The sequence below is a fragment of the Pseudomonas sp. S44 genome (assembly GCF_016624805.1).
In the GTDB taxonomy this organism is placed as follows: domain Bacteria; phylum Pseudomonadota; class Gammaproteobacteria; order Pseudomonadales; family Pseudomonadaceae; genus Aquipseudomonas; species Aquipseudomonas machongensis.
Map to the genome: position 1 here is coordinate 56,005 of NZ_JACVTY010000010.1, position 56,972 is coordinate 112,976.

Here is a 56,972-nt window from a genome sequence, read left to right on the forward strand (position 1 = left end):
GACGACCACGCCAAGGCCCTGGAGGCGCAGCAAGCCAAGGTCGACGACCCTGAGCTGACACCTTCTGCACAGGTCCTGGCGCGCATGACCGAGCACGACGAAAGCTTCGTCGCATTCTCGCTGCGCCAGAGCAAGCTGCACGCCGAAACCTTCCGCGAGCAAGCACTGCCTGGCGAGCGCCAGCAAGCCTTCGAAACCCTCGCCCGTGATTCGCTGGCCGAACAGTCGCGTCTGGAGCAGCAGGAAGTCGGCGACTTCGACCTGTTCGTCGGTGCCTACCAGGCCAGCATCCTGGCGATCAGCAACTGATGAGCCGCACGCCCTCGCCGCGCAAGCCCCGCGCCAGTAGCCAGGCCAGGATCGAAGCGATCCTGGCGGCCGCTCGCGAGCTGCTGGCAGGCGAAGGCGTGGCGGGGCTGTCGATCTACAGCGTGGCCGAACGGGCGCAGATCCCTCCGTCCTCGGTCTATCACTTCTTCGCCAGCGTTCCGGCGTTGCTCGAAGCTCTGACTGCAGATGTGCACCGCGCTTTTCGCGAGGCGCTGAGCGCGCCGATCGACGCCCACGCCTTCAGCACCTGGCAGGGCTTGTCACGCCTGGTCGAGCAGCGCACGCTGGAGATCTACCGCCAGGACACCGCCGCCCGGCAGTTGATCCTTGCCCAGCATGGGCTGAGTGAAGTGGCGCAAGCCGACCGCCAGCACGACCTGGAACTCGGCAAGCTGATGCACAGCTTGTTCGACCGGCATTTCCAGTTGCCCAGCATGCCCACCGACGTGGATGTGTTTGCCTTGGCGATGGAGCTGAGCGACCGGGTCTATGCCCGGTCGATGCAGTTGCACGAACAGATCACTCCGCGCATGGCGGAGGAAGGGATGCGGGTGTTCGAGGCTTATCTGGGGCTTTACCTGCCACCTTTCCTGGCCAGACGTCCAAGCTGAAACCGCTTTCGCGGGCAAGCCCGCTCCTACGGGGAACCGTGGGAGCGGGCTTGCCCGCGAAGGCCTCCACAAGGGCCTGGGAGTCGAACGCCATCACAGCTTGGCGATAGACACCTCGGTCGATTTCACGAAGGCAATCACTTCACTGCCAACCTGCAGTTCCAGCTCGCGCACGGAACGGGTGGTGATCACCGAAGTGACGATGCCGGAGGCGGTCTGCACGTCGATTTCCGACAATACCGGGCCTTCGAGGATTTCTTTGACGGTGCCTTTGAACTGGTTACGGACGTTGATCGCTTTGATGGTCATGGCTTGATTCCTTTGGTTGGCTTCGCAGATTCAGTGGGCCCAACGCAGTTGCGTGGGCAAAGGGGCTACAGGCTCCGGCTCGGGCGGGGTGCCAGGGACGGACAGGACACGGTTGAGCACTTCGCTTTCCAGCGCAGCCAGGCGGTGCGAACCACGCGCCCGCGGCCTTGCCAGGTCGACGGTGAGGTCCAGACCGACCTCGCCGTCCTCGATCAGGATCACCCGGTCGGCCACGGCGACGGCTTCGTTGACGTCGTGGGTGACCAGCAGAACGGTGAAGCCGTGTTCGCGCCACAGGCGCTCGATCAGTTGCTGCATTTCGATCCGGGTCAGGGCATCCAGCGCACCCAGCGGCTCGTCGAGCAGCAGCAGGCGCGGCTGGTGGATCAGCGCTCGGGCCAGGGCCACGCGCTGCTTTTGTCCACCGGACAGCGCAGCAGGCCATTCGTTGGCTCGATCGGCCAGGCCCACCTCCTCCAGCGCTTGCACCGCGCGCGGCCGCCAGTCACCGGACAAGCCCAGGCCGACGTTGTCGATAACCTTCTTCCAGGGCAGCAGACGGGCGTCCTGGAACATCAGGCGGGTTTCCTCGCGCGCATCGGCCAGCGGCGCGGCACCGGCCAGCAGCTCACCGGCACTGGGTTGGTCCAGACCGGCCAGCAAGCGCAGCAAGGTACTCTTGCCGCAGCCGGAGCGGCCGACGATGGCGACGAACTGACCGGCCGGGATGTGCAGGTCGATACCGCGCAGCACTTCACGCTTGCCGAAGGTCTTGCGCAGGCCGTTGGCGGCCAGCGGGATGCCACGCAGCAGGCGCGGCGGTTGTTCCTTGAGCACGGTCATGCGCCCTCCTTCTTCGCCACCTGGTAGGCGGGGTGCCAGCGCAGCCAGACACGCTCCAGGCCACGGGCGGCGAGGTCGGCGAGCTTGCCGAGCACGGCGTACATGACGATGGCCAGGACCACCACGTCGGTTTGCAGGAATTCACGGGCGTTCATCGCCAGGTAGCCGATACCGGCATTGGCCGAGATGGTCTCGGCAACGATCAGGGTCAGCCACATGAAGCCCAGGGCGAAGCGCACACCGACCAGGATCGACGGCAGCGCACCGGGCAGGATCACCTGGCAGAACAGCGAGAAACCGGACAGGCCATAGCTGCGCGCCATTTCCACCAGCGCCGGGTCGACATTACGGATACCGTGGTAGGTGTTCAGGTAGATCGGGAACAGCGTGCCCAGCGCGACCAGGAAGATCTTCGCCGACTCGTCGATGCCGAACCACAGGATCACCAGCGGGATCAGCGCCAGGTGCGGCACGTTGCGGATCATCTGTACCGAGCTGTCGAGCAGGCGTTCGCCCCAGTTCGAAAGGCCGGTGATGAACCCCAGCAACAGGCCGATGCTGCCGCCAATCAGAAAGCCCACACCGGCGCGCCAGCCGCTGATCGCCAGGTGCGTCCAGATCTCGCCGCTGCGCACCAGCTCGACACCGGCGCTGACCACCGCGCTCGGTGCCGGCAGGATGCGCGTGGACAACCATCCAGCGCTGACCGCCAGCTGCCACACCGCCAGCAGCAGCACGGGCAAGGCCCATGGCGCCAGGCGCTGTGTCAGGGTGGAAGAAGTTGCACGACTCATGGCCTGACCCTCAGCTCTGCGACACGGACTTGGGCAGGATGTCGTTGGCGACCATTTCACCGAACGGGCTCACGTAGCCCCCGGTCTTGGCCTGCTCCGGGCGCTGCACGTCCAGGTGCGGGAACAGCAGCTCGGCGACGCGATAGGACTCTTCCAGGTGCGGATAACCGGAGAAGATGAAGGTATCGATGCCCAGGTCGGCGTATTCCTTGACGCGTGCCGCGACCGTCGGGCCATCGCCCACCAGTGCGGTACCGGCGCCGCCTCGCACCAGGCCGACGCCCGCCCACAGGTTGGGGCTGACTTCGAGCTTGTCGCGGTTACCGTTGTGCAGGGCGGCCATACGTTGCTGGCCAACCGAATCGAAGCGCGCCAGCGAGGCCTGGGCGCGGGCAATGGTGTCGTCGTCCAGGTGCGAAATCAGGCGATCGGCGGCAGCCCAGGCTTCTTCGTTGGTTTCCCGCACGATCACGTGCAGGCGGATACCGAAGCGCACCTCGCGGCCTTGCGCAGCGGCTTTCTCGCGCACTGCGGCAATCTTCTCCGCTACGGCAGCGGGCGGCTCACCCCAGGTCAGGTACAGCTCGACCTGCTCGGCGGCCAGATCCTGTGCGGCCTCGGACGAACCGCCGAAATACAGCGGCGGACGCGGCTGCTGGATCGGCGGATAAAGCAGCTTGGCGCCCTTCACCTGGATGTGCTTGCCGTCATAGTCGACCACTTCGCCTTCCAGCACCTTGCGCCAGATGCGGGTGAACTCGACCGAGGCTTCGTAGCGCTCCTGGTGGTTCAGGTGCAGACCATCACCGGCCAGCTCGTCCGGATCGCCGCCGGTCACCAGATTGAACAGCGCACGGCCGTTGGACAGGCGATCCAGGGTCGCTGCCTGGCGAGCGGCCACGGTCGGCGAAATGATGCCCGGGCGCAGCGCAACCAGGAACTTCAGGTTCTGGGTCACCGGAATCAGTGATGCCGCAACCAGCCAGGAGTCCTCGCAGGAGCGACCGGTAGGGATCAGCACGCCACCGAAACCCAGGCGATCGGCCGCCTGGGCGACCTGGGTCAGGTAGCCGTGATCGACGGCGCGTGCGCCTTCGGTGGTACCCAGGTACTTGCCGTCACCGTGGGTGGGGAGGAACCAGAAAATGTTAAGGCTCATTGGAGTTGTCTCCTCAAGGGTGGCTCAAGCCGCAGCGATGCTGCGGCGCAGGCGAATCGTTCAAGGTGCGCTGGCGACCTTGGCCGGTGGGGTCCAGATCACGTCCTTGATGCTCAAGGGCTTGGGAATCAGCTTCAGAGCCTGGAAGGTGTCGGCGATCTTCTGTTGCGCGGCGATCACTTCGGGCGTCAGCGGCGCAGCGCCGTAGCCCTGGCGCTTGACCGAGGTCAGGGTGATGTCGGCCGGCAGGCCGAGCAGCGGCGCGACCTGGTCGGTCACTTGCTGCGGGTTGGCCTGGGACCATTCGCCCACGGCGCGCACCTCGTCGATCAGGGTGCTGATCACTGCCGGGTGCTGGGTCGCGTAGCTGCGGGTGGCCAGGTAGAACTGGTGGTTGTCGACCAGGTCCTTGCCATCACGCAGGGTACGGGCCTGCAACTGCTGTTCGGCGGCAGCCTGGTACGGGTCCCAGATCACCCAGGCATCGACGCTGCCACGCTCGAAGGCGGCGCGGGCATCGGCAGGCGGCAGGTACACGGGCTGGATGTCGCTGTATTTCAAGCCGGCGTCCTCAAGGGCGCGGACCAGCAGGTAGTGCACGTTGGAGCCTTTGTTCAGCGCGACTTTCTTGCCTTTGAGCTCTTTCACCGACTGGATCGACGAACCCTTGGGCACGAGGATCGCCTCGCTGTGCGGCGCAGGCGGCTCATAGGCCACGTAGAGCAGATCGGCACCGGCGGCCTGGGCGAAGACCGGCGGGGTTTCGCCGGTGACACCGAAATCGATCGAGCCGACGTTCAGCCCTTCGAGCAACTGCGGCCCGCCGGGGAATTCGGTCCATTGCACGTCGATGCCCTGTTCCTTCAGGCGCTTTTCCAGCGAGCCCTTGGCCTTGAGCAGCACCAGGGTGCCGTATTTCTGGTAACCGATGCGCAGGCTCTCGGCCTGGGCTTGGGTGATGGCGCCGAAGGACACAGCCGCCGCAAACAGGGCGACCAGACCACGACGCAAGAAGACTGTGCGCATGGCGCTCTCCTGTGCGAATGAGGTTCGGGTTGCACCTGCTTGCCTCGTTGTCGGGCGAGTAAGGTGGAAAAACGGTGACGCATTTGCGGGGGCGTTCAGATGCTCCAGCGAGCACTGATCAGGCGTTCGTTGAGCACACCTGGAGCGACCGGCTTGGGCCGACGCGCCAGGGCACTGTGGAAGGTTTCCAGCGAGTCCAGCAGGCGGGCCTCCAGGGCCTCGGCCAACTGTGCCGGGCGATTGCCTTCGGCGTAAGCGACCTGGCTGTCGTCGGCGAAGATCCCTTGAAGGGTCTCCTGCGCCTTGAGTGCCGACAGCACAGGCTTCAATGCGTAATCCACCGCCAGCATGTGGGCGATGCTGCCGCCGGTCGCGATCGGCAGGACCACCTTGTGTTCCAGCGCGCGCTCGGGCAGCAGGTCGAGCAACGTCTTCAGGGCCCCGGCGAACGATGCCTTGTACACCGGGGTCGACACCACCAGCCCATCAGCCTGGGCTACCAGTTGCTGGAAGTGCTGCACCTGCGGGCTGTCGAAACGTGCGTGGAGCAGGTCCTCTGCCGGAAACTCGCGCACCTGGAAGGTCACCACCTCCACACCACGATCCTGCAACCACTGGCGCGAACGCTCGAGCAGCACGCCGGAGCGTGAACGGGTACTGGGGCTACCACCTATCGAAACAACCAGCATTGCAGCGCTTCCTTCAATTCGGTTCCGGGGTGTGGCCCCTGTGAATGACTCCGACATTAGCAGCTCGCCACATATATCTAGAAATCATATTTTTTCATTTGTTTATTCGTTATGGAGATATAGCTTTTCACCCTGAAGCGCGCCTTCTCATTCGCTTCACGGGCAAGCCTGCCCGCACGAAGAGCAGGCATAAAAAAGGGCCGTCGAAACGGCCCGAAATCCCTGCTATGGCTAAGAGCAATGCAACGAGGATCAACGATTGGGTTGCGGGGTGAGGCGCAGATAGGGTTTGACTGCCCGATAACCTTTCGGGAAGCGCTGCTTGATCTCGTCCTCATCCTTCAGCGAAGGCACGATCACTACCTCGTCGCCGTCCTGCCAGTTACCCGGGGTGGCGACCTTGTAGTTGTCGGTCAGCTGCAACGAATCGATCACCCGCAGGATCTCGTTGAAGTTGCGCCCGGTGCTGGCTGGATAGGTGATGGTCAGGCGTACCTTCTTGTTCGGGTCGATCACGAACAGCGAGCGTACGGTAAGCGTGTCGTTGGCGTTGGGGTGGATCAGGTCGTACAGGTCGGACACCTTGCGATCGGCATCGGCGATGATCGGGAAGTTGACCACGGTGTTCTGGGTCTCGTTGATGTCATCGATCCACTTGTGGTGCGAGTCGACCGGGTCCACCGACAGTGCGATAGCCTTGACGCCGCGCTTGGCGAACTCATCCTTGAGCTTGGCGGTCAGGCCCAGTTCGGTGGTGCACACCGGGGTAAAGTCGGCCGGGTGGGAGAACAGCACGCCCCAGCTGTTGCCCAGCCACTCATGGAAACGGATCTTGCCGGCGCTGGAATCCTGTTCGAAGTCGGGGGCGATGTCGCCGAGTTTGAGGCTCATGGAAGCGGCTCCTGTGCTGTGTCTGGCCTTGTGGGATTCAATGTGCCTGCTTCCGATTAAAAACAAAAAGAATAAATACTGATTTATTTATAACCGGAAAGAATACGGATTCGCAGGCACAAAAAAGCCTCGCACCAGGCGAGGCTCTTTCGTTGCAGCTACGACTTACATGAAGTTGTAAGTGTAGTTGAAGATCAGACGAGTCTGATCGGCATCGTTGATGCTCTCGCCGCCGCCACGGTAGGTGCCGTGACGCAGGCTGACGCCCAGGCCCTTGAGGGTGCCTTCCTGCAGTACGTAGTCGATACGCGCGTCGCGTTCCCACTCGCTGTAGGTGCCGCTGGTGCGGGCGTTCTTGATGTCATCACCGCGCAGGTAGGCCACGGATGCCTTCAGGCCCGGTACGCCCAGACGTGCGAAGTCATAGGAGTACTGACCGAAAGTGGTGTTCTCGCCAGCACGGGCGAACTGGTTGATCATGCTGTCGGTGAACAGGTAGAAGCTCGAGCCACCGTTGCCTTCCAGCGGCGAGGTGCTGCCGTCCTTGCGCACGTTACCCTGGTTCAGCCAGACGAAACCGCCGTCGTCGCCAACCTGTTGGTGACCCAGCATGATTGCGTGGCCGCCGATGGTGTAGGTGAACATCGCGGACCAGGTCTTGTTGTCGACCTCGCCTGCGTTCTTGGCGTAGCCACCGTTGTTGTTGAAGGTGTAGCCGGCTTCGCCGTTCTTGCCGTCGCTGCTGCTCTTGAACCAGCGCAGGTCGGTCTTGAACGACTGATCGTTGGCGATCTGGTAGACGTGGGTCAGACCCAGGAAGTGCTGCTTGTAGAAGTCTTCCAGGTTCGAGTAGTAGTACTGCAGGGTCAGGTCTTTGGTGACCTTCCAGTCGCCGCCGGCGAACTGGAACTTGTTGCTGTCGCGGTAAGCGCCGCCAACGGACAGGCCGGTGCGGTTGCTCGAGGCACGACCCATGGCGTGGGTCAGCTGACCCGCGTTGAGGGTAACGTTGTCGATTTCCTTCGACTGGACGGTACCGCCCTCGAAGGTTTGCGGCAGCAGACGACCGTCGTTGGAGACCAGGATCGGCAGGTTTGGCGCCAGGGCGCTGCCGTAGTGGACTTCGGTCTTGGAGAAGCGAGCCTTGGCGTTACCACCGATGCGAGCCCACTGGCTCACGGCAGAGCCGTCGCTGTCGCTTGGGAAGAAGGTGTTGTTATCCGGGTGACGGCCACGGCCGCCATCGAGATGGATACCCCAGAGAGCTTGAACGTCGACACCGAAACCAACGGTGCCTTGGGTGAAGCCGGACAGGTAGTCGAGCTTGAAACCTTGGGCGGTTTCGCGCTGGTCACCGTTACGACCCTGAGCGTTCGTGCGAACTTCATGGTCGTCGTTGTTGAAGTACATGGTGCGCGAGCTGATGGATACCTTGCTGTCTTCGATGAAGCCAGCGGCGCCCGCTTGTTGGGCGAGAACCCCCAGTGCCACGGCCAGGGCCAGGCTAGACTTGTACATGCTTTGCTCCTCTACATTCTAATTTTTGTATTCTCAAGGCGGGGGGATCTGCTGCCCCCCTCGCCACGGGTAAGCGATTTAGCACCAAAGTGTGACTGGTAAGTCAATCGTTACCAGAGATTTCACGACTTTGGTCTAATGCACCTGCGCTACAGGATAATGACAATCCTATAAATCCAAAATGACCGTTTTATGAAATCGTCAGATTTTTCCGGAATAACTACGGAACCTTAAGCGTCATTTGGTGTATGCACGTCCTTCGCTCATAGCTTCCGGTTATCTGCACCCCTTTGCCAGAGGGCGCTCCGTGAAAAGTTGTGAAAGCGTAGTCTTTCACAAAAATTTCACAACCCTTCCTCTGACGGCGCCGATTTCTAAGCGTTTTGTCTCCTAAGCTAATTCTGAAAAGTTATTTATTTTGTAATTCTTAGATCATTTAGTCTTCGCGTCATTCATCACCCGATGCCTGACGAGAGGTTCGATCATGATCCCCCACGCCCCCCTGCGCCTGTTCGCCGCGCTGACCCTGGCCAGCGCCAGCTGGTTCGCCCAGGCCGCCGACCTGACCGTGGCCTACCAGACCACCGTGGACCCGGCCAAGGTGGCCCAGGCCGATGGCAGCTACGAAAAAGCCAGCCACGCCAGCATCGACTGGCGCAAATTCGACAACGGTGCCGACATCATCGCCGCCGTCGCCTCCGGCGACGTGCAGATCGGCTACCTGGGCTCCAGCCCGCTGGCTGCCGCGACCACCCGCAAGGTGCCGGTGGAAACCTTCCTCATCGCCACCCAGATCGGTGCCGGTGAAGCACTGGTCGCCCGCGACAGCATCAAGAGTCCACAGGACCTGATCGGCAAGAAAGTCGCCGTGCCCTTCGTCTCCACCGGGCATTACAGCCTGCTGGCGGCACTCAAGAGCTGGAACATCGACCCGGCCAAGGTGCAGATCCTCAACCTCGCGCCACCGGCGATCATCGCCGCCTGGAAACGCGGCGACATCGACGCCACCTACGTCTGGGACCCAGCGCTAGGCGTGGCCAAGGAAAACGGCAAGGTGCTGATCACTTCTGGCGAACTGGCAAAGAAAGGCGCCCCGACTTTCGATGCCTGGATCGTGCGCAAGGACTTCGCCGAGAAGCACCCGGAGATCGTCAAGTCGTTCGCCAAGGTCACCCTTGACGCCTACGCCGACTACCGCAAGGACCCGAAAGCCTGGTTGGCCAATCCAGACAACGTGAGCAAGCTCGCCAAGCTGTCCGGCGCCAAGACCGGCGATATCCCGGGCCTGCTGGAGGGCAACGTCTACCCGTTGGCCGCCGACCAGACCGCGGCACTGGGCGCGCCTACCACCCAGGCACTGACCGACACCGCGACCTTCCTCAAGGAGCAGGGCAAGGTCGAGGCAGTGCTGCCGGATTACTCGCCGTACGTAACGGCCAAGTTCCTGCCCAACTGAAGCACCTGCCCAACCGATCGAACCCAGGGGCGCCCTGCGCCCCGAACCGGAGCCCATCATGGCCTTGCTCGAGCTGGAGCGCATCAGCGCACAGTACCCCGGCGCCACCACCCCGGTGCTGGATGACATCAACCTGACGCTGGGGCCACGCCAACTGCTGGTCGCCCTCGGGCCCTCCGGCAGCGGCAAGACCTCGCTGCTCAATCTCGTCGCCGGCTTCGTCGCCCCCAGCGGCGGGCGCATCACCCTTGACGGTGCACCCGTGCAAGGCCCAGGCGCCGACCGCGGCGTGGTGTTCCAGGATGACGCCCTGCTGCCCTGGCAGGACGTGCTCGGCAATGTCGCTTTCGGCCTGGAGCTGGCCGGCGTACCTCGCGCACAGCGTGAAGCCAAGGCACGTGAGATGCTGGCCCTGGTCGATCTGGCCGGGTTCGGCGACCGGCGCATCTGGCAGCTTTCAGGCGGACAGAAGCAACGCGTGGGCCTGGCCCGCGCCCTGGCTGCCGACCCACGCGTACTGTTGATGGACGAACCCTTCGGCGCCCTCGATGCCTTCACCCGCGAGCAGATGCAAGAGTTGCTGCTGCAGGTCTGGCAGCGCACCGCAAAGCCGGTGTTCCTGATCACCCACGACATCGAGGAAGCCGTATTCCTGGCCAGCGAACTGGTGTTGCTGGCACCGAATCCGGGGCGCGTGGTCGAGCGCCTGCAACTGGACTTCGGCCAGCGCTACGCCGCGGGCGAACCGGCGCGGGCGATCAAGTCCGATCCACGTTTCATCGAAACCCGCGAGCATGTGCTGTCGCGAGTCTTTTCCCAACGTGCCGCCCGCCGCGAGGAGTCCGCATGAGCAGCCTGGACCTGCCGGTCGCCGGCAAAACCGACACCCGCACCGCATCGGCGATCAAGGCCCGCCGCCCGCTGCCGACCCGTTGGATCAGCGCCCTGACCCTGGGTAGCCTGCTGCTGATCTGGTGGCTGGTGACCGCTGTCGGCTGGGTCGAGCCACTGTTCCTGCCCGCCCCCGGCGACATCCTGGCCAAGGCTTGGGTGCTGCTGACCCAAGGCTATATGGACGCCAGCCTCTGGCAGCACCTGGGCGCGAGCCTGGGCCGTATTGGCGTGGCGTTGCTGGCGGCAACCCTGACCGCGATTCCGGTCGGCATCGCCATCGGCTACAACCGCGTGGCCCGCGGCATCCTCGATCCACTGATCGAGTTCTACCGGCCGATCCCGCCACTGGCGTACCTGCCGCTGATCGTGATCTGGTGCGGGATCGGCGAGTTGTCGAAGGTGCTGCTGATCTACCTGGCGATCTTCGCCCCGATCGCCATCGCCACCGCCACCGGCGTGCGCACCGTCGACCCGGCCAAGCTGCGCGCCGCGCAGTCGCTGGGAGCGAGCAAGGTACAACTGATTCGCCATGTGATCCTGCCCAGCGCCTTGCCCGACATCCTCACCGGCATTCGCATCGGCCTCGGGGTCGGCTGGTCGACCCTGGTCGCCGCCGAACTGATCGCCGCTACCAGCGGCCTGGGCTTCATGGTCCAGTCAGCCGCGCAGTTCCTGGTCACCGATGTGGTGGTGCTGGGCATCTTGCTGATCGCGCTGATCGCCTTTGCCCTGGAGATGGGCCTGCGCGTCCTGCAGCGCCGCCTCGTGCCTTGGCATGGACAAAGTCACTGACCTTTCCGGCCTCATCACGGGGCAAGCCCGCTCCTACAAGTTCACAGAGCTACCTGCAGGAGCGGGCTTGCCCCGCGATAAGGCCCGCAACGACACCGCCAACCGCCCCCATTCGAGACCGACATGAGCCTGACCATCACCCCCCTCAGCCCGGCCCTCGGCGCGCAGATCAGCGGCGTCGACCTGTCCCGCGACATCACCGATGCACAGCGCGACGCCATCGAGCAGGCGCTGCTCGAGCACCAGGTGCTGTTCTTCCGCGAACAATCGATCGACCCCGCCCAGCAGGCTCGCTTCGCTGCGCGCTTCGGCGACCTGCACATCCATCCGATCTATCCCAACGTGCCGGAAACCCCGCAGGTGCTGATTCTCGACACCGCAGTCACCGACGTGCGCGACAACGCGGTCTGGCACACCGACGTTACCTTCCTGCCGACCCCGGCACTGGGCGCGGTGCTCAGCGCCAAGCAACTGCCCGCCTACGGCGGTGACACCTTGTGGGCCAGCGGCATCGCTGCGTTCGAAGCCTTGTCGGCGCCCCTGCGCACCCTGCTCGACGGCCTCACGGCCACCCACGACTTCACCAAGTCGTTCCCGCTCGAGCGCTTCGGTACCACTGCGCAGGACCTGGAGCGCTGGGAAGCCACCCGCCGCAACAACCCACCGCTGTCGCACCCGGTGGTGCGCACCCATCCGGTGAGCGGGCGCAAGGCGTTGTTCGTCAACGAAGGGTTCACCACGCGGATCAACGAGCTTGCCGACCACGAGAGCGAGGCGCTGCTCAAGCTGCTGTTCGCCCATGCCACACGGCCGGAATTCAGCATTCGCTGGCGTTGGCAGGAGAATGACGTGGCGTTCTGGGACAACCGCGTGACCCAGCATTACGCGGTGGACGACTACCGGCCGCAGCGGCGGGTGATGCACCGGGCGACGATTCTCGGCGACGCACCGTTCTGAAACCATTCGCGGGCAAGCCCGCGAATGGAAGCGCCGCGCGTTACCTGACCAGGTGCAGGAACTGCATGTGCCGCTCGTACTGGTCGAGGATGTCGTTGATGATCTGCTCCTTGCTGTAGCCGACCAGATCATAGTTCTGGCTGCCTTCGGCCAGGTGCACCTCGGCGCGGTAGTAGCGGCGGTTCTTCAGCTCCTGCGTACCCAGCCCACCCAACGCGAACGACGGCGTGAAGTAGCCACGCATCTGCACCTGGTAGATGAACGGCTGCTCCTCGCCATGGCCGATCTTCAGGCTGACGTTGTCATGGCTCGGGTCGTCCTGGGTGATCAGCGCCAGGCCCTTCTGCTCGAACACCTCGGTCACGTCGGCAATCGCCGGGCGCACCACGTCATCCATGAAGCGATACACCTCGTCGCGTGATGGGAAGTGCACGGCCTGACTCAAGCGCTGGCGCCAGCCACCGCGTCCGCGGCGGGACTGGGCGAACGGTGCCAGCGAGTGCATCTGCGCGATCTGCCGCTGGCTTTCCAGATAGAACGCCTTGTGCAAGCCCCACATCATGCACAGCAAGATCAGCGAGAATGGCAGCGACGTCAGCACCACCGCCGACTTCAGCGAATCAATGCTGCCAGCGAACAGCAAGCCGCTGGTGACCAGCGCAGTCATCGCGCCCCAGAAGATCCGCAGCCAGTTCGGCCCGTCCTCGTCGGCGTCGCCGCCTTTGGCAGAAAGCGTCGACAGCACCACGGTGCCGGAGTCGGCGGAGGTGACGAAGAACACGAAGCTGATGAACACGGTGACGGCAATCACCGTCTTGCTCCATGGATAGGTCTCCAGCAGCAGGTACAGGCTCATCGACGGGTTGTCCAACGCCGACTGCCCCAGCGCGGTCATGCCGTGGTTGATCACCTGGTCCAGCGCACTGTTGCCGAAGATCGACATCCACGCGAGGGTGAAGCCCAGCGGGATCAGCAGCACGCCGAAGACGAATTCGCGAATGGTGCGGCCACGCGAGATGCGCGCGATGAACAGCCCGACGAAGGGCGCCCAGGCGATCCACCAGGCCCAGTAGAACACCGTCCAGCCGCCCAGCCAGTCGCGATTCTCGCCATAGGCATACACGTCGAAACTCTTGCGCGGCAGGGCGCCGAGGTAGTCACCAAGGTTCTGGATCAGGGTGTTGAACAGGTGCTGCGTGGGGCCGGCGAAGAGCACGAACAACAGCAGCGCGCAGGCCAGGAACAGGTTGATGTCGCTCATCACCCGCACGCCCTTCTCCACCCCGGCAACTGCAACGGCCACCGCTGCCCCCATCATCAGGGCGATCAGCAGCACCTGCACCCACTGGCTGTGGTCGATGCCGAACAGGTAGTCGAGGCCGGCGTTGAGGTGCAGCACGCCGAAGCCCATGTCCGCGCCCAGGCCGAACACCGTGGCGATGATGCCGAAGCCGTCCACTGCGTAGCCGATCGGTCCGTTGATGCGTTTGCCGATCAGCGGGTACAGCGCCGAGCGCAATGCCAATGGCAGGTTGTGGCGGTAGGCGAAGTACGCCAGGGCCATGCCGACGAAGGCGAACACGCCCCAACCATGCAGCCCCCAGTGCAGGAACAGGATCTGCATCGCCTGGCGCCCGGCCTCGGCCGTGCCCGCCTCGCCCTGGGGCGGCTGGAGCATGTGGGTCAGGGGCTCGGAGACGCAGAAGAAGAACAACGTGATGCTGATGCCGGCAGCGAACAGCATACCGGCCCAGGACAGGTAGCTGAACTCGGGCTCGTCATGGTCGGCGCCGAGCTTGATCTTGCCGTAGCCGGACACCGCAGTGACCACCACGAACACCAGGTACAGGGTCATGGCCAGCATGTAGTACCAGCCGACCGTGTTGGCCGCCCAGTTCTGTGCAGCCAGCAACCAGTCGCCCGCCGCTTGCGGGTTAGCGATGACCACCAGGCCGAAGATGAGGATGAAACTTGCCGCGAAGTAGAACACCGGGGGGTTCATGCGGATCTTGCCATTGGCAAGGGAAGGCGTCGGTGCACTCATGAAACGGGCACCTCTACAGCAGTGAAAAGGCTCGGATTGAACGGGTTCAGCAAAGGGAATCCTCCTGTTGAACACCGGCAGCGGACCAGCGTTTTAATTTGAACAAGCGTTCAAGTTAAACATGGATCGGATTTCAATGCGACCTGTGGTCGCTGGCGGGCGACCAATTGACCTTTGCTCTTTGCCAGCAGTTCCGGCCCTATCGCGGGACAAGCCCGCTCCACTCTGTGGGAGCGGACTTGTCCCGCGATAGGGCCCGCCGGGCCTACCTCACTGTTTGTCCTGGCAATCGAGTTGCAGGTTCGCCTGGGTGATGTTGCTCTCGGCCGGCACGCTGCGCGTCAGCCAGACATTGCCGCCAATGGTCGAACCCTTGCCGATGGTGATGCGCCCCAGAATGGTCGCACCGGCATAGATGACCACGTCATCCTCGACGATCGGGTGGCGCGCCAGGCCCTTGTGCAAGGTGCCCGACTCGTCCGACGGGAAGCGTTTGGCACCAAGGGTCACCGCTTGATAGATGCGCACGCGCTCGCCGATGATCGCTGTCTCGCCGATCACCACGCCTGTGCCGTGGTCGATGAAGAAACTCTGGCCGATCTGCGCGCCGGGGTGGATGTCGATGCCGGTGGCCGAATGCGCCAGCTCCGAGCTGATTCGCGCCAGCAGTGGCAGCCCGGACTGGTAGAGGTAGTGCGCCAGGCGGTGGTGGATGATCGCCAGGATGCCGGGATAGCACAGCAACACCTCGTCCACGCTACGCGCCGCGGGGTCGCCGTGGTAGGCCGCCAGCACGTCGGTGTCGAGCAGTACACGCAACCCTGGCAAGGCTTTGGCAAAGCCTTGGATCAGACCCAGTGCGTGGGCATCGACGTCCTTGGGCTCGACCTCGGTATTGCCGTGCCGCGCGGCGTAGCGCAGTTCCAGGCGCGCCTGGTCGAGCAGTGCGGTCAGCGCCGCATCCAGGGTGTGGCCGACATAGAAATCCTCGCCCTCCTCACGCAGGTCCACAGGCCCCAGGCGCATGGGAAACAACGCTCCACATAATTGCTCGAGGATCTCGCGCATCGCCTCGCGCGAGGGCAGTTCGCGCCCGCCCTGCTTGTTGCTGCAACGGCCATTGCGACTGCGCCACTGGTCACGTGCCTGGCGCAGTTCGCTGACGATGCCCGGCAATTGCCAATGGCCGGTCGATGGATGTTCGCTCACGGTGTTCTCCTGGCTTGCGACGGTGTCGGTAGGTAGAGCCGCCACTTGTAGGAATTACTCTACGGCAAATTCTTCCCTTGGAAAAAACAACGCTTTATTCCATCCTGCACTAAGTCGGGCATAAGCAGCGATGACGGGGACCCGGTTCACGGCTACCCTCAAAACTGCCCTTCAGGGACGAAATAACAGAAAGGAATAATAGATAATTTTTTATTATTTCCTGAGCTATACAGCCCACCCTATAGTCGCCACCCACTACTTAAAACAAAGCGCGGGGACAGCCATGACCAAATTCACCAAACCACTTCTCAATGCCAGCCTGGCCATCCTGCTGGGCACCGGCCTGTTCAGTCACGCCTTTGCGGGTGAGCAGCTCAAGACCATCCAGGAAAAAGGCGTGATCAACGTCGGCCTGGAAGGCACCTACCCACCCTTCAGCTTCGTCGACGAAAACGGCAAGCTGACCGGTTTCGAAGTGGAACTCTCCGAACTGCTGGCCAAGGAGCTGGGCGTCAAGGCCAAGGTCCAGCCAACCAAGTGGGACGGCATCCTCGCCGCGCTGGAATCCAAGCGCCTGGACGTGGTGATCAACCAGGTCACCATCTCCGAAGAGCGCAAGAAGAAGTATGACTTCTCCGAGCCCTACACCATCTCCGGCATCCAGGCGCTGATCCTGAAGAAGAAGGCCGAGCAGCTGAACATCAAGACCGCGCAGGACCTGGCGGGCAAGAAGGTCGGGGTGGGCCTGGGCACCAACTACGAGCAGTGGGTCAAGCAGGACGTACCCAAAGCCGACGTACGTACCTATGAAGACGATCCGAGCAAGTTCGCTGACCTGCGCAACGGCCGTATCGACGCCATCCTGATCGACCGCCTGGCCGCCCTGGAATACGCACAGAAGGCCAAGGACACTCAACTTGCCGGCGAAGCCTTCTCGCGCCTGGAAAGCGGCGTTGCCCTGCGCAAGGGCGAACCTGAGCTGCTCGCAGCAGTGAACAAGGCGCTGGACAAGCTCAAGGCTGACGGCACCCTGGCCAAGCTGTCCGAGAAATACTTCGGTGCCGACGTCACCAAATGATCTCTGAAAGCCTGCAACTCGTTATCGACTCTACGCCCTTCCTGCTCAAGGGCGCGGGTTACACGGTACTGCTCAGTGTCGGCGGCATGTTCTTCGGCCTGGTGCTGGGCTTTGCCCTGGCACTGATGCGCCTGTCGAAGATCCTGCCGCTGGACTGGCTGGCGCGGATCTACGTGTCGTTCTTCCGCGGCACGCCGCTGCTGGTGCAACTGTTCGTGATCTACTTCGGCATGCCACAGATCGGCATCGAACTCGATCCGATCCCCGCCTCGCTGATCGGCCTGTCGCTGAACATGGCGGCGTACATCTGCGAAATCCTGCGCGCGGCGATCTCCTCGATCGACCGCGGCCAGTGGGAAGCCGCAGCCAGCATCGGCATGACCCGTACCCAGGCCATGCGCCGGGCGATCCTGCCCCAGGCCATGCGCACCGCCTTGCCGCCGCTGGGCAACAGCTTCATCTCGCTGGTCAAGGATACCGCCCTGGCGGCGACCATCCAGGTGCCAGAGCTGTTCCGCCAGGCGCAGTTGATCACCGCACGGACCTTCGAAGTCTTCACCATGTACCTGGCCGTGGCCGTCATCTACTGGATTCTCTGCAGTATCCTGGCGCACTTCCAGAACCGCATGGAAGCGCGGGTCAACCAGCATGACCAGGAGCACTGAAGATGATCGTAGTAGAAGGCCTGACCAAGCAGTTCAAGGGCCAGACCGTGCTCAAGGGCATCGACCTGACAGTCGAGGCCGGTGAAGTCGTCGCCATCATCGGCCCCAGCGGCTCGGGCAAGACCACCTTCCTGCGCTGTCTGAACCTGCTGGAAACACCCGATGCCGGGAAAATCCGCATCGGCGATATCGACATCGACGCCGACCGCCCGCTCGGCGGCCAGCAGAGCGCGATCCGCCGTCTGCGCCAGCAGGCCGGGTTCGTGTTCCAGAACTTCAACCTGTTCCCGCACCGCACCGCCCTGGAGAACGTCATCGAAGGGCCGGTGATCGTCAAGAAGACCCCGCGCGACCAGGCCCTGGAACTGGGCCGCAAGCTGCTCGCCAAGGTCGGCCTGGCCGGCAAGGAAGACGCCTATCCACGGCGCCTTTCCGGCGGCCAGCAGCAGCGCGTGGCCATCGCCCGTGCCCTGGCGATGGAGCCTGAAGTGATCCTCTTCGACGAACCGACCTCCGCGCTCGACCCCGAGCTGGTCGGCGAAGTGCTGGCGACCATCCGCGGCCTGGCCGAAGAGAAGCGCACCATGATCATCGTCACCCACGAGATGAGCTTTGCACGTGATGTGGCGAACCGGGTGATCTTCTTCGACAAGGGCGTGATCGTCGAGCAGGGCGAGGCCAAGGCGCTGTTCGCCGATCCGAAGGAGGAACGCACCCGGCAGTTCCTGCGCAAGTTCCTCGGGACCACTGCTTCGCAAGACTGAAAAGCTCGGCTGGATCTTCGCGGGCAAGTCCCGCTTCCACAGGAGCCGCACCGGCGATGAAGCCTGTGCGGTTCTCTGTGGGTGCGGGCCTCGCCCGCGAAGAGTCCGGCACCTCAGACAAATGCCTCTCTTCTATTCATATTCCAAAGAGTTAGTTCATAAACTTTTTATAAGCACATAAGGTATATAGACCGGACCACCGGACCCGCACACATCCGTCGCGACCAGCTGTAGCGACGCATCTACTTCGTGAGGTTCAGGAATGGTCAGGAACACAATCACCCCAGTGCGTAACGCCAGGGCATTGAGTGCAGCCAAGGAGCGGCACTGATGTCCAGCCAACCCAATACCCAATTCCACAGCGATATCGACAGCTCGCCCCTGCTGCTGCCGGCCAAGGTGTTGCGCAATGACGCCGAGGCCCTGCAAGCGGCCCGCGAACTGGCCGAAGTCGCGCGCCAGCAGGCCTCGCGCCGCGACCAGCAACGCAAGCTGCCGTGGGCCGAGATCGAGCTGTTCACCCGCTCGGGGCTTGGCAGCATCAGCGTGCCCAAGGCCCATGGCGGCCCGGATGTGTCGTTCGCGACCATCGCCGAAGTCTTTCGCCTGATCAGCGCCGCCGACCCGGCGTTGGGGCAGATCCCGCAGAATCAGTTCGGCCTGTTGCAACTGCTGCGCCTGACCGCCAGCGAGGCGCAGCAGGCGCTGATCTTCCGCTCGGTGCTGGACGGCTGGCGCATCGGCAATGCCGGCCCCGAACGCAGCACCAAAGACACCTTGACCCTCAAGGCCCGCATCACCCGCGACGGCGACACCTACCGCATCAGCGGCGAGAAGTTCTACTCCACCGGCGCCCTGTTCGCCCACTGGGTGGCGGTCAAGGCCCTGGACGACGAAGGTCGCCAGCGCCTGGCCTTCGTACGCCGTGGCAGCCCTGGGCTGCGCATCGTCGACGACTGGTCCGGCTTCGGCCAGCGCACCACCGCCAGCGGCACGGTGCTGCTCGACCAGGTGCCGGTGGACGCGGACCTGGTGATCGACAACTGGCGCCAGGCCGACCAGCCCAATATCCAGGGCGCGGTCTCGCAACTGATTCAGGCTGCCATCGACGCCGGGATCGCCGAAGCGGCCATCGACGACGCCATCGCCTTTGTGCGTGACAAGTCGCGGCCGTGGATCGATGCCAAGGTCGAGCGTGCCAGTGACGACCTCTATGTGATCGCCGACATCGGCCGCCTCAAGCTCGAGTTGCATGCCGCCGAAGCCCTGCTACGCAAGGCCGCGCAGGTGCTGGATGAAGCCAATGCAACGCCTATCGATGCCGCTGCTGCGGCGCGCGCCTCGATTGCCGTTGCCGAGGCCAAGGTGCTCACCACCGAGATTTCGCTGCAGGCCAGCGAGAAGCTGCTCGAGCTCGCCGGCAGCCGCGCCACCCTCGCCGAATTCAACCTCGACCGCCACTGGCGCAACGCCCGGGTGCACACGCTGCACGATCCGGTGCGCTGGAAGTACCACGCGGTCGGCGCCTACTACCTCAACGGCACGCTGCCTGCGCGGCATTCCTGGATTTGACTTGAGGGCCTTTCGCGGGCAAGCCCGCTCCTACAGGTGATCGCGATCCTCTGTAGGAGCGGGCTTGCCCGCGAAACGCCCCGGAGAACAACATGACCACATCCGTGATCACCAGCGACGCCCAAGCCCTGGCCGTCGCTGAAGACATCGCCCGGCAACTGCACCGCGACAGCGCCCTGCGCGACCGTGAGCGCCGTCTGCCGCACGCCGAACTGGAACTGTTCACCCGCTCCGGCCTGTGGGCGATCAGCGTACCCAAGGCCTTCGGCGGCGCCGAAGTATCGAACGTCACCCTGGCCAAGGTCATCGCCCGCATCGCCCAGGCCGACGCCTCGCTCGGGCAGATTCCGCAGAACCACTTCTACGCCCTCGAAGTGCTGCGCGTGAACGGCAACCTCGAACAGCAACAGCGTCTCTACGCCGAGGTGCTGGCCGGCAAGCGCTTCGGTAACGCCCTGGCCGAACTCGGCACCAGGACCTCCAGCGACCGTACTACCCGCCTGACCTGCGACGGCGACGGCTACCGCATCAACGGCCGCAAGTTCTACGCCACCGGCGCGATCTACGCCCAGCGCATCCCCACCTCGGTGGTCGATGACGAGGGCGTGCAGCAACTGGCGTTCGTGCCCGCCGACAGCCCCGGTGTGCAAGTGATCGACGACTGGAGCGGCTTCGGCCAGCGCACCACCGGCAGCGGTTCGGTGCTGTTCGACAATGTCCGTGTCGAGGCTACCGACCTGGTGCCCTTCCAGGCCGCGTTCGAACGCCCGACCACAGTCGGCCCATTGGCCCAGATTCTCCACGCCGCCATCGACACCGGCATCGCTCGCGCCGCCGTCGAAGACGCCCTGCACTTCGTGCGCAACCACAGCCGCCCATGGATCGACGCAGGTGTCGACCAGGCCTCGGCCGATCCACTGACACTCAACAGCTTCGGTCGCCTGAGCATCCGCCTGCATGCCGCCGAAGCACTGCTTGAGCGGGCCGGCGAAATCCTCGACCAGGCCCAGCGCGACAGCAACGCCAGCAGCGTGGCCGCCGCCTCCATCGCCGTCGCCGAGGCCCGCGCGATCAGCACCGAGATTTCCCTGGCCGCCGGCAGCACTCTGTTCGAGCTGGCCGGCAGCCGCGCCACCCTGGCCGAACACAACCTCGACCGCCACTGGCGCAACGCCCGGGTCCACACCCTGCACGACCCGGTGCGCTGGAAGTACCACGCCATCGGCAACTACTACCTCAACGGCGAAAACCCACCGCTGCGAGGGACCATCTGATGAGCAAGCAGATCCTGCTCAACGCTTTCAACATGAACTGCATTGGCCATATCAACCACGGCCTGTGGACCCATCCGCGCGACACCTCGACCCGCTACAAGGATATCGAGTACTGGACCGACCTCGCGCGCCTGCTGGAGCGCGGGCTGTTCGACGGGCTGTTCATCGCCGACATCGTCGGCACCTACGACATCTACGGCGACTCGGTCGACGTCACGCTCAAGGAGTCGATCCAGCTGCCGGTCAACGACCCGCTGCTGCTGGTCTCGGCCATGGCCGCGGTGACACGCAACCTGGGCTTCGGCCTGACCGCCAACCTCACCTACGAGCCGCCGTATCTGTTCGCCCGCAGGCTCTCGACCCTCGACCACCTGAGCAAGGGCAGGGTCGGCTGGAACATCGTCACCGGCTACCTCGACAGCGCGGCCCGTGCCATGGGCCTGGAACAACAGCCCGAGCACGACCGGCGCTACGACCAGGCCGACGAATACCTGCAGGTGCTGTACAAGCTGCTCGAAGGCAGTTGGGCGGACGATGCCGTGGTCGAAGACCGCAAGCAGCGCGTCTATGCCCGGCCCGATAAAGTGCGCAAGGTCGAGCACCGAGGCGAGTTCTACAAGGTCGAGGGCTATCACCTGTGCGAACCCTCGCCGCAGCGCACACCGGTGCTGTTCCAGGCGGGCAGCTCGGCACGCGGCCTGGCATTTGCCGGCAACCACGCCGAGTGCGTGTTCATCGGCGGCCAGACCCACTCAGGCACCCGTGCCCAGGTCGACAAGGTGCGCGCAGCCGCCCTCGCCGCCGGCCGCGACCCTCAGGCGATCAAGGTGTTCATGGGCATCACCGTGATCGTCGCACCGACCGAGGAGCAGGCCCGCGCCAAGCACGCCGAGTATTTGCGCCACGCCAGCGCCGAAGCCGGTGTCGCGCACTTTGCCGCCTCCACCGGCATCGACTTCGCTGCCTTCGACCTCGACGAGCCGATCAACGCAGGCCAGGGCAATGCGATCCAGTCCGCCACCAAGCTCTTGCAGGACAACGCCTGGACCCGCCGCCGCCTGCTGGAACAACACGCCCTGGGCGGACGCTACGTGACCCTGGTCGGTGCGCCTGATCAGGTCGCCGAGCAACTGATCGGCTGGATCGACGAAACCGGCCTGGACGGCTTCAACCTGGCACGCACCGTCACCCCGGAAAGCTACGAAGACTTCATCGACCTGGTGGTCCCCGAACTGCAACGCCGCGGCCGCTACAAGACCGCCTACGCCGAGGGCAGCCTGCGCCAGAAGCTGTTCGCCAGCCCTAGCGCACATCTGCCCGCCGACCATCCCGGCAGCACCTACCGCACCCCGACCAACGCCCCCACCGGAGCCGCGCATCATGCTTGAGAAACTCTATCGGCCCGTCGCGGCCGCCCTGCTGTCCCTGGGCCTTGCCGGCGCCGCGCTGGCCGCCGAACCCCTGAAGATCGGTACCACGGCCGCCTTCGCCATTCCGCTCGAAGCGGCCGTGGCAGAAGCGCACAAGCAAGGCCTGGAGGTAAAGCTGATCGAGTTCAGCGACTGGATCGCCCCCAACGTCAGCCTCAACAGCGGCGACATCGACGTGAACTACTTCCAGCACATTCCTTTCCTGGAAAACGCCAAGGCCGCAGCAGGCTTCAACCTGGTGCCCTTTGCACCGGGGATCATCAATAACGTCGGCCTGTATTCGAAGAAGTACAAGAGCTTCGCCGAACTGCCCGAAGGCGCCAGCGTGGCCATCGCCAACGACCCGATCAACAGCGGGCGCGGCCTGCAGTTGCTGGCCAAGGCCGGGCTGATCACGCTCAAGCCTGGCGTGGGTTACAAGGCCACCGAAGATGACATCGTCGCCAACCCGAAGAAGCTCAAGATTCTTCAGGTCGAGGCCGTGCAACTGGTGCGGGCCTACGACGATGCCGACCTGGTGCAGGGCTACCCGGCCTACATTCGCCTGGCCAACAGCTTCGATGCCACCTCGGCGTTGCTGTTCGACGGCCTGGAGAACAAGGAGTACGTGATCCAGTTCGTGATCCGCCCGCAAAGCAAGGACGACCCGCGCCTGGCCAAGTTCGTCGATATCTACCAGCATTCGCCGGCCGTGCGTGAAGCCCTGAACAAGGCCCACGGCAGCCTGTACCAGGCCGGCTGGGAGGGCTGAGATGAGTAGCGCCAGCGCCCTCAGGGCGCCCGTCCCCCACGCCACGCCGGCCCCGGCGCGCGAGCAGGTATTGCGCCCGGAGGTGAACGAGGCCCATGTACGCTTCATCGGGTTGGGCAAGACCTACCCCGGGCAAGCTCACCCTGCCCTGCACGGCATCGACCTGAACATCCGCCGCGGCGAGATCTTCGGCATCATCGGCCGCAGCGGCGCCGGCAAGTCGTCACTGCTGCGCACCATCAACCGCCTGGAGCAACCCAGCGAAGGGCGCGTGCTGATCGACCAGGTCGACATCGCTCCGTTCGACGAGGATCGCCTGGTGTCGCTGCGCCGACGCATCGGCATGATCTTCCAGCACTTCAACCTGATGTCGGCCAAGACCGTGTGGCAGAACGTCGAGCTCCCCTTGAAGGTCGCCGGCGTGGCCAAGGCCGAGCGTCAGCGTAAAGTGCGCGAGTTGCTGGAGCTGGTAGGCCTGGAACAGAAACACCATGTCTATCCGGCGCAGTTGTCCGGCGGTCAGAAGCAGCGTGTCGGCATCGCCCGCGCGCTGGTGCACGATCCGCAGATCCTGTTGTGCGACGAAGCAACCTCGGCACTGGACCCTGAAACCACCGCCTCGATCCTCGACCTGCTGCGCGATATCAACCAGCGCCTTGGCCTGACCATCGTGCTGATCACTCACGAGATGGCGGTGATCCGCGACATCTGCCAGCGCGTGGTGGTGCTCGAACGTGGCGAAGTAGTCGAGCAGGGCGAGGTCTGGCAGGTATTCGGCGCGCCGCGCCACGAAGTGACCCGCACCTTGCTCGCCCCCTTGCAGACCAAGCTACCCGCAGCCTTGCAGGCCAATTTGCGGGCTCAACCGGTCAGCCAGGACGCTGCCGTGGTGTTGCGCCTGCAACTGGTCGGCGAGCCGGAGCTGTCGGCATTGTTCACCGATCTCGGTGGGCGTGTGCGTCTGCTCCAGGGGGGTGTCGAGACCATTGGCGAGCACGCCTTGGGCCAACTGGTCCTGGCCGTGCGCGGCTCCGCGCTTGGGGCTCATCAACTGCTCGAACGCGCCCGGCGCTGGGCTGCCGATGTGGAGGTGCTGGGTTATGTGGACTGAACGCCTGCTGCAAGGCCTGATCGATACCCTGCTGATGGTGGGGGTGTCTTCTTTGATCGCGCTGCTGGTGGGGATTCCGATGGCGGTGCTGCTGGTCACCAGCGGCAAGGGCGGCATCTTCGAAGCGCCGCTGCTCAACCGCGTGCTCGGCGCCTTCGTCAACCTGTTCCGCTCGATCCCCTTCCTGATCCTGATGGTGGCACTGATCCCCTTTACCCGACTGATCGTCGGTACCACCTATGGCGTCTGGGCGGCCGTGGTGCCGTTGACCATCGCTGCCACGCCATTCTTCGCCCGAATCGCCGAAGTCAGCCTGCGCGAGGTCGACCAAGGCCTGATCGAAGCGGCGCAGGCCATGGGCTGCCGACGCTGGCACATCATCTGGCATGTGCTGCTGCCCGAAGCGCTGCCAGGGATCGTCGGCGGCTTCACCATCACCCTGGTGACCATGATCAACTCCTCGGCCATGGCCGGCGCGATCGGTGCCGGTGGTCTGGGTGACATCGCCTACCGCTATGGGTACCAACGCTTCGACAGCCAGATCATGCTGACGGTGATCGTCATGCTGGTGGCCTTGGTGGCGGTGATCCAGTTGGGCGGGGATCGGTTGGCCAAAGGCTTGAACAAGCGCTGAGCTGAAATCGAGTTCCTACGACCAGCGCAGGTTCTCGGCCGCCACGGGCCGTCCGAACCAGTAGCCCTGCCCCAGGTCGCACTGCTGCTCCAGCAGCAGTCGCGCCTGCTCGGCCTGCTCGATCCCCTCGGCATGCACCTGCATACCCATGCTGCGCGCCAGGGCGATGATCACCCGCACGATGGCGATGTCGTCTTCGTCATTGGGCAATCCGGCGACGAAGCCCTGGTCGATCTTCAGCTTCTGCACCGGCAGGCGCTTGAGCCGCAACAGTGACGAATAGCCGGTGCCGAAATCGTCGATCGCCAGGCGCAAGCCCAGTTCGCGCAGACGGTGCAACAGCTCCAGCGCCACCTCCGGGTCCTCCATCACCGCACTCTCGGTCACTTCCAGCTCCAGCAGCGCCGGGTCCAGGCCGGTCTCGTCCAGCACCTCGGCCACTTGCCGATACAGGCCACGCTGGCCGAACAGGCGACTCGACAGGTTCACCGCGACGAAGTCCAGCACTCGCCCCTCGGCTTGCCACTGCACCATCTGCCGACAAGCCTGGCGCAGCACCCAGGCATCGATATCGACGATCAGCCCGGTGCGCTCGGCGATCGGGATGAACTCGCCCGGCGGCACCAGGCCGCGCTCGGGATGCTGCCAGCGCACCAGCGCCTCGACCCCGACCATGCTCCCGGTGAACAGGTCGTGCACCGGCTGGTAGAACACGCGCAGCTCTTCCTGGGCCAGTGCCCGGCGCAGTTCACCGGCGGTCTCGACGCGATGCTGGGCGTGGGCGGTAAGTTCTTCGGTGTACAGCGCATAGCAGGCGCGACCATTGCTCTTGGCCTTGAACAGCGCCGAGTCGGCATTGCGCAACAGTTGCTCGGCGCTCAGCGCGTCGCTGGGGAACAGGCTGATACCGATGCTCGCACCGATGAACAGCTGCTGCCCTTCGAACGCGAACGGCTGGCGAAGGCGTTCGAGGATGCCCTGTGCAGTGGTCGCCGCCTGGGCGACCTGCTGGCACCCCTCGAGCAGTACCGCGAACTCGTCGCCGCCCAGGCGCGCCAGGGTCACGCCGCTACCCAGCTGCTCCTGCAAACGCTCGCCCACCAGCTTGAGCAACTGGTCGCCAATGGTGTGCCCCAGGCTGTCGTTGATGCTCTGGAAGTGGTCGAGGTCGAGCAGCAGCAAGGCGCAGCCACGCTTGTTCGCCTGCGCCGCCGCCAACGCCTGCTCGGCACGGTCGCTGAACAGCAGGCGGTTGGGCAGGCCGGTCAAGGGGTCGTGATGGGCGAGGTAGGCCAGCTCTTGCTCGGAATGCTTGATCGCACTGATGTCGCTGAACACCGCAACGTAGTGGCTCAGCTCACCGCTGTCGTCGCGAATCGCGCAGATCGTCTGCCATTGCGGATAGATCTCGCCACTCTTGCGGCGATTCCAGATTTCCCCGCTCCACTCGCCTTTTTCGGCCAAGGTCGCGTAGATCTGCTGGTAGAAAGGCGCCCCATGGCGTCCCGACTTGAACTTGCTCGGGCGCTGGCCCAGCACTTCGTCCTGGTGATAACCGGTGATGCGCATGAAGGCGCGGTTCACATGCACGATCAGGCCGTTGCGATCGGTCACCAGTACACCTTCCAAGGTGCTGTCGAAGACCGCTGCCGCCATGCGCAGGCGTTCGCGATCCTCGCTGCGCAGACGCGCACCCACGCCGATGAAGTTGAGCAGCCGGGCCCGTGACACGAAGATCAGCAAGGCGCTGAGCAGCACCCAGACCACCACGTTGATCTGCCGCCCGACGGTCAGCGCCAGGTCGTTGTCGGTCATGCCACGCAGCACCCACTCCGACAGCACCAGCCAGAGGAACGACAACACAACGTAGAGCGCAGCCATGCGCAAGGCGTCGCGAACAGAAACAGACATGTCGGGTGCATCAGTCCATGGGAAATGATGGCGCAGTATAAAGGTTGAAACATGCCGTGACTTTAAATCCCGGCTCATAAATAAGTCGCGGTTCCCGCCGCCTTTGCCCGTCCAGCCTGCCTTGGCGACACCCTCGCCGACGGCAAGGTGACCGGCGGTGACGATCCCGGCGAAAGCACGACTGGTTTTATTTCCCCGTCAAGGGATAATGCGCCCGTTGTTTCCCCTGTTTTCCCGAGGGTCTTTCCAACTATGTGGTACAACGGTCTGCTCGACCTGTCGGCCTGGCAACTGGTCGCGGTCACCCTGCTGATGACCCACGTGACCATCGTCAGCGTCACGATCTACCTGCATCGCTACTCGGCGCACCGCTCCCTGGAGCTCAATGCCGGGCTCAAGCATTTCTTCCGCTTCTGGCTGTGGCTGACCACGGCGCAGAACACGCGTGAATGGACAGCGGTCCATCGCAAGCACCACGCCAAGTGCGAAACCCCCGACGACCCGCACAGCCCGGTGTACAAGGGCCTGGGCACGGTCCTGCGCAAAGGCGCGGAGCTGTACCGGGAAGAGGCGCGCAACGAGGAAACCCTGCGCATCTACGGCAAGAACTGCCCGGATGACTGGATCGAACGCAACCTCTACTCGCGCTACAAAATGGGCGGCATCGCCCTGATGGCCGTGCTCGACCTGCTGCTGTTCGGCACCATCGGCATCACCATCTGGGCGATCCAGATGATGTGGATTCCATTCTGGGCAGCCGGTGTGGTCAACGGTCTGGGCCATGCGGTCGGCTATCGCAACTTCGAGTGCCGCGACGCGGCCACCAACCTGGTGCCCTGGGGCATCATCATCGGCGGCGAAGAGCTGCACAACAACCACCACACCTACCCCAATTCGCCCAAGCTGTCGGTGCGCCGCTGGGAGTTCGACATGGGCTGGATGTGGATTCGGCTGCTGTGCCTGCTGCGCCTGGCCAAGGTGCAGCGCGTGGCGCCAATCGCCCACCGGGTGGAAGGCAAGGCCTCGCTGGACATGGACACCGCCATGGCGATCCTCAACAACCGCTTCCAGATCATGGCCCAGTACCGCAAGCTGGTGATCGGCCCGCTGGTCAAGCAGGAGCTGGAAAAGGTCGACACCTCGGTGCGCCACCACTTCCGCCGTGCCAAGCGCCTGCTGTCACGCGAGACCAGCCTGCTGCAGGATCGCCACCACGTACGTATCGAATCGATGCTGACGCACAGTCAGACGCTCAAGACCATCTACGAGAAGCGTCTGGCGCTGCAACAGATCTGGGCACGCACCAGCGCCAACGGCCACGACATGCTGGCGGCCATGAAAGACTGGGTACACGAGGCCGAAGCCAGCGGTATCCAGTCGCTGCGCGACTTCGCCGCACAGCTCAAGACCTACTCCCTACGCCCTACCGGCGCCTGACTGCCGTTGATCGGCATGCCCCGCCCGAGGGCATGCCGACCGGAACTTCCCCCCCCTGCTCGACTCAAAATCGGCATATCGCCCGCGTGGCGGGCCGGGTCGTGGCCGCACGCACATTCGTCGAGATCCGATCCGTGCACATGGCCAAAGAACGTCACCCCTCGATCCAGACCGGTCCGCCCCGCCCCGAAGCTGCCCAGACCCTGCTCGCCCTGCTGCATGCCCAGGGTGAAGTGGCGCGCCTGAGCGAGCGCGAGCAGCTCTACAGCTCGCTGCTCGACAGCGTCAACGCCGTGCTCTGGGCCTTCGACTGGGAAACCCGCCAGGTGCTGTACGTCAGCCCCGCCTACGAACGTATTTTTGGCCGCCCGGCCAGCCTGGTGATGGCCGACTACAACGAATGGCGCGATGCAATCCACCCCGACGACCTCGACTACGCCGAGCGCAGCCTGGCCCAGGTACTGCTCCAGGGCACCGTCGAGGACCGCGAATACCGCATCATCAACGGCGCAGGCGAAGTGCGCTGGCTCAGCGACAAGTGCTACATCAACCAACAGCGCGAAGGCGAGCGGGTGATCATCGTCGGCATTGCCGAGGACATCACCGAGAAGAAACAGCTCGAAGGCGAATTGCAGCGCCTTGCCACCACCGACGTCCTGACCCAGAGCAGCAATCGTCGGCACTTCTTCGAATGCGCCCAGCAAGCGTTCGACCGCGCCCGAGAAGACGGCACGCCAATGGCATTCCTGCTCCTGGACATCGACGACTTCAAGCACATCAACGACAGCTATGGGCATCCGGAAGGCGACCAGGTGCTACAGCGCATCGCCGACAGCGGCAAGGCAGTGCTGCGCCGGGGCGATCTGTTCGGCCGTATTGGCGGCGAGGAATTCGCGGCGGTATTCCCAGGCTGCACGGCACAGGTCGCCGAGCAGATCGCCGAGCGCTTGCAGCGAGAAATCCAGCGCCTGAGCTTCACCTACGGCCAGCAGACCTACGGCGTGACCGTGAGCCAGGGGCTGACCGAGCTGAGCGATCAGGATACCGACCTGGACAACCTGTTCGGTCGCGCCGACGCGGCGATGTACCAGGCCAAGCGCCAGGGCAAGAACCAGATCGTGCGCGGATGAGCGGTAGCGCTCACGGTTTTTCCGTGGCGCTGTCTTCGTCGGTGTCCTGGGCCTGAGGCACCTCTTCCACAACCTCAGCTTCAACGTTCGCGGCTTCGACCTCAGGCGTTGTGATCACCGCCGGCGGCGCGGGTGGCTCGCGCAGGCGGTTGAGCTCAGGCAGGCCGAGCTTGAGCAGGCGTGCAGTCTTGCTGCTGGCGATCTTCTCGTTGCCCTGGGTCGGTAGTGCCCGCGACAACTGGCCGGCCAGGTTCATCGCCAGAATCTCTCGCGAATACACGCCACCACCCAGCTGATAGATCGCAGCGATCAGCTCGCGCAGGTTCAGCGGCAGGCGCCAGCGGGTGCGCAGGGCCGAACCGAATGGCGCGCCAAACTCATTGAGCGACAACTGCACCTGGTCTTCGTCCAGCTCGCCACCGGCCAGACGCCACTCCTGCAGGGTACGCAACACGGCCAGGTCACCCAGGCAATGCAGCAGGCCCGCGCAGTAGCAGCGCTCCTGGTCCAGCTCGAGCATGCGTGCCAAGGTACGCGCGAATTCGGCGGTATGCAGCGAGATGTTCCAGAAGCGCGCGGCATGCTGCGCCAGCAGCGGGTCGCTCAAGCGTGCGCTGCGCTTCAGCGTGAGGCCCAGGATCAGGTTCATGCTCTGGGTGCTGCCCAGCTTGTTCAGCGCCTGCAGCAGGGTCTGCACCGGCGCATCGCTATGCATGGCGGCACTGTTGGCCGCGGCGATGAGCACGCCGGTGATCTGCGGGTCATTGCGCACCTCCTCTTCCAGCACACGCAGGTTCAGCCCCTGCGGGTTGAGGGCGCGCTTGATCGCCACCTGTACATCGGCAAACAGCGGGCCGCCATCGGCAGTAGCGCGGCGCTGCTCGAGGTAGGCCGGCAAGCTGGCACCCGGCTGAAGGGGCGGCACGGGGCAGGCGATCTGCTCGCCGACTTCGAGCAACAGGTTTTCCAGGCGTTTGCGCAGGTTGTCCAGGTTCAGCGGTTTGCTCAGGTAGGCGGTGGGATGCAGCGGCAGCGCTTCTTTCACACTGGCGCTGTCAGTGCGTTCGCTCATGAGGATGAACGGCAGCCCAGGCTTGTCGCTCTTGGCGCGCACCTTGCGCAACAGGTCGAGGCCATCGACACCGGACAGCTCTCGGGCGGCGATGATCAGGTCGGGCTTGCTCGACAGCGCCGTCAGGGCCTGGGAGCCATCGGCACAAACCTCCAGCCGGGCATCGCAGCGCACGCTGAGCAGCATCTCGCGAAGCATGTCGCGCACCCAGGGATCGCTCTCGGCGATCAGCACGCGGGGTGGGAGGGGGTCTGCAGCGCTCATGGGCAACTCCTGAATAATCCTGACACGCAGTCCATCGCGGCTTCCAAACACGTCCATCGGTTAACCATAGCGCCACCTGCCGCGAATTGGCATAAAAAAACCCGCGATGGCATGCAGTTCACAGTTTGTTCATCTTCGTCGCAGCATCCGTGCATGCATTAACTACCACCTCGCCCAGCGCCCGCCTGGCTCTAGTGATGCCCCCATCACAAAGCCGTACAACACGCACGGCCAGCGAGGAGCTCATGACGCTCAACCTTTCATCCATCACCCAACACGCCCTTTCGACCCTGCGCACCCGCATCGACCAACGCCTTGAAGAGCACCCCTCGCTTGAGCGCATGGGGCTGGTCAATCTGGACCAGGCTCTGACAGACGCAGAAGCTGCGAGCATCGAGCTGACGATCAGGAGCGCCGTGCACGCTTACTGGGAGTCGCTCGAAAAGCCCGCCATGACGAGGCGCCAGTGTCACATCGAAGATATCGAGGCCACGCTGCGCCGATTGCTCGATGTCCAGATCGCAGCCGGCAGGATCCATCCGATCTATGCCACCTGCCTGCCCGCTTCGCTCGATCAGAATGACCTGAGCATCAGCACCCTGAGCCTCAAGCTCGAGGCAAGCCGCACAGCCACACTGCATGGCTGCCTCATGTTCAGCCTGGACAGCGGCCCGACCCTCGTGTGGCTCGCAGGCCGGCAATGGGCCGCTTTCGCCACGCGCGACCTGGCAATCGCAGCGCTGACCGCGCTGGTGAACCAGCCGGTGGCCAGGGCCAGCATCACCGATACCCTGCCCCGCACGCAGCGCCTCGCGATGACCCAGCCATCGGCAGTGCAAACCTACGAACAGCGCCACTGGGTGATCAGGCCCGCACCGCGCAAGGCCTTTGCCGAGCTGCATCGACAACTGCGCAGCCTGCAACTGCACGATATCAAGCACGCCTTGCAGGCCGGGCTGGCGCCTGGTGAATCCCGTTCCGGGCGCGTCGAGGATGCCCTGCGCCTGCCGCTTGCCCTTGGGCCAGGCAGCGCGCTCGACGCCACCCTCGACGAAGCACTCAAGACACCGCCAAAAGCACCTGAATGGCTGCGATACGCGCCTGAGGACCAGGCCAGTCAATGCCTGAAGGCACTCCAGGAATACGACCACGCGCGTGCCGCCATGCTCAGTGCGCTGGGCGCCTGCGACAGTATAGAAAGCTTCGCCGCGACCCATCTGCGCAGCAGTATCGCCAACGACCTGGGCCTGGACCTGGACCCCGAGCAGATCATGCTGGTGACCAAGCGTACGCTGCCCGAAACCGCCGCCCCCTACGAGATCCGGCGCAGCCTTGTGCACCTGGCGTTGCAGGGCCTGCACGACGGCGACGACCAACCGGCCTCGGAATTCATCACCGCCACGCGCTTCGAGCAACAAGACCGGCCACTGCCTGAGGCGTACGCCACACTCACGCCCGCTTATGTCTGCAAGCTGATCGAAACACTGGCGCTGCACGGCAAGTTCGCCCCCGCACAGAGAGCCGCACACAAGCAGGACAGCAGCCGGTCGCTGATGAACGCCGCCCTCTTGCAGCAGATCGCGGCCCAAGCCTGGTGCGCACGCCTGCAAGGCCAGATCACGCCCGATGACCAGCAGACGCTGGCAACCTTCGCCGCCGGAAGCGGCACGGGCTACGACAGGTTGTCCAGTGCCAACCTGCTCCTGGCGGACCAGTACCTGCTCAGCGATGCCCTGCTGGTGCGCCAGGAAGACGCCGAGGGAGGCCTGCAGCGTCTGTTGCTCTGCTGCCCGCAACATCCGCACAAGCCGGTGCTGGGTTTCGACAGCGAACGGCAGTTGCTCGTCGAGGTGGTGGGCTGGTTCGCAGAAGCGGACACCCAGGCCTACCTGCTGCAGAACGTGATAGCCCAGCAGCGCACCTCGTTCGCCGCCCTGATCAGTCAGATCGCCAACAAGCCATTCCCGCAGACACAGCAACAGCCCGCCAGCACCGAGATGCAGGTCTGGGACACCTGGTACCTGGATATCCGCAGGCAGCGTCAGCAGATCCCTACCCCGGAAAAGCTCTACGAGCAGTTCATGACACTGGTGCGCTTCACGGGCCAGGAAGGGGTCAAAGCCCTGACCCAAAACCGCATCGAGGTTGCCGAGGCCAACACAGCCGCGCGCGCACCCGCCTGGTTGCGGGCGGCCAGTGCCTCCCAGCGTGGCCAGCTGACGCGCCTGGAAGACCAGATCCAGGCTGCAGAGCAGCAGTATGCCGAGGCCAAGCATGCGCAACTGCCGGATTTCGAGGCGTATGTCCACGCCCAGGCCCGTGACAAGCTCAAGCAGTTGCTCGGCAACCGTGACGACAGCATCGATCCGGACAGCGTGATCATCAAGTCACCCAGGGAGACCCTTACCTACACCCAATTGCTGCGCAACGGCTATGACGACAGCCTGGGCTTGTTCACGGCCACAGCGGATACCACGGCAACCCTCGAAGGCCCCGACGGGGTTGATCTTTCGGCGTTGACGCCGCAGTCGGTCACAGGCTCCGTACGCGGTCAGTGGGTATCCGACCGCTACGTCAGCCTGATCGAGGAGACCCTGCTCTCACCCATACACACCGGCTACGCCTGGCGTCGTCGGCAGAGCGTGTTGATCGTACAACTGCAGATGCAACTGGCGGCGCTGCGCAGCCTCCTGCAAGGGCATCTGGATGCCGACCAGTACGCCTGGCTGCTGGCGAGCATCCAGAGCATGCACCGGACTGCCGACACCCAGCGTGAGCGTCATGCGTTCTACCGATTGGTGGTGCGTATCGACAACGAGTTCCTGGCCGACGAGCCGGCAATCGGCAAGTTGTTCAACGCGCTGTACCGGATCATGGGCAAGACCCCGCCCTACCGCGAAGAAGTCATCCTCGGTTGCTACCTGCTCAAGTCGCCGGAAGGACACCCCTCGCAGACGTTGCTCTACACTCCCGCGGCTGCAGACGGCATCGACTTTCGGCCCTTCAGCAGCTTCGTCCAGTCGCTCGCCACCCCAGGCATGATCGACTACTACAAGGACCGCAGTCGCAGGCAAGCCGGGCAACTGCTGGCCTTCCTGTTCAAGGACCTGCGCGAGGGCGGAGCGAGCCCGGTGCCAAGCGTGCCCGAAGCCCCCACGGACGACCTGCGCATCCTGTGCTACGACGATGGGCTGCGCCAGCGCATCGTCGATGTGCGCGATGTCACCAAGGGTCGCGCCGACATGATCGCGAGCATCGTCTGGAACACGCTGGAAACGGTGGTCCAGATCGTGACGCTGCCCTTCCCGCCTGCCGCCTTCACAGTGGGCGCCGCACTTGCCCTGCGCGACTATGTCGGCGCACTGAGCGCATTCATCAATCGCGATGCCGGCACCGCGAGCCTGTACCTGTTGTCTTCGCTGCTCAACGGCGCAGGCGCCTATGGTGACCTGGCGCACGGCATGAAAGGTTTTGGCAGCCTGCTACGCAATGCCGAGCGGCTGCCCAGCCAACCACGGCGCTGGGCAGACACGAAAACGGCAGTGCTCGGTCTCACCGAGCGTGAGCTCAAGCCCGTCGAGCTGAAGGGCCAGTCGGTGCTGCTCGGCCCCCCTTCCGCACAGGGATTGGCGCGGATAGCCAGGCGTAACGCAAGCGGTGAACTGATCGACACCGGACGTTACGCCCGGCAGGACAAGCTGGGTGACTGGACCCCGGTGGAGCACGCGGAAAACACTATCGGCCAGCCAGTCCCCGACAAGCACGCCGTCGCCATCTCGCTGGAAGGTGGCACACCGGCAACTGGCACACATGCGCAAGGTGTCACCCTGGTCAATGGCCGCCACTACGTGCAGATCGATGACCAGGTGTTCCAGGTGCAATTCGATGCGCAAACCGCGCAATGGTCGATCATCGATCCGGACAATCCCTTCGCCTTCTTCGGACGCCAGCCATTGGCGCGCCAGGCGGACGGTACCTGGAAGCGCGTCGACAGTGGCGGGTTGCGGGGTGGGAACCCTGGCGATAACAACCTGGTACCCCCGCCTGAAACCGTAACCCCACCTGTGGCGGGTGGCGACAACGTCGTGAGCCTGCCCAGCGACCGCTCGAGCTTCTGGGATATCCACATGAAAGAGGACGCGGCGCAAAGCGAACTGCTCTCGAACCAGGCCCAGGCCCGTCATCGCGCGCTGTTGGACGACACCGACATCGCCCGCCTGGAGGATGGCGAAGATGCGCACATGGACGAACATGATTTCGAGTGCCTGCAAACCGACGAAGGCATCACCTACACCTACAAGGAAGACGAAGACTACGTAAACCGCCTCATCGGCAACTACACGGATGAAAACTCGCAAATCAACAGCTACCTGCGCCGCGGGGTGCATGAGTTCCCGTTCTGCGATTCGGACACTTTCGTCGACAAGCTGGTGGACTCGCTGGAAACCCTGCCCAAGAGCAACACGGTCGCTCTCTACCGCGGAGGCAACGGAACGAGAAGCACATCGGGCGCGCACTTTCGCAGCGGAAAACTCAAGAAGGGCGATGTGTTGGTCAACTCGGACCTGACGTCCTTTACCGAGAATCCCTACGTGATACGCGCCTTCGCCAGCGATGAGCTGTCCTCGCCGGACATCGTGAAGGGCACGTTCGACGACACATCGGTGGTTTTCGAGATACCCGCGGGCCAATACCAGAGCGGGGTGCCCATAGCACCCCTGTCATGGACAAAAACAGAGGCGGAAACCCTGTTCCCGCCAGGGTGCCGTTTCGAGATCGAAGACATCGGCGAGGTCGTGGGTGACGACTTCCGCTTCGTCAATGTGAAGCTCAAGGAGATCCCGAGCACAGCGCCCGTGGTGCACCCGGTATACGATCTGCGCACTGGCAACCCGTTCAAGCGCGACGAGTACGCCGCCATGCTCAAGAACGACGACCTGGTCGAACGCTTCTTCCCTGCTGCCGACTGGACACCTCCCAGCCCTTCGAGCACCTGATCCTCAGGTTGAAAAAAAACGCCTAGGCAATGCCTGGGCGTTTTTTATCGGCTACGCGGATCGGCAATCAAGCCAATTCAGCGAAGCACTCTTCGATGATGGCCAGGCCTTTGTCCAGCAGGGCGTCTTCGGCGGTCAGCGGAACCAGGATCCGCAGAACGTTGCCGTAGGTGCCGCAGGACAGCAGGATCAGACCCTTGTCACGGGCCTTGGCGACCACTTGGGCCACGGCGGCAGCATTCGGGGTGTGGGTGCCCTTCTCGAACACTTCCACGGCGATCATCGAACCCAGACCACGGACGTCACCGATGATCGAGTGCTTCTTCTGGATTTCACGCAGGCCGGCGGTCAGGCGCTCGCCAACGGCCTTGCTGCGGTCCAGCAGTTTCTCTTCTTCGAACACCTGGATGACGGCCAGGGCCGCGGCGCAGGCGATCGGCGAACCGGCGTAGGTGCCGCCCAGGCCACCTGGGGCGATGGCGTCCATGTATTCGGCCTTGCCGCACACACCGGCCAGCGGGAAGCCGCCAGCGATGGACTTGGCGAAGGTGGTCAGGTCAGGCGCGACGCCCATCTGCTCCATGGCGAAGAAGGTGCCGGTACGGCCCGCGCCGGTCTGCACTTCGTCGGCGATCAGCAGGATGCCGTGCTGGTCGCACAGGGCGCGCAGGCGCTGCATCAGCTCTTTCGGCGCTGGCAGGAAACCGCCTTCGCCTTGTACTGGCTCAAGGATGATCGCAGCGATGTCGCGTGGCTCGGCGTCGTTCTTGAAGATGCGCTCGACCGACGCGATGGCGTCATCGACGCTCACGCCGTGCAGCTCGCTCGGGAACAGGGCACGGAACACGCCGCCTGGCATCAGGCCCATGCCTGCGGAGTACGGCACGACCTTGCCGGTCAGGCCCAGGGTCATCATGGTACGACCGTGGTAGCCACCGGTGAAGGCGATCACACCGGCACGGCCAGTGGCGGCACGGGCGATCTTCACGGCGTTTTCAACGGCTTCGGAGCCGGTGGAAACCAGCAGGGTCTTCTTGTCGAAGTTACCCGGAACCAGCTTGTTGATCTTTTCGCACAGCTCGACATAAGGCTCGTAGGCCAGCACCTGGAAGCAGGTGTGGCTGACCTTGGTCAGCTGCTCTTGAACGGCAGCGACCACTTTCGGGTGCAGGTGGCCGGTGTTCAGTACTGCGATGCCGCCGGCGAAGTCGATCAGTTCGCGGCCTTCAACGTCGATCACCGTGGAGTTCTTCGCCGACTCGACGAAGATCGGGTGGATCTGGCCGACGCCACGTGGGACGGCGGCGACACGGCGTTGCATCAAGGATTCGTTGGTCTTGCTCATAATGCCCTCATTCGCGCCGACTCTGACGGCGCTGTTATTCGGGGGTGGCTGGGTGTGCCTGCGAACAGTATTCGTTGATCGACTGTCACCGGCGCCCTGGCCACCAGGTACTGCATGTCAAAAAAACCAGCGAGACGTCGCTCTCGCGCCCCGCTGGCAGAGGTAAAGCCCTTAGCGCATCAGACGCTGATGCACAGGTATTTGATTTCGAGGTAGTCCTCGATGCCGTACTTGGAACCTTCGCGGCCCAGGCCCGAGGCCTTGATACCGCCGAACGGCGCGACTTCGTTGGAGATCAGGCCGGTGTTGATGCCGACCATGCCGTATTCCAGGGCCTCGGCGACGCGGAACACGCGGCTCATGTCGCGGGCATAGAAGTACGAGGCCAGGCCGAACTCGGTGTCGTTGGACATGGCGATGACTTCGGCCTCGTCCTTGAAGCGGAACAGCGGCGCGAGCGGGCCGAAGGTCTCTTCCTTGGCGACGGCGGCAGTCTTCGGTACGTCGACCAGGATGGTCGGCTCGAAGAAGTTGCCTTCGATCAGCTTGCCGCCGGACAGCACCTTGGCGCCCTTGGAGACGGCGTCCTCGATGTGCTCCTGGACCTTGGCGACCGCCTTGTTGTCGATCAGCGGGCCAGTGGTGGTGCCTTCTTCCAGGCCGTTACCGATCTTCAGCTTGCCAACGGCAGCCTTGAGCTTCTCGGCGAACGCGTCGTAAACACCGTCCTGCACATAGATACGGTTGGCGCAGACGCAGGTCTGGCCGTTGTTGCGGTACTTGGAGATGATCGCGCCCTCGACTGCCTTGTCCAGGTCGGCGTCGTCGAACACGATGAACGGAGCGTTGCCGCCCAGCTCCAGGGAAACCTTCTTGATGTCCTTGGCGCATTCTTCCATCAGCTGGCGACCGATTTCGGTCGAGCCGGTGAAGGACAGTTTGCGTACCAGGGAGTTGCCAGTCAGCTCGCCGCCGACTTCGCCGGCGCTGCCGGTAACAACGCTCAGCACGCCAGCCGGGATACCGGCGCGGGTGGCCAGCTCGACCAGGGCCAGGGCGGAGTAAGGGGTCTGCGAAGCAGGCTTGAGCACCATGGTGCAGCCAGCGGCCAGGGCCGGGCCGGCTTTACGGGTGATCATCGCCGCCGGGAAGTTCCACGGGGTGATGGCCGCGGTGACACCGATCGGCTGCTTGATGACAATCAGGCGCTTGTCTGGCTGGTGACCCGGGATGGTGTCGCCGTAGACGCGCTTGGCTTCTTCGGCGAACCACTCGATGAACGAGGCGGCATAGGCGATTTCGCCCTTGGCTTCGGCCAGCGGCTTGCCCTGCTCGGTGGTCATCAGGCGAGCCAGGTCGTCCTGGTTCTCGATCATCAGCTCGAACCAGCGGCGCAGCTTGTTCGAACGCTCCTTGGCGGTCAGGGCACGCCAGGCCGGCAGGGCCTTGTCGGCGGCTTCGATGGCGCGGCGGGTTTCCGCAGCCCCCATCTTCGGCACGGTACCGATGACTTCGCCGGTGGCCGGGTTGGTCACCTTGATGGTCTGACCGCTGTCCGCATCCAGCCATTCACCGTTGATGAAGGCTTGCTGGCGGAACAACTGAGCGTCTTTGAGCTGCATGTCGGCTTCCCTTGACCGCGCCGCGCTGGCACGGAACGTCTTGTTGATTGTTGAAAGGCGCCCCTGGTGGGGCTGCCGTCAGGAATTCTGGCACCCAAACGAGCCAAGTGTTCAATATTGGGCATCGAGCGTTTGAAATCTCAAACGAATGCTAAGCGGGTGCTGGGGTGTTGGACAATAGGCTGTTCGAAAAAAAGAACGAATGGTCTTTAGACAGCGCTGGCCCTATCGCGGGACAAGCCCGCTCCCACAGGTTGTGGGAGCGGGCTTGTCCCGCCCCCCCCCCCCCCCGGTGGTGGGGGGGGGGGGTTGCCCCCGCGATAGGGCCAGCAAAGATTAGACGATCGAGCTGACGAAAATGTGATGCCGCTCTATCAGAAGGCCTTGTCCAACTCGATCACCAGAGCCCGATACCCCACACTCCCCGGCTGACGGCTGTGCACCTTCAATTCCACCAGCACCTCCTGAGTGCCACGGCGCACCTCATTGAGCACCGTAGTGGTGAGCTTCTCCGGCGTCAGGTAGCCCACCGAGGCGGAATAGATGAACTGGGTATCGGTCTCCGGACGGTAGGCCACCACCGAAGTGATCGGGCTATACCACTCGTCGCCTCGCTCCTTGCCGTATTCCCACACCTGCTCGACCGTACCCTTGGCCTCATCGATGCGGTACTCCACCGCGCGGCTGTAGTTGCCGCTGAGCTTGGTCGGGGCGAAATCGCGGCCCCAGCCGTTGTCGAACACCGTCAGCGTGCCCTTGCCGGTGAGCCAGGCGGTGTGCTGCGTCCACGACCAGTCGAAGCCATCGCCGCCGACTGGCGTCAGCACCTTGGCCTTCAGCCGCGCGGGCCAGCCCTGGGGCGAGGCGAGGATCCACTTCACCTGCTTGTCACGCCCGATCTTCACCACCCCTTGATGACGCGCTGAAACGATGATGCTGTCGTCATCGGCGTCGTAGTCGATGGCATTGACATGCGCCCAGTTGCGCCCGGTGCCGACGCCGGGAGTGTCGCAGAACGGCAGATCGCCTTCGGCCAGCTCGTTGGCCAGGCGCTCGTCCTGCTTGTGCACGCCCGCCGGCAACTGGATCGCCGCCTTGCCGAGGGTTTCCAGCAGGTCGCCGCGGTAGGGGTCGAGGATCTGGTTGAGGTCCCAGAAGTCCAGGACATCCCCCGCCTCGTCAACCTCGATGATGTGGTCGCGGATCGAGCGCACGCGCTTGCCGTCCGGTCGCCGGTAGTCGCTGGTGCCGACGCGCAGCAGGTAGGTGCCCTGAGCCGTTTCGCGGATCTCGTGGGAGAAGTCGGCGAACTTGTCCGGCAGGTTGCGCTGCCAGACGCGCCGCCCCAGCAGGTCGAACTTGGAGTAGGTCTGGCCCTGGCCCCAGATCAGCTTGCCGTCGCGGGTCTGCTGGAAGCCCATGGTCCCCCCCAGGCCATCGCGGCGGTTGGAGTCGTGGATCTGCTCGATATCCAGGTACCAGCGCACATCGCCATTGCTGTCGGCGATCCAGTTGTTGCCGACCTGATCCCACTCGGCAGCACCGCCCAGGCCGTTCCACTTGAAGGCACGGCCACCGGGGATCTCGCCCAGCAGGTGGTTGAACAGGTAGAGACGCTTCTCGAAGCCCGGCGCCACCTTGATCGGTTCGACCAGCGGCAGCGCCGCCGTCTGTCTCGCCACTACCGGCAGGCGCACGGCCGGGGCGTAGATTTCATAACGCTCGCGCACGCGCTCACCGTCGAGCTTGTAGCTGACCTCGACCTGGTTGACGTGGTCCGGGTAGAGCCCGAACACCGGGATGCCGCCGTAAGTCCACAGCGAGCGGTTCGAGACGTCGTAGGCAATGTCCACACCCCGCTCACCACGGCCCAGCACACGCACATGGGCGTTACTGATGGTGCGCCCGCCGTCGCGGATGATCGCAGTCAGCGGCGCCAGGCGGTACGGGTTGACGACGATGTCCCCTAGCAGCGCCTGGTCGTCGGTGGGCACTTTGGCGGTGATGCAGGCGCCCTCGGGCAGGGCGGGGGTTTCGGTCTTGGCGTTCATGGCAAAGCTCCTTGTCCTCAGAAGTCGTAGCGGGCGGTGACGCCCACGGTGCGCGGCGTGCCGAGCACGCCGGCATAGCCGCCGTTGGCGGAATTCCACAGGCTGGTGAAATAGGTCTTGTCGCCGGCGTTCTTCACCCACAGCGACAGGTCGAGCACGCCGTCGCCCTGGTCCAGGCGCACGCCGGTGGAGAGGTTGACGATGGCGTAGCTGGGGATCTGGCCGTAGTCCGAGTCGTCGATGGTGCCCACTGCGCGAGAGCGGAAGGCATAGCTGGCGGTGACATAGGGCTCGATGCGCTCGGCCAGTTGCCACTTGTACTGGGCGTTGAGGTTGGCGATGTACTTGGAGGCACCGACCACCTGGTGGCCGGACAAGTCGCAAGTCGCGGCGGCGTTGACCAGGCTGACCTCCGGCGGGCACGGGGCGTCCTTGTACTCGGTGTAGCGCACGTCGTTCCACGAACCGTTGAAGTTCAAGGTCAGGCCGCGCAATGGCACGGCCGTGGCCTCGAATTCGAAACCACGCGAGCGCACGCTGCCGGCGTTGGCCAGGTACTGCACGCGATTGACCTGGTCGTAGACGTTGGCCTGGTAGCCATGTACTTGCGCCCAGAACAGGTTGGCATTGAGTTGCAGGCGGTTGTCGAGCAGCGTGCTCTTGACCCCGAGCTCGGCGTTGTTGACCCGCTCGGTGCCGACCTGCAGCGAGTCGGTGCCCAGGCGCGGGGCGGCGCCGACGGTCAGGTTCACGCCACCCGACTTTTCGCCGTGCGAAAGGCTGGCGTAGCCAAGCACCTCGTCGTTGAAGCGGTAACTCAGGCTCAGCAGCCCCGACGGCGCGAAACTGTACTGGCTGAGGTCGCCCGAATCGTAGGCCCCCACGCGGCCCTGGCGTGCTGTCGCGGCTGCACCGGTGACCGCGGCACCGCCAAAGGGATCGTCGCGGGTCACCCAGGCATTCTTCTCTTCATAGGTGCCGCGCACGCCTGCGGTGAAGTCCAGGCGCTCGGTCAGGTGCCAGGTGCCCTGGGCGAACAACGCGTAGCTATCGGTATCGATATGGCCGTTGCCGAGGGTGGTGACGTTGGCCAAGGCTCCGGCCGGGGTGGCGTTCCAGATGTCGGCCTGGGGGCCGTAATAGGTGAACGACTTGTTGTCCAGGTCCTGCTTGAAGTAGTAGGCCCCCAGCACGTAGTCGAAGAAGCCGCCGGTGGGCGAGGCCAGACGCAGTTCCTGCGAGTACTGCTTGTCGCGCACCGACACGCCCGCGTTGTAGGCGGCGGGCACGTTGAGGCCGTCGTCGTTGCGTGGCGTGAAATCCCACCAGCGGTAGGCGGTGATCGAGGTCAGGGTGAAGTCGTTGGGCAGCGTCCAGTTGGCCTCGACCGAAGTGCCGCCCTGGAACACCTTGACCATCTGGTCGGCATCGAAGTTGACCTTGCGCTTCTTGCCCGACACCAAGGTGGCGCCAGCCTGGCTGGCCAGGCTTTCGTAGCGGTTGACGCCGTTGATGGTCGGGCCGGTGCTGTAGAGGCTGAGGATGCCGTTGTTGGAGTCCTCTTCGTTGTACTCGCCGATCCAGCGCAGGTTGAAGGTATCGCTGGGCTTGAACAGCAACTGGGTGCGAAAACCCTGGCGCTTGCCACCGTTGAGATCGTCGCCGTTGTAGAGGTTCTTCACATAGCCGTCGTCCTCGGTGCGGTAAGCGCTGATGCGCCCGGCGAGGGTGTCGGTGATCGGGCCGGAGAAACTGCCTTGCGTTTGCCAGTAGCCGTCCTCGCCCAACGACGATTGCACGCTGCCCTCGCGCTGGAAGGTCGGCTTGCGTGTGGTGATGTTGAGTACCCCGGCCGTGGTGTTCTTGCCGAACAGCGTGCCCTGCGGGCCACGCAGCACTTCGAGCTGCTCGACGTCGAGCAGGTCGAACACGGCCATGCCGGGGCGCCCCAGATAGACGTTGTCCAGATACACCCCGACGCTGCCTTCGAGGCCATCGCTGGCCGGGTTGTTGCCCAGGCCGCGGATCGAGATGCTCGACTGGCGCGCATGGACGTAGGCGACATTGGTGCTGGGCACCAGTTGCTGCAGGTCCTGCACTCGGTAGATACGCTGGGTTTCCAGGGTTTCGCTGCCCAGCACGCTGATGGGCGTGGGCACGCTCTGCGAGGTTTCCTCGCGGCGCCGGGCATTGACTGTGACGGTGCCAAGCTTGGCGTCCTGTTCGACGGTGGGCGCAGCGTCGGCAGGCGCCGGCTCGGCGAGGACATGACCGGCGGTCGCCAACAGCACACCAGCGGCCAGGGGTTGCAGGGTGAACAGCGACGCACGCGTCGGCCAACGGAAAACTCGCGACATGCAGATGCTCCTTGAGGCATGGGCCCTGGCGAGCATTTCCGTTGACGGAACCGAATCGCAGTCAGAGGGGCTTATATTCTTTTAAGAGATATAAATATTTGCATTTCATATTTTGTGGAATAAGTAACTGCATTTATAAGGTTCACAACCCTTGTCAGCAATTGCATTTCACCGAAAGTTTTCATGTAGAAAATGCATATCGATCTCCGTCAGCTTCGCCACTTCATCGCCCTGGTCGAGCACCGCAGCTTCGTCGCCGCCGCCGCGGCCGTGAACCTGTCGCAATCGGCCTTCAGCCGCAGCATCCAGACGCTGGAGCACAACGTCGGCTGTCGCCTGGTCGACCGCGCCAGCAAGGAGCTGACACCGACCCGCCAGGGCCAGTTGGTACTGGAGCATTCGCGGCGCCTGGTGCATGGCGCGCACAACCTGGTCAACGAGATCAACCAGTTCAATGGCGCGACGACCGGCATGGTGCGCTTCGGTTCGGGGCCGGCGCCTGCCGGTGGGCTGGTGCCACGCGCGGTGGCGCGCTTCGTGACCGAGTTTCCGGCGGCGCGCACCTGCTTCCAGGTGGATAACTGGCAGGCGTTGAACCGCAGGCTGATGGCCGAGGAGATCGAGTTCTTCGTCGCCGACACCCGTCAGTTCGAAGCCGACCCGGACTACCGGGTGCACAAACTCACGCCGCAACGCTGGTACTTCTGTTGCCGCGCCGGGCATCCGCTGACCGAGCGCAACGAGGTGCGCGCGCGTGACCTGTTCGACTACCCGATGGCCACCACCTTGCGCCCGCCGAACATCCGCAAGGTGCTCAGCGAGATGAGCGGCCGCCAGGACTTCCTGCCCAACGTGGAGTGCGAGCATGGCTATGCGCTGCTCAACGTGGTGATGCAATCGGACACCATCGGCATCGCCTGCCGGGGCAACTTGCGGCCTTATCAGGACGAAGAGCGGCTGGTGGCGCTGGAGCTGGTGGACCTGACGGCGGAACAGGAAGAGGCTTGCCATACCCGCTACGGCATCGTCAGCCGGGTGGGCTATGGGTTGTCCCCATTGGCGCAGGGGTTGGTGCGGCAGTTGATTGCTTGTGATGGGGAAGGTTAGGGATCGGTCGTGGACTTTTCGCGGGCAAGCGCGCTCCCACAGGGAGCGGACTTGCCCGCGAAGAAGCCGACACACCCGCTACAGGATCACCCCTTGCGTGTGGTCCGACTCAACTGCCCATCCACCCCCACCGGCACCTCACCGGCCAGGGTCACCCGCCGCACGATCCGCGGCTGGGTACCGTAATCGTCCACCGCATAGTGCTGCGTCGCGCGGTTATCCCAGATCGCCACGTCCCCCGCCTGCCAGCGCCAGCGCACGGTGTTCTCCAGACGCGTCACATGCCCCTGCAGCAAGTTGAACAGGTGGTTCGAATCCGCCTGTGAATACCCCTTGATGCGCTTGACGAAGTGCCCCAGCTGCAACACCCGTTCACCGCTGATCGGGTGCACGCGCACCAGCGGATGCTCGGTCTCGTACACGGTCGAGGTGAACACCTTGCGATAGCGCTCCAGCCGCTCGGGGTCCACATCCGGCTTGGCGCCGGCATAGTCGTACTCGTTGCTGTGCACGGCCCAGAGCTTGTCGGCCAGCTCGCGCAGTGGTTCAGGCAGCTCTTGATAGGCGCTCGCGGTGTTGGCCCAGACCGTGTCGCCACCGGAGGCCGGCGCCACCACGCTGCGCAGGATCGACGCCTTGGGGTAGGCGTCGACGAAGGTCACGTCGGTGTGCCAGGAGTTGGCGCGCTGGCCCTCGGCACCGTCGAGCTGCAACAGGTAGCGGGTGCCATCGACCACCGGCACGGTGGGGTGAGCGATTGGCTCGCCGAGCCGCTTGGCGAAGGCTTCCTGGCCCTGGTCGTCGAGGTGGGTCTGGTTACGGAAGAAGATCACCTTGTACCGCACCAGCGCCGCCTGGAGGGCGTCGACGGTGGCAGTGTCCAGGTCAGCGGACAGCTTCAGGTTGCGGATCTCGGCACCGATGCGGCCGGCGACCGGATGGATATCGAGTTCCAGGGCTTGTGGCGCGGCGGCCAATGCGGCGTTGCTCATGTCGTGCTCCTTACGATGGATTCAGCGGGCGGCCTGGACGGCCTGTTCCTGTTGCAGGGCGGTATCGATGAAACGAGGATCGATCCAGTCGGATACCTGGAAGCTGCGGCGAATCAGGCGCTCCTTGGCGGCCAGGTCGACGCCCTGCTGCAGCAGGCCGACGAATTCGCCGTCCAGGCGCGGATCGAAGTAGTGGGCGAGGTTTTCCTGGGCCAGGTCATCGCTGAGCACGCTGCGCGGCCAGTTGGCGGTGCTCGACACCAGATCCAGGTACGCCTCGCGGTTGCGCTCGTCACGCAGCCAGTTCACCGCCTGCTGCTGGGTGCTGACCAGGCGCTGGACCAGGTCCGGGTGCTTGCGGATGAACTCGCCCGTGCCTACGAGTACCGACTGGGTACTGCCAGCGCCTTTGAGGTCGCGCGAGTTGACCGGCAGCTCGACCAGCCCGCGGTCACGCAGCGACAGCAGGTTCGACAGGCCCCAGGTGGCGTCGATCTGCTTGGCGGCGAGCGCCGCGTTGGACGCGTTGAAGTCCAGGTTGATGACTTTCAGGTCGCGCTCCGAGAGGCCCTGGCTGGCCAGGGCGCTGGCAAACGACAGCTGGTTGGCGGTGCCACGGAACACCGCCACGCGCTTGCCCTTCAGATCCGCCAGGCTGCGGATGCCGGAGCCCGGCACCACCCCCAGGTAGCTCTTCACCCCACGCACCCCGGCCGCCAGCACATGGGTGTCCAGGCCGCTGGACTTGCCGATGATCGCGGCCAGGTCGCCCAGGTAGGCGAAGTCTGCCTGGCCGTTGGCCAGAGCTTCGTTGACTGCGGGCCCGGCACCCTTGAAGAAGCGCCAGTCGATGCGGATGCCATCCTGGGCGAAGGCTTTTTCCAGCAATTGCTGATCACGCAGCACATCGACCACGCCCCCGGCGCTGGGTTTGCTGCCAGCGCTCAGGTCAGGCACGGCGATACGGATGACCTCGGGCTTGGCGCTGTCAGCGGCCTGAGCGGCCAGCGGCAGGACGCTGCACAGCGCGGCGAGCAATAGGTGGCGGAACGGGGTTTTCATGGCATGGCTCCTTGGCAGGCTGCCGCCGGCGATGACCGGCGCGTTGGCCAAACGCTAGGCCGCCCCGCTTAGAACCGGCAAAGACCGAAAACTCATGCTCAAGTAACCGAAAGCTATAAATGAGCAAAGACGCGGCTCTGCGCCCGGCTTGCGCAGGACGCATCGCAAATATGAGCAAAACGCAATGTCCGGGGGCTTCCCGATGCACAGGATGCATGCTCTTATTTCTTTGATATTGGCATTGAATATTTTTTATTCCTTTAGCGCATAAGCTTGAAACGCTTCAAGAGAGGGATCGATGAGCGAGAGCACGACAGCGTTGAGCCAGGGCGGTTGGCGGGTATCCTTCGCGAGGCGCGGCTGGGCAGACAAGGCGATCCCCTGGGTGATCCCGGTCGCCGTGGCGCTTTTGTGGTGGGTGGCCAGCCAGCGGCACTGGATGAGCGAGCAGATCCTGCCGGCTCCGTCATTGGTCTGGCAGACGGCCCTGGAGTACGGCTCGGGCGAGCTCTGGGGCCACCTGTGGATAAGCCTGCAGCGCCTGCTCTGGGGTCTGCTCGCCGGGATCGTCAGCGGCCTGTTGCTCGGCACCTGGCTGGGCAGCTCTCGCCGCGCCCAAACCCTGGTGCTACCAACCTTCATCGCCCTCGCGCAGATCCCGACACTGGCCTGGATCCCGCTGTTCATGCTGTTCTTCGGCATCGGCGAATGGCTCAAGCTGGTGGTGCTGGTCAAGGCCGTGGTGGTACCGGTCACCCTGCACACACTGATCGGTATACGCGACGCCCAGCCCCGGCTGCGCGAGGCCGCCGCCGTGCTGCGCCTGCCGCCACACCTGTTGTTCCTGCGCCTGCTGCTGCCCGCCGCCCTGCCCGCGTTCCTGGCCGGCGTGCGCCTGGGCCTGGCAACCGGCTGGACCTCTTTGCTGGCAGTGGAACTGCTGGCCTCCAGCGAAGGCATCGGATACCTGATGGTCTGGGGCCGGCAGTTGTTCATGCTCGACCTGGTGTTTCTCTGCATCCTGCTGATCGGTGTGGTCGGGGCCGGCATGGAACACGGCTTCTCGCGCCTGGAGCGCCGGCTGCTGTACTGGCCGCAGTCGGCGACCGGCGAACAACGCCAGCGTGATACCTCGCGCGCCTGGCAGGGATGGCTGCTGCCGCTGGCGTTGCTGGCGTTGTGGCAGGCCTGCAACAGTTTCGGTTGGGTCGACGGCAATATCCTCACCTCACCGCTCGAGGTGCTGCGCAGCCTGATTGGCGGCCTGTTCGATGGCTCGCTCCCCGACGCCATGGCGCGCAGCCTGCAGCGCACCCTGCTCGGCCTGCTGCTCGGCGGTGGCGCAGGCTTTGCCGTGGGCCTGGTGCTGGGATTGTCGCGCACCGGCGAGCGCCTGTTCGGGCCAAGCCTGTCGGCGCTGCGCCAGGTCGCGCTGTTCGCCTGGGTGCCGCTGCTGACCGCCTGGTTCGGCCTGGGTGAAGGGTCGAAGCTGGTGTTCGTCGGGCTGGCAGCGTTCTTCCCGTTGCTGATCGCCACCCAGCGTGGCATCGCCAGCCTGTCGCCGCAGCTTGGGGAAGCGGCACGCACACTGCGCCTGGACCTGCCCCATCGCCTGCGCCTGCTGGTGTTGCCCGGCGCCGCCCCGGCTATTTTCGCCGGCCTGCGCCTGTCGTTGATCTACGCCTGGCTGGGCACCATCGGCGCGGAATACTTCATGCCTTCGGACGGCGGTATCGCCAGCCTGATGCTGGGCGCTCAACAGCTGTTTCGCATGGACCAGGTGATGGCCGCGATGGTGCTGATCGGCCTGGTCGGTGCCCTGCTCGGCAACCTCGGACAACGCCTCGAATCGCGCGCCACGCGCTGGAGAACCGCATGAACGCCTTCAACACCTCGGCCCTGCACGCCGCCAATCAACCCGACGCCACCCCGCCGCTGGTCAGCTTCGAAAACGTCGGTAAGACCTTCAGCGTCGACGGCCAACCGTTCGAGGCCATTCGCGGCTTCGACCTGTCGATCAACGAAGGTGAATTCATCGCCATCGTGGGCGCCTCGGGCTGCGGCAAGTCCACCCTGTTGCGCCTGCTGGTGGGGCTGGACAACGACTTCAACGGCAGCATCCGTATCGACGGCCAGCCGGTGACCGGCATCGGTGGTGAACGCGGCATCGTGTTCCAGGAGCATCGCCTGTTCCCTTGGCTGACGGTCGAGCAGAACATCGCCCTGGGCCTGGTCAACGACCCGCTCACCCAGGGCGAGCGAGCGCGCAAGGTGCATGAGTTCGTGCAACTGGTGGGGCTGACGGGGTTCGAGTCGGCCTATCCGCACCAGCTTTCCGGAGGCATGGCACAGCGCGTGGCGATCGCCCGCGGGCTGGTGGCAAGCCCGCGCATCCTGCTGCTGGACGAGCCCTTCGGCGCACTGGATGCCTTGACCCGGCAGCAGTTGCAGGACGAATTGCTGGCGATTCGCGAACGGTCGGGGGTGACCATCTTGCTGGTCACCCATGATGCCGAAGAAGCCACGTATCTGGCCGACCGAGTGGTGGTGCTGGAGCCACGGCCAGGGCGGATCAAGGCGGTGGTCGAGATCGAGCTGCCGCATCCGCGCTTGCGCACGGGCGTGGCCTTGCACGGCCTGCGCGAAAAGGTGCTGCAGCAGATCACCGGGGCGGGTGACCACCTGAGGCCTGCGCCGAGCCGGGTGGAAGGATTGCGGCCGGAACTGATTGCGCTGTGAGTGCTTCGCGGGTAAGCCTGCTCTTGGAGGCTTGGGTTCGCATGCAACTTCTGTGGGAGCGGGCTTGCCCGCGACGCAGCCTGCCAGGTCACTGCAGCTCGCGCAAATACGCCCAGGGATAGATCCCTCGATCATGCCCATCGCTGAACATCAGTTGCAGGCCATATCCCTGCAGCTCGATGCGCTCTATCCGCACATCTTCCGCCACCAGGCTGATCCCGCCACGCAACCTGGCCGCACGGCACTGCGAGCAAGGGCAAGCACCGCGCAGGCGAGCATGGCTGATCACCTGGCGCACCTCGCCCCACTGCAGCGCCAGCTCGCCCTCGCTGCGCTGGTTCGACACGCCACTGGGCACATCCATCACGCCACACCCTGCAACTGCGCCAGGGCGATACGTATTGCCTTGCGCACTTCGGGGTCGCTGTCGTCTTCGGCCCCCCGCAGCACCGCCAAAGCCCGCGCATCGCCCAGCTCGCCCAGGGCCAGGGCTGCCTCCTTGCGCAGGTTGGCGATGCCATGGCCGAGCAGCACGGCCAAGCCGTCCAGCGCTGGGCGGTGGCGCAGGCGGCCAAGCGCCCGGGCGGCCCGCAGACGCACTTGCCAATAGCTGTCATTCAACGCGGCAATCAGTGCATTGCCTGCCTGCGCCTCGCCCACCTTGCCCAAGGTCGTGGCGGCTTCTTCGCGCACCTGCCAGGCGGGGTCGCCCAGCGCGGCAATCAACGCCGGCAATACACTGCCGTCGCGGGCCAGGCCCAGTGCGCCAATGGCCGCGCGGCGCACGTCGGTATCCACCTCTTCACCAGCCAGCCGCGCCAAAGCCGGCAATGCCGGCTCATGCTTGAGCCAGCCAAGAATCCCCACCGCCTCACGGCGCACCGCTGCCTCGCCATCGCCCAGCGCCAGCAGCGCAGGTGCGGCGGCTTCTTCCAGGCGCAACTCGCGCAGGGCGCGCAGGGCACTGGCACGCACGAAAGGCTCGGCGTGATTGACCCACGGCAAGATCAACAGCCCTGCCTCCAAGCTCTTAAGCTCACTCAGGCTCTGCGCCGCCGCCAGGCGCACGGGTTCGGCGGCATCGGCCAACGCCGCACACAGGGCCTGCACCACTTCGGGTTCCTCCCAGGCCTCCAGCAGGCGCGCGGCCTCGGCGCGCACTTCGGCGTGGGTGTCGACCAACAGCGCATCGGTCAGCCAAGGCAGGCTTTCGGGGTCTTCGAGATCGGCCAGCTCGATCAGCGCGATGCGCCGTACGCCTGCGTCGCCATCGCCCAGGCGTGGCAGCAGGTCGAGGATGTCGGGGTTGTCGGTGATTCGATCAGTCATAGGGCGATCCGTAACGCAGGAGGGTCGGTGTCGGGCAGGCCCAACGGTGTCAGGCGCGGCAGTTCGCGGCCTTCTTCATGGCGCAGCAGCGCCAGGCAGTGACGCTTGAGGTGGGTGAACGCCGGGCTGGTCAGCAGGCTCGCGCGACGCGGGCGGGCGAAGTCCAGCCGCAGGTCTTCGATGAAGCGCCCGGGGCGCGGGCTCATCACCAGGATGCGGTCGGCCAGGAACAGCGCTTCGTCGATATCGTGGGTGACGAACACCACGGTGGTGCGGATGCGCGTCCAGATATCCAGCAGCAACTCCTGCATGCGCGAGCGGGTCTGTGCGTCGAGGGCACCGAAGGGCTCGTCCATCAACAGCAGGCGCGGATGGTTGATCAGCACCCGGGCAATCTCGGCCCGTTGCTGCATGCCGCCAGACAACTGGCTGGGCCAACGCTCGGCGAAGTCGGCAAGCCCCACGAGTTGAAGCATTTCATGGGCGCGGCGCTGGCGTTCGGGCTTGGCCACCCCCTGCATCTTCAGGCCGAAAGCGACGTTGTCGAGCACGCTGCGCCAGGGCAGCAGGGTATGGTGCTGGAACACCATGCCGCGCTCGGGCGACGGGCCGTCGATGGGCTGGCCATCGACGTGCAACCGGCCGCCGGCCGGCATCAGGTGGCCGGCCAGGGCACCGAGCAGGGTGGACTTGCCACACCCGGAGGGGCCAAGGATGCACACGAATTCGCCCGGGGCGATGGCAAAGTCCAGCGCCTGCACGGCCTCGAACGCCTCGCGGCCCTGCCCCAGACGTATCGACACGCCCTGCGCCTCGATACGCCCCGGCGTTGGCGCCTGTTGATAACGGCCCATCACGAACTCCTCCGCGCGCGGTACCAGGGCGTGGCCAGCGCACCGAGGCGCTTGACCAGGGCACTACTGCCCATGCCCAACAGGCCGATCAGCAACATCCCGACGATGATGTCCGGGTAGTTCTGCAAGGTGTAGGACTCCCAGGTGTAGTAGCCAATGCCGAACTGCCCGGAGATCATCTCGGCGGTCACCAGGCAGAACCACGAGGTGCCCATGCCGATGGCCAGGCCCGTGACGATGCTTGGCAATGCACCAGGCAGCACCACTTCCCGCAGGATCGCCCAGCGCCCTGCCCCCAGGCTGCGCGCCGAGGCGACCAGCCGTGGGTCGACCGCCTCGACGCCATGCACGGTGTTGAGCAGGATCGGGAACAACGCGCCGGTGAAGGTGATGAACACCATCGACAGCTCCGAGGACGGAAACATCAGGATCGCCAGGGGAATCCACGCCACCGCCGGGATCGGCCGCAGCACTTCCAGCGGCGGTAGCAGGGTGTCTTCGGCCCATTTCGAGCGACCGATCAACAGCCCCAACACCACCCCCAGCACTGCTGCAGCCAGATAGCCGGCGAATACCCGCGACAGGCTGCTGCCCAGGTGCGCCAGCAGCGCATTGGAGGCCAGCAGCTGCCAGGCCGCATCGAGCACCGCGCCCGGCGTCGGCACGTAGGTAAAGGTGAACAGGCCGAAGTTCAGCTTGTGGCTGGCCGCCACCTGCCAGAACAGCAGGCAGGCCAGCAACGAAGCCAGGCGCAACGGCCAGCGCGCGAGGGAACGGCTCATGTGGATTCTCCCGGCTCCATTCACTCAGCGCTGAGCGATGAGCTTGCGGTTGGCGTCGCCGAAGTCCAGCGCTTCGCCGCCGTGGGCCTTGGCGTACTGCTCAGCCTGGTCCTTGAGCAGGAAGGCTGACAGCTCGCCCTTGGCGTTGCGCACGAACCACGCCTGGTTGGCCAGCAGCTTGATGCCGCTGTCGGCGGCCTGGGCGTAGATCGCGCGGATATCCTTGCCCTCCTGCTCGAGCTGGGCGAGGGCGCTAAGGGCGGCTTCCGGCGAGGCGTAATGACGGACCTTGTCTTCGCCGCGCACCCAGATCTGCGCCAGGCGGCTGAAGTCGGTGATCGGCTTGCCGGTCAAGGCGTCATTGGCATTCAGCGGCGATGGGGCGTAGTTCTTGAGTGCCTTGTCGTAGTCCAGGCCAGCCTGCTTGAAGGCTGCGCGGATGTACTGGTCGTCGATGAAGCGGTCGGTGTCCAGGCCGCGATCGGTCTTTTTCAGCAGCTTGAGGGTGTCGATCGAGGTGTTGACGGCCTGGCGATACTCGGGCTTCCAGGTCAGATCGCGGGTCTGCAGGCCGAGGGGGCCGTGGAACAGGTAATTGACCTCGGCCTCGATGCCGGTGACCTTCTCGATCAGCTCGCTGTACTTTTCAGGTTCGGCCGCGATCAGGCGATCGGCTTCAAGGCTGGCGCGCAGGTAGGCGGTGACCACCTCCGGGTATTTCTTCGCATAGTCCGCATCGACCAGTGCGCCGTGGAAGGTCGGCGCGTTGGCCTGGGAGCCGTCGTAGATCTTGCGAGCGAAGCCACGGTTGGGGAACAGCTCGGCGAAGGGCACGAAATCGGCGTGGGCCTCGATGCGGTTGCTGCGCAGGGCAGAACCTGCAATTTCCGGGGCCTGGGCGATGATCCGCACATCCTTCTGCGGGTCCCAACCCTGGGCGGCGATGGCGCGCAGCAGCATGCCGTGGGCGGTGGAGGCGAATGGCACGGAGATGGTCTGGCCCTTGAGTTCGGCCAGCGACTGCACGCTGGAGGCGGCGGGCACCACGATGCCGTTGCCGCTGCCATGCACGCTGCCCGACAGCACGCTGATGAACAGGCTGCGCTTGCCGGCATCGAGGTGGGCGACACCGTTGAACGAGCCGGGGAAGTCGGCCATGGCGCCGAAGTCGAGCTTGCCGGCGACCATTTCGTTGGTCAGCGGCGCGCCGCTGGTGAAGTTCTTCCACTCCACCTGGTAGGACGCGTCCTTGTACTTGCCGTCGTGGGGCAGGTACTTCTCCAACAGGCCCAGCTCACGGATCAGCAGGCCGCCAGTGGCGCAGTTGATGGTGGTGTCCTGGGTGCCGATGGCCACACGGATGGTTTCGGCGCTGGCGTTCAGGCCAGTGATCGCCAGCGCGAGGCCGGCCACGGTTGCTGCAAGGCGCATGGGTGTTTCCCCTCGAATCGTCTAGGTATTGGAATCGTCTCCGCCACCAGGCTTGGGTGGTGGGAAACGAGGGGCATTGCAAAGGGGCGTCCGGTGGTTCGCCGGATGGCGGGGGTGTTTTCAGCGCAGCAGGTAGGGGATATCCACCTTCACGGCGCCGGTCGGGCAGTCTTTTTCGCAGGGCATGCAGTACCAGCACTCGTCGAAGGCCATGTAGGCCTTCTGCGTGGCTGGGTTGATGGCCAAGAGGTCCATCGGGCACACCTCGACGCAGACGGTGCAGCCTTTTTCGGCGATGCACTTGTCTTCGTCGATGGTGACCGGGGCGCTGCTGCGAAAGAAGATTTCCTGGGGTTGGTAGGCCATTTCACGGGGTCCTCGGGGCCTTTGGCCCTCGTTTCTATAAGGGTGCGCGCGCCCCTGTGGGAGCGGGTTTACCCGCGAACCAGGGCAAAGCCCTGGCCATGCACCGCGGTGTTGTCTTCGCGGGTAAACCCGCTCCCACAGAGTGAATGTGGTTCCAACAGGTCGCGGCGTTGCTCAGGCCGCGTCGGCCTTCACCCGCAGTCGGTCGTAGGCACTCTGCTCCTCGGCATCCAGGGCAATCAGGTACGGCTCCACCGGCTTCTTGAAGCTGGTCATCTCGCCGTCCTCACCCTTCTTCAGATGGCAGTGGCAGAACCACTCGGCATCGTTGCGCTCGGGGAAATCGACCCGGTGGTGGTACAGCCCCCAGCGGCTCTCCTGGCGGAACAACGAGGCCCGCGCCGCCATCTCGGCGCAGTCGCGGATCACGCTCACTTCCATGGCTCGCATCAGTTCATGGGGGTTGCTGGCCTTCATCTGCTCGAGGTCGCGCTCGATCTCGGCGAAACGGGTCAGGCCGATCTCCATTTTCTTGGTCACTTTCGGCGGCTGCAGGTAGTCGTTGACCATGCGCCGCAGCTTGTACTCGACCTGCGCCGGCGGCAGGCCGTGCTCGCGCTGCAGCGGCGCGAACACCCGCGCCTGCTCGCGCTCGACCTGGGCCACATCGACCTCGGCCAGCTCGCGCCCGGCGACGTAACGCGCGGCATTGATCCCGGCGAACCAGCCGTAGGTGAAGGCACCGAGCATGTAGTTGTGCGGCACCGCTGCCATGTCACCGGCGGCATACAGGCCCTTGACGCTGGTCTCGGCCTTCTCGTTGACCCATACCCCCGAGGCCGAATGCCCGGAGCAGAAACCGATTTCGGAGATGTGCATCTCCACCATGTGCTGGCGATAGTCGGTGCCGCGCCCGGCGTGGAACTGGCCACGGCTGGGGCGCTCGTTGCTGTGCAGGATCTCTTCGATGTTCTGGATGGTTTCCTCGGCCAGGTGATCGAGCTTGAGGAACACCGGGCCGTTACCACCTTCGAGCTCCTGGTGGAACTCCCACATCATCTGCCCGCTCCAGTAGTCGCACTCGATGAAGCGCTCGCCCTTGCTGTTGGCGGTGTAGCCGCCCAGGGGGCCGGTGACGTAGGCGCAGGCCGGGCCGTTGTAGTCCTTGATCAGCGGGTTGATCTGGAAGCACTCGAGATTCGCCAGCTCTGCACCGGCGTGATAGGCCATGGCATAGCCGTCGCCGGCGTTGGTCGGGTTCTCGTAGGTGCCCATCAGGTACCCCGACGAGGGCAGCCCGAGGCGCCCCGCCGCACCGCAGGCAAGGATCACCGCCTTGGCGCGGACCACGCGGAATTCACCGCTGCGGCAATCGAAGCCCAGCACCCCGGCCGCAGCACCTTCAGCGTCAAGCAGCACGCGGGTGCAGACCATGCGGTTGCTGATCTCCACGCGGGCGCGCTTGAGCTGGCGGTACAGCACCTTCTTGATGTCGTGGCCCTCGGGCATCGGCAGCACGTAGGCGCCCATGTGGTGGACCTTCTTCACCGCGTAGTCGCCGGTCTCGTCCTTCTCGAACTTCACGCCCCAGCGGTCGAGCTGCTCGATGGTCTCGAAGCTCTTGGTGGCGTAGGCGTGCACCGTGGCCTGGTTGACGATGCCATCGTTGGCGACGGTGATTTCCTTGGTGTACTGCTCAGGGGTGGCGTGTCCGGGGATGATCGCGTTGTTCAGGCCATCCATGCCCATGCTGATGGCGCCACTGCGCTTGACGTTGGCCTTGTCGAGCAACAGCACGCGCAAGCGCTTGTCGTGCTCTTTGGCCTTGATCGCCGCCATCGGCCCGGCGGTGCCGCCGCCGATGACGATGATGTCGTAGTCCTGGGTCTGGATGCTCATGCCTTGCCCCCTTTCTGGCGGTCGATGCGCAGGCGGTACTGGAAGGCATCGCCGCGGTAATAGAGGTGTTCGAAGTCCAGCGGCGTGCCGTCGGCGGCGTGGGTCAGGCGCTCGATGCGCATGATCGGCGAGCCCTCTTCCACTTCCAGCGCCTGGGTCAGGTCGCTGTCGGCGAGTACCGCGTCGATGGCAAGGTCGGCATGGCCCAGGGCGATTCCACAGTCGTTTTCCAGCAGCAGGAAGATGTCGCGGGTGACCAGGTCGGCCTTTTCCAGCTTCTCGCCGACATGCTTGGGCAGCCAGGTCAGCTCCAGCGAGATCGGCTCGCGGTTGATCAGCCGCACCCGGCGAATCTCGGTCACTAGGCTGCCCTCCTCGACCTGCAAGCGCGCCGCCACCAGCGCAGTGGCCGGCACATGGCGAAAGCTGCGCAGTCGGTTGAGCACTTCGTAGCCCATCTGCGTCATCGACTCGGCCAGGCCCTGCAGGGTGCTGACGTTCTGGAACGCCTTGGGCTTGGCGACGAAGGTGCCCTTGCCATGGATCTTGAAGATCAGCCCCTCTTTCTGCAGATCACCCAGCGCCTGGCGCACGGTGATACGACTGACCCCGAACGCCTTGCCCAGCTCGCTTTCCGACGGCATGCGGCTGTGCGGCGGGTAGGTGCCATCGAGGATGCGCTCGCGCAGCAGTTCCTTGAGCTGGGTGTAGAGCGGTACCGGGGACAGGGGGAGCAGTTCGGCCATGGGTCTCTTCGCTAGTCGGCTGACTTGTTATAACAAGTTGTGACCAGAGGATAGGGGTATAAGCGGGGTTGGGGAAATATCGATATGGCATATGGATAGTTTGGATCGTGATGTGCTGGAAAGACTCACGAAAATTTCCACCCCAGAAACGAAAAAACCGGCTCGAGGCCGGTTTTTTCACCTCAACGGCCAGCGAACTTAATCGCTGCGTACGAGGCTGAGTAGTACTGCGATAATCGGTCATCCGAGAAGGAATTTCGAGCTTTCTTTTGCATTTTTCGACAATGAAGCCTGGCCCTGGGCAAGTCCTACATCAGATTTTCCCCATTGCGCGTAGTCCATTTCCCAAAGACACTTTTGCCGCACTCAAGCCATTGCGAGAGGCGTGCGGCGCCCTCTAGGCTCGCCCGGTCGTTGCCAAATCAACGATCGGGTTTAGCCACTCGGATCAAAGACGGTCGCACCTCGCCTCCACTATTCCAGAGCATTGCTCTGGTGCTTCATGGCGGCTGTGCGTGGGGCACCTTCGGGTGCGCCGGGTGCCGTCTTCCCGGTTGGCTAACCCGCGTACAGCTGCCACCTATTCGTTTAGCCACGGATCTGCGGCAGCTCTAACAAGACGGAGCTGTAGCCATGAAAAAACGCGTCCCCGACCCACCCCGCCTCACCCTCATCACC

General features: G+C 64.3%; 48 protein-coding genes (2 of these 48 only partly in view). 22 read left to right on the forward strand and 26 right to left on the reverse strand.

Annotated elements, in window-relative coordinates; all coding sequences use genetic code 11:
- On the forward strand, positions 1-309 hold the end of the coding sequence (gene gshA / locus IAE40_RS10255) for a glutamate--cysteine ligase (protein ID WP_162714340.1). Its footprint begins 1,269 nt before the window's first position; 309 of the gene's 1,578 nt are visible here — the last part of the coding sequence; the start codon falls outside the window, past its left edge; its stop codon occupies positions 307-309.
- Positions 309-941 (forward strand): TetR/AcrR family transcriptional regulator, encoded by a 633-nt coding sequence (locus IAE40_RS10260; RefSeq protein WP_151925505.1) that lies wholly within the window; start codon positions 309-311, stop codon positions 939-941. The genes gshA and IAE40_RS10260 overlap by 1 nt, the downstream gene beginning before the upstream one ends.
- A gap of 93 nt (positions 942-1,034) precedes the next feature.
- Here the strand turns inward: IAE40_RS10260 and IAE40_RS10265 are convergent, their stop codons facing one another.
- The 8 genes from IAE40_RS10265 to IAE40_RS10300 all read right to left on the reverse strand — a co-directional run bounded on the left by IAE40_RS10265 (position 1,035) and on the right by IAE40_RS10300 (position 8,170).
- Positions 1,035-1,250: a TOBE domain-containing protein gene (locus tag IAE40_RS10265; protein ID WP_003255829.1), complete on the reverse strand. Its 216-nt coding sequence runs from the start codon at positions 1,248-1,250 to the stop codon at positions 1,035-1,037.
- 30 nt (positions 1,251-1,280) lie between these two features.
- On the reverse strand, positions 1,281-2,093 hold the full coding sequence (gene ssuB, locus IAE40_RS10270; RefSeq protein WP_186710734.1) for an aliphatic sulfonates ABC transporter ATP-binding protein: 813 nt from the start codon (positions 2,091-2,093) through the stop codon (positions 1,281-1,283).
- On the reverse strand, positions 2,090-2,887 hold the full coding sequence (gene ssuC, locus IAE40_RS10275; RefSeq protein WP_200603121.1) for an aliphatic sulfonate ABC transporter permease SsuC: 798 nt from the start codon (positions 2,885-2,887) through the stop codon (positions 2,090-2,092). Before ssuC ends, ssuB begins: the two co-directional genes overlap by 4 nt.
- A 10-nt stretch (positions 2,888-2,897) precedes the next feature.
- Complete coding sequence (gene ssuD / locus IAE40_RS10280; RefSeq protein WP_112897126.1) at positions 2,898-4,046, reverse strand: FMNH2-dependent alkanesulfonate monooxygenase; 1,149 nt, start codon at positions 4,044-4,046, stop codon at positions 2,898-2,900.
- Positions 4,047-4,106: 60 nt separating this feature from the next.
- Complete coding sequence (locus IAE40_RS10285; RefSeq protein ID WP_197889752.1) at positions 4,107-5,072, reverse strand: sulfonate ABC transporter substrate-binding protein; 966 nt, start codon at positions 5,070-5,072, stop codon at positions 4,107-4,109.
- A 95-nt stretch (positions 5,073-5,167) separates the two neighbouring features.
- Positions 5,168-5,761 (reverse strand): NADPH-dependent FMN reductase, encoded by a 594-nt coding sequence (gene ssuE, locus IAE40_RS10290; RefSeq protein ID WP_054891664.1) that lies wholly within the window; start codon positions 5,759-5,761, stop codon positions 5,168-5,170.
- 252 nt (positions 5,762-6,013) lie between these two features.
- Positions 6,014-6,652 (reverse strand): peroxiredoxin, encoded by a 639-nt coding sequence (locus IAE40_RS10295; protein WP_054891663.1) that lies wholly within the window; start codon positions 6,650-6,652, stop codon positions 6,014-6,016.
- Positions 6,653-6,817: 165 nt separating this feature from the next.
- Entirely contained in the window at positions 6,818-8,170 is a 1,353-nt protein-coding gene (locus tag IAE40_RS10300) for an OprD family porin (RefSeq protein ID WP_054891662.1), read from the reverse strand.
- A 484-nt stretch (positions 8,171-8,654) separates the two neighbouring features.
- Between IAE40_RS10300 and tauA the strand changes: the two genes are divergently transcribed.
- From tauA to tauD, 4 genes are all read left to right on the forward strand, one after another.
- Positions 8,655-9,626: a taurine ABC transporter substrate-binding protein gene (gene tauA, locus IAE40_RS10305; RefSeq protein ID WP_153772475.1), complete on the forward strand. Its 972-nt coding sequence runs from the start codon at positions 8,655-8,657 to the stop codon at positions 9,624-9,626.
- Between the two features lie 58 nt (positions 9,627-9,684).
- Entirely contained in the window at positions 9,685-10,476 is a 792-nt protein-coding gene (tauB, locus tag IAE40_RS10310) for a taurine ABC transporter ATP-binding subunit (RefSeq protein ID WP_200603122.1), read from the forward strand.
- Positions 10,473-11,312, forward strand: a complete 840-nt coding sequence (gene tauC / locus IAE40_RS10315) for a taurine ABC transporter permease TauC (RefSeq protein ID WP_153772476.1) — start codon at positions 10,473-10,475, stop codon at positions 11,310-11,312. The genes tauB and tauC overlap by 4 nt, the downstream gene beginning before the upstream one ends.
- A gap of 123 nt (positions 11,313-11,435) precedes the next feature.
- Positions 11,436-12,269: a taurine dioxygenase gene (tauD, locus tag IAE40_RS10320; RefSeq protein ID WP_153772477.1), complete on the forward strand. Its 834-nt coding sequence runs from the start codon at positions 11,436-11,438 to the stop codon at positions 12,267-12,269.
- A 40-nt stretch (positions 12,270-12,309) separates the two neighbouring features.
- On the opposite strand, the gene betT is transcribed toward tauD, so the two are convergent.
- Together betT and epsC are read right to left on the reverse strand one after the other, a co-directional pair.
- Positions 12,310-14,271, reverse strand: a complete 1,962-nt coding sequence (betT, locus tag IAE40_RS10325; protein ID WP_172964839.1) for a choline transporter BetT — start codon at positions 14,269-14,271, stop codon at positions 12,310-12,312.
- A 312-nt stretch (positions 14,272-14,583) separates the two neighbouring features.
- Positions 14,584-15,522 carry a serine O-acetyltransferase EpsC gene (gene epsC / locus IAE40_RS10330; RefSeq protein ID WP_153772478.1) on the reverse strand — a complete coding sequence of 313 codons (939 nt, stop codon included), beginning with the start codon at positions 15,520-15,522 and terminating at the stop codon, positions 14,584-14,586.
- Between the two features lie 283 nt (positions 15,523-15,805).
- Between epsC and tcyJ the strand changes: the two genes are divergently transcribed.
- From tcyJ to IAE40_RS10375, 9 genes are all read left to right on the forward strand, one after another.
- Positions 15,806-16,600: a cystine ABC transporter substrate-binding protein gene (tcyJ, locus tag IAE40_RS10335; RefSeq protein WP_054891655.1), complete on the forward strand. Its 795-nt coding sequence runs from the start codon at positions 15,806-15,808 to the stop codon at positions 16,598-16,600.
- Entirely contained in the window at positions 16,597-17,265 is a 669-nt protein-coding gene (gene tcyL, locus IAE40_RS10340; protein WP_054891654.1) for a cystine ABC transporter permease, read from the forward strand. The genes tcyJ and tcyL overlap by 4 nt, the downstream gene beginning before the upstream one ends.
- 2 nt (positions 17,266-17,267) lie before the next feature.
- The gene (gene tcyN / locus IAE40_RS10345; protein WP_065864450.1) at positions 17,268-18,029 is read left to right on the forward strand and encodes an L-cystine ABC transporter ATP-binding protein TcyN; all 762 of its coding nucleotides are present in this window, start codon (positions 17,268-17,270) and stop codon (positions 18,027-18,029) included.
- A 330-nt stretch (positions 18,030-18,359) separates the two neighbouring features.
- Positions 18,360-19,601: an SfnB family sulfur acquisition oxidoreductase gene (locus tag IAE40_RS10350; RefSeq protein ID WP_200603123.1), complete on the forward strand. Its 1,242-nt coding sequence runs from the start codon at positions 18,360-18,362 to the stop codon at positions 19,599-19,601.
- A 92-nt stretch (positions 19,602-19,693) separates the two neighbouring features.
- Positions 19,694-20,875, forward strand: a complete 1,182-nt coding sequence (locus tag IAE40_RS10355) for an SfnB family sulfur acquisition oxidoreductase (protein ID WP_197889750.1) — start codon at positions 19,694-19,696, stop codon at positions 20,873-20,875.
- Entirely contained in the window at positions 20,875-22,263 is a 1,389-nt protein-coding gene (locus IAE40_RS10360; protein ID WP_054925365.1) for an LLM class flavin-dependent oxidoreductase, read from the forward strand. The genes IAE40_RS10355 and IAE40_RS10360 overlap by 1 nt, the downstream gene beginning before the upstream one ends.
- Positions 22,256-23,056, forward strand: coding sequence for a MetQ/NlpA family ABC transporter substrate-binding protein (locus IAE40_RS10365; protein ID WP_197889748.1), 801 nt, complete (start codon positions 22,256-22,258; stop codon positions 23,054-23,056). Before IAE40_RS10360 ends, IAE40_RS10365 begins: the two co-directional genes overlap by 8 nt.
- 1 nt (position 23,057) lies before the next feature.
- A complete protein-coding gene (locus IAE40_RS10370; protein ID WP_153772481.1) occupies positions 23,058-24,167 on the forward strand; it encodes a methionine ABC transporter ATP-binding protein in 1,110 nt (369 codons plus the stop codon).
- Positions 24,157-24,801, forward strand: a complete 645-nt coding sequence (locus IAE40_RS10375; RefSeq protein WP_200603124.1) for a methionine ABC transporter permease — start codon at positions 24,157-24,159, stop codon at positions 24,799-24,801. Before IAE40_RS10370 ends, IAE40_RS10375 begins: the two co-directional genes overlap by 11 nt.
- A gap of 15 nt (positions 24,802-24,816) precedes the next feature.
- On the opposite strand, the gene dibA is transcribed toward IAE40_RS10375, so the two are convergent.
- Positions 24,817-26,712, reverse strand: coding sequence for a phosphodiesterase DibA (dibA, locus tag IAE40_RS10380; protein WP_200603125.1), 1,896 nt, complete (start codon positions 26,710-26,712; stop codon positions 24,817-24,819).
- A 252-nt stretch (positions 26,713-26,964) separates the two neighbouring features.
- Between dibA and desA the strand changes: the two genes are divergently transcribed.
- Complete coding sequence (desA, locus tag IAE40_RS10385) at positions 26,965-28,149, forward strand: delta-9 fatty acid desaturase DesA (RefSeq protein WP_200603126.1); 1,185 nt, start codon at positions 26,965-26,967, stop codon at positions 28,147-28,149.
- A 140-nt stretch (positions 28,150-28,289) separates the two neighbouring features.
- Positions 28,290-29,279, forward strand: coding sequence for a GGDEF domain-containing protein (locus tag IAE40_RS10390; protein ID WP_151925496.1), 990 nt, complete (start codon positions 28,290-28,292; stop codon positions 29,277-29,279).
- Between the two features lie 10 nt (positions 29,280-29,289).
- On the opposite strand, the gene IAE40_RS10395 is transcribed toward IAE40_RS10390, so the two are convergent.
- A complete protein-coding gene (locus IAE40_RS10395) occupies positions 29,290-30,615 on the reverse strand; it encodes a response regulator (RefSeq protein ID WP_125930998.1) in 1,326 nt (441 codons plus the stop codon).
- Between the two features lie 245 nt (positions 30,616-30,860).
- Between IAE40_RS10395 and IAE40_RS10400 the strand changes: the two genes are divergently transcribed.
- Entirely contained in the window at positions 30,861-35,612 is a 4,752-nt protein-coding gene (locus IAE40_RS10400; protein WP_200603127.1) for a dermonecrotic toxin domain-containing protein, read from the forward strand.
- A gap of 67 nt (positions 35,613-35,679) precedes the next feature.
- Here the strand turns inward: IAE40_RS10400 and gabT are convergent, their stop codons facing one another.
- From gabT to IAE40_RS10420, 4 genes are all read right to left on the reverse strand, one after another.
- Positions 35,680-36,957, reverse strand: coding sequence for a 4-aminobutyrate--2-oxoglutarate transaminase (gene gabT, locus IAE40_RS10405; RefSeq protein ID WP_063542182.1), 1,278 nt, complete (start codon positions 36,955-36,957; stop codon positions 35,680-35,682).
- A 179-nt stretch (positions 36,958-37,136) separates the two neighbouring features.
- Entirely contained in the window at positions 37,137-38,579 is a 1,443-nt protein-coding gene (gene gabD / locus IAE40_RS10410) for an NADP-dependent succinate-semialdehyde dehydrogenase (protein WP_054891643.1), read from the reverse strand.
- 374 nt (positions 38,580-38,953) lie between these two features.
- The gene (locus IAE40_RS10415; RefSeq protein WP_200603128.1) at positions 38,954-40,630 is read right to left on the reverse strand and encodes an aryl-sulfate sulfotransferase; all 1,677 of its coding nucleotides are present in this window, start codon (positions 40,628-40,630) and stop codon (positions 38,954-38,956) included.
- A gap of 17 nt (positions 40,631-40,647) precedes the next feature.
- A complete protein-coding gene (locus IAE40_RS10420; RefSeq protein WP_200603129.1) occupies positions 40,648-42,987 on the reverse strand; it encodes a TonB-dependent receptor in 2,340 nt (779 codons plus the stop codon).
- 192 nt (positions 42,988-43,179) lie between these two features.
- Here IAE40_RS10420 and IAE40_RS10425 point away from each other — a divergent pair, with 192 nt between their 5' ends.
- Positions 43,180-44,094 (forward strand): LysR family transcriptional regulator, encoded by a 915-nt coding sequence (locus IAE40_RS10425; protein WP_200603130.1) that lies wholly within the window; start codon positions 43,180-43,182, stop codon positions 44,092-44,094.
- 86 nt (positions 44,095-44,180) lie between these two features.
- On the opposite strand, the gene IAE40_RS10430 is transcribed toward IAE40_RS10425, so the two are convergent.
- Complete coding sequence (locus IAE40_RS10430; protein WP_054891639.1) at positions 44,181-45,086, reverse strand: TauD/TfdA dioxygenase family protein; 906 nt, start codon at positions 45,084-45,086, stop codon at positions 44,181-44,183.
- A 21-nt stretch (positions 45,087-45,107) separates the two neighbouring features.
- Entirely contained in the window at positions 45,108-46,148 is a 1,041-nt protein-coding gene (locus IAE40_RS10435) for an ABC transporter substrate-binding protein (protein ID WP_153772487.1), read from the reverse strand.
- Positions 46,149-46,446: 298 nt separating this feature from the next.
- Here IAE40_RS10435 and IAE40_RS10440 point away from each other — a divergent pair, with 298 nt between their 5' ends.
- Together IAE40_RS10440 and IAE40_RS10445 are read left to right on the forward strand one after the other, a co-directional pair.
- Entirely contained in the window at positions 46,447-48,027 is a 1,581-nt protein-coding gene (locus IAE40_RS10440; RefSeq protein ID WP_200603131.1) for an ABC transporter permease, read from the forward strand.
- Positions 48,024-48,887: an ABC transporter ATP-binding protein gene (locus tag IAE40_RS10445; RefSeq protein ID WP_200603132.1), complete on the forward strand. Its 864-nt coding sequence runs from the start codon at positions 48,024-48,026 to the stop codon at positions 48,885-48,887. Before IAE40_RS10440 ends, IAE40_RS10445 begins: the two co-directional genes overlap by 4 nt.
- Before the next feature lie 88 nt (positions 48,888-48,975).
- Here IAE40_RS10445 and IAE40_RS10450 read toward each other — a convergent pair whose 3' ends face one another.
- The 8 genes from IAE40_RS10450 to IAE40_RS10485 all read right to left on the reverse strand — a co-directional run bounded on the left by IAE40_RS10450 (position 48,976) and on the right by IAE40_RS10485 (position 56,294).
- A complete protein-coding gene (locus IAE40_RS10450) occupies positions 48,976-49,251 on the reverse strand; it encodes a DUF971 domain-containing protein (protein ID WP_153772489.1) in 276 nt (91 codons plus the stop codon).
- Entirely contained in the window at positions 49,251-50,216 is a 966-nt protein-coding gene (locus IAE40_RS10455) for a HEAT repeat domain-containing protein (protein WP_200603133.1), read from the reverse strand. Before IAE40_RS10455 ends, IAE40_RS10450 begins: the two co-directional genes overlap by 1 nt.
- A complete protein-coding gene (locus tag IAE40_RS10460; RefSeq protein WP_200603134.1) occupies positions 50,213-51,070 on the reverse strand; it encodes an ABC transporter ATP-binding protein in 858 nt (285 codons plus the stop codon). The genes IAE40_RS10455 and IAE40_RS10460 overlap by 4 nt, the downstream gene beginning before the upstream one ends.
- Positions 51,070-51,852 carry an ABC transporter permease gene (locus tag IAE40_RS10465; protein WP_065861707.1) on the reverse strand — a complete coding sequence of 261 codons (783 nt, stop codon included), beginning with the start codon at positions 51,850-51,852 and terminating at the stop codon, positions 51,070-51,072. Before IAE40_RS10465 ends, IAE40_RS10460 begins: the two co-directional genes overlap by 1 nt.
- Before the next feature lie 24 nt (positions 51,853-51,876).
- Positions 51,877-53,283: an ABC transporter substrate-binding protein gene (locus IAE40_RS10470; protein WP_200603135.1), complete on the reverse strand. Its 1,407-nt coding sequence runs from the start codon at positions 53,281-53,283 to the stop codon at positions 51,877-51,879.
- 120 nt (positions 53,284-53,403) lie between these two features.
- Positions 53,404-53,649, reverse strand: coding sequence for a 4Fe-4S dicluster domain-containing protein (locus tag IAE40_RS10475; RefSeq protein WP_008096634.1), 246 nt, complete (start codon positions 53,647-53,649; stop codon positions 53,404-53,406).
- Between the two features lie 174 nt (positions 53,650-53,823).
- Positions 53,824-55,548: a fumarate reductase/succinate dehydrogenase flavoprotein subunit gene (locus IAE40_RS10480; RefSeq protein WP_063542162.1), complete on the reverse strand. Its 1,725-nt coding sequence runs from the start codon at positions 55,546-55,548 to the stop codon at positions 53,824-53,826.
- Positions 55,545-56,294: a GntR family transcriptional regulator gene (locus tag IAE40_RS10485; RefSeq protein WP_054891630.1), complete on the reverse strand. Its 750-nt coding sequence runs from the start codon at positions 56,292-56,294 to the stop codon at positions 55,545-55,547. The genes IAE40_RS10480 and IAE40_RS10485 overlap by 4 nt, the downstream gene beginning before the upstream one ends.
- Positions 56,295-56,927: 633 nt before the next feature.
- On the opposite strand from IAE40_RS10485, the gene IAE40_RS10490 reads away from it, so the two are divergent.
- A protein-coding gene (locus IAE40_RS10490; RefSeq protein ID WP_200603136.1) for a hypothetical protein crosses the window boundary here: on the forward strand, positions 56,928-56,972 show its beginning. The gene runs 204 nt beyond the window's last position; 45 of the gene's 249 nt are visible here — the first part of the coding sequence; the start codon lies at positions 56,928-56,930; its stop codon lies beyond the right edge, outside the window.

What these genes read in the sequence shown, in the direction of transcription:
- IAE40_RS10260 (WP_151925505.1), top strand. Translation starts at nt 309, where the DNA reads ATGAGCCGCACGCCCTCGCCGCGCAAGCCCCGCGCCAGTAGCCAGGCC.
- IAE40_RS10265 (WP_003255829.1), bottom strand. Translation starts at nt 1,250, where the DNA reads ATGACCATCAAAGCGATCAACGTCCGTAACCAGTTCAAAGGCACCGTC.
- ssuB (WP_186710734.1), bottom strand. Translation starts at nt 2,093, where the DNA reads ATGACCGTGCTCAAGGAACAACCGCCGCGCCTGCTGCGTGGCATCCCG.
- ssuC (WP_200603121.1), bottom strand. Translation starts at nt 2,887, where the DNA reads ATGAGTCGTGCAACTTCTTCCACCCTGACACAGCGCCTGGCGCCATGG.
- ssuD (WP_112897126.1), bottom strand. Translation starts at nt 4,046, where the DNA reads ATGAGCCTTAACATTTTCTGGTTCCTCCCCACCCACGGTGACGGCAAG.
- IAE40_RS10285 (WP_197889752.1), bottom strand. Translation starts at nt 5,072, where the DNA reads ATGCGCACAGTCTTCTTGCGTCGTGGTCTGGTCGCCCTGTTTGCGGCG.
- ssuE (WP_054891664.1), bottom strand. Translation starts at nt 5,761, where the DNA reads ATGCTGGTTGTTTCGATAGGTGGTAGCCCCAGTACCCGTTCACGCTCC.
- IAE40_RS10295 (WP_054891663.1), bottom strand. Translation starts at nt 6,652, where the DNA reads ATGAGCCTCAAACTCGGCGACATCGCCCCCGACTTCGAACAGGATTCC.
- IAE40_RS10300 (WP_054891662.1), bottom strand. Translation starts at nt 8,170, where the DNA reads ATGTACAAGTCTAGCCTGGCCCTGGCCGTGGCACTGGGGGTTCTCGCC.
- tauA (WP_153772475.1), top strand. Translation starts at nt 8,655, where the DNA reads ATGATCCCCCACGCCCCCCTGCGCCTGTTCGCCGCGCTGACCCTGGCC.
- tauB (WP_200603122.1), top strand. Translation starts at nt 9,685, where the DNA reads ATGGCCTTGCTCGAGCTGGAGCGCATCAGCGCACAGTACCCCGGCGCC.
- tauC (WP_153772476.1), top strand. Translation starts at nt 10,473, where the DNA reads ATGAGCAGCCTGGACCTGCCGGTCGCCGGCAAAACCGACACCCGCACC.
- tauD (WP_153772477.1), top strand. Translation starts at nt 11,436, where the DNA reads ATGAGCCTGACCATCACCCCCCTCAGCCCGGCCCTCGGCGCGCAGATC.
- betT (WP_172964839.1), bottom strand. Translation starts at nt 14,271, where the DNA reads ATGAACCCCCCGGTGTTCTACTTCGCGGCAAGTTTCATCCTCATCTTC.
- tcyJ (WP_054891655.1), top strand. Translation starts at nt 15,806, where the DNA reads ATGACCAAATTCACCAAACCACTTCTCAATGCCAGCCTGGCCATCCTG.
- tcyL (WP_054891654.1), top strand. Translation starts at nt 16,597, where the DNA reads ATGATCTCTGAAAGCCTGCAACTCGTTATCGACTCTACGCCCTTCCTG.
- tcyN (WP_065864450.1), top strand. Translation starts at nt 17,268, where the DNA reads ATGATCGTAGTAGAAGGCCTGACCAAGCAGTTCAAGGGCCAGACCGTG.
- IAE40_RS10350 (WP_200603123.1), top strand. Translation starts at nt 18,360, where the DNA reads ATGTCCAGCCAACCCAATACCCAATTCCACAGCGATATCGACAGCTCG.
- IAE40_RS10355 (WP_197889750.1), top strand. Translation starts at nt 19,694, where the DNA reads ATGACCACATCCGTGATCACCAGCGACGCCCAAGCCCTGGCCGTCGCT.
- IAE40_RS10360 (WP_054925365.1), top strand. Translation starts at nt 20,875, where the DNA reads ATGAGCAAGCAGATCCTGCTCAACGCTTTCAACATGAACTGCATTGGC.
- IAE40_RS10365 (WP_197889748.1), top strand. Translation starts at nt 22,256, where the DNA reads ATGCTTGAGAAACTCTATCGGCCCGTCGCGGCCGCCCTGCTGTCCCTG.
- IAE40_RS10370 (WP_153772481.1), top strand. Translation starts at nt 23,058, where the DNA reads ATGAGTAGCGCCAGCGCCCTCAGGGCGCCCGTCCCCCACGCCACGCCG.
- IAE40_RS10375 (WP_200603124.1), top strand. Translation starts at nt 24,157, where the DNA reads ATGTGGACTGAACGCCTGCTGCAAGGCCTGATCGATACCCTGCTGATG.
- dibA (WP_200603125.1), bottom strand. Translation starts at nt 26,712, where the DNA reads ATGTCTGTTTCTGTTCGCGACGCCTTGCGCATGGCTGCGCTCTACGTT.
- desA (WP_200603126.1), top strand. Translation starts at nt 26,965, where the DNA reads ATGTGGTACAACGGTCTGCTCGACCTGTCGGCCTGGCAACTGGTCGCG.
- IAE40_RS10390 (WP_151925496.1), top strand. Translation starts at nt 28,290, where the DNA reads ATGGCCAAAGAACGTCACCCCTCGATCCAGACCGGTCCGCCCCGCCCC.
- IAE40_RS10395 (WP_125930998.1), bottom strand. Translation starts at nt 30,615, where the DNA reads ATGAGCGCTGCAGACCCCCTCCCACCCCGCGTGCTGATCGCCGAGAGC.
- IAE40_RS10400 (WP_200603127.1), top strand. Translation starts at nt 30,861, where the DNA reads ATGACGCTCAACCTTTCATCCATCACCCAACACGCCCTTTCGACCCTG.
- gabT (WP_063542182.1), bottom strand. Translation starts at nt 36,957, where the DNA reads ATGAGCAAGACCAACGAATCCTTGATGCAACGCCGTGTCGCCGCCGTC.
- gabD (WP_054891643.1), bottom strand. Translation starts at nt 38,579, where the DNA reads ATGCAGCTCAAAGACGCTCAGTTGTTCCGCCAGCAAGCCTTCATCAAC.
- IAE40_RS10415 (WP_200603128.1), bottom strand. Translation starts at nt 40,630, where the DNA reads ATGAACGCCAAGACCGAAACCCCCGCCCTGCCCGAGGGCGCCTGCATC.
- IAE40_RS10420 (WP_200603129.1), bottom strand. Translation starts at nt 42,987, where the DNA reads ATGTCGCGAGTTTTCCGTTGGCCGACGCGTGCGTCGCTGTTCACCCTG.
- IAE40_RS10425 (WP_200603130.1), top strand. Translation starts at nt 43,180, where the DNA reads ATGCATATCGATCTCCGTCAGCTTCGCCACTTCATCGCCCTGGTCGAG.
- IAE40_RS10430 (WP_054891639.1), bottom strand. Translation starts at nt 45,086, where the DNA reads ATGAGCAACGCCGCATTGGCCGCCGCGCCACAAGCCCTGGAACTCGAT.
- IAE40_RS10435 (WP_153772487.1), bottom strand. Translation starts at nt 46,148, where the DNA reads ATGAAAACCCCGTTCCGCCACCTATTGCTCGCCGCGCTGTGCAGCGTC.
- IAE40_RS10440 (WP_200603131.1), top strand. Translation starts at nt 46,447, where the DNA reads ATGAGCGAGAGCACGACAGCGTTGAGCCAGGGCGGTTGGCGGGTATCC.
- IAE40_RS10445 (WP_200603132.1), top strand. Translation starts at nt 48,024, where the DNA reads ATGAACGCCTTCAACACCTCGGCCCTGCACGCCGCCAATCAACCCGAC.
- IAE40_RS10450 (WP_153772489.1), bottom strand. Translation starts at nt 49,251, where the DNA reads ATGGATGTGCCCAGTGGCGTGTCGAACCAGCGCAGCGAGGGCGAGCTG.
- IAE40_RS10455 (WP_200603133.1), bottom strand. Translation starts at nt 50,216, where the DNA reads ATGACTGATCGAATCACCGACAACCCCGACATCCTCGACCTGCTGCCA.
- IAE40_RS10460 (WP_200603134.1), bottom strand. Translation starts at nt 51,070, where the DNA reads ATGGGCCGTTATCAACAGGCGCCAACGCCGGGGCGTATCGAGGCGCAG.
- IAE40_RS10465 (WP_065861707.1), bottom strand. Translation starts at nt 51,852, where the DNA reads ATGAGCCGTTCCCTCGCGCGCTGGCCGTTGCGCCTGGCTTCGTTGCTG.
- IAE40_RS10470 (WP_200603135.1), bottom strand. Translation starts at nt 53,283, where the DNA reads ATGCGCCTTGCAGCAACCGTGGCCGGCCTCGCGCTGGCGATCACTGGC.
- IAE40_RS10475 (WP_008096634.1), bottom strand. Translation starts at nt 53,649, where the DNA reads ATGGCCTACCAACCCCAGGAAATCTTCTTTCGCAGCAGCGCCCCGGTC.
- IAE40_RS10480 (WP_063542162.1), bottom strand. Translation starts at nt 55,548, where the DNA reads ATGAGCATCCAGACCCAGGACTACGACATCATCGTCATCGGCGGCGGC.
- IAE40_RS10485 (WP_054891630.1), bottom strand. Translation starts at nt 56,294, where the DNA reads ATGGCCGAACTGCTCCCCCTGTCCCCGGTACCGCTCTACACCCAGCTC.